The 57,135-nt window shown below is 49.6% G+C and carries 61 protein-coding genes and 1 riboswitch (2 of these 62 cut by a window edge); of the genes, 17 read left to right on the forward strand and 44 right to left on the reverse strand.

The window, feature by feature from the left end; genetic code table 11:
- The 9 genes from NYE29_RS31285 to NYE29_RS31325 form a co-directional block, all read right to left on the reverse strand.
- A protein-coding gene (locus NYE29_RS31285) for a response regulator transcription factor (protein ID WP_340898971.1) crosses the window boundary here: on the reverse strand, positions 1-326 show its 5' end (the start). The gene continues 400 nt to the left of window position 1, outside the view; 326 of the gene's 726 nt are visible here — the first part of the coding sequence; the start codon lies at positions 324-326; its stop codon lies off the left edge, out of view.
- A 234-nt stretch (positions 327-560) separates the two neighbouring features.
- Positions 561-959 carry a ribosomal maturation YjgA family protein gene (locus NYE29_RS31290; protein ID WP_340898972.1) on the reverse strand — a complete coding sequence of 133 codons (399 nt, stop codon included), beginning with the start codon at positions 957-959 and terminating at the stop codon, positions 561-563.
- Between the two features lie 24 nt (positions 960-983).
- Positions 984-1,457 carry an NUDIX domain-containing protein gene (locus NYE29_RS31295; protein ID WP_038590099.1) on the reverse strand — a complete coding sequence of 158 codons (474 nt, stop codon included), beginning with the start codon at positions 1,455-1,457 and terminating at the stop codon, positions 984-986.
- 38 nt (positions 1,458-1,495) lie between these two features.
- Complete coding sequence (locus NYE29_RS31300) at positions 1,496-1,957, reverse strand: hypothetical protein (protein WP_340898974.1); 462 nt, start codon at positions 1,955-1,957, stop codon at positions 1,496-1,498.
- Positions 1,958-2,115: 158 nt separating this feature from the next.
- Positions 2,116-2,679 carry a putative ABC transporter permease gene (locus NYE29_RS31305; RefSeq protein ID WP_340898975.1) on the reverse strand — a complete coding sequence of 188 codons (564 nt, stop codon included), beginning with the start codon at positions 2,677-2,679 and terminating at the stop codon, positions 2,116-2,118.
- Positions 2,680-2,824: 145 nt separating this feature from the next.
- On the reverse strand, positions 2,825-3,019 hold the full coding sequence (locus NYE29_RS31310; protein WP_038590093.1) for a hypothetical protein: 195 nt from the start codon (positions 3,017-3,019) through the stop codon (positions 2,825-2,827).
- A 55-nt stretch (positions 3,020-3,074) separates the two neighbouring features.
- Positions 3,075-3,848 (reverse strand): NAD-dependent epimerase/dehydratase family protein, encoded by a 774-nt coding sequence (locus NYE29_RS31315; protein WP_340898978.1) that lies wholly within the window; start codon positions 3,846-3,848, stop codon positions 3,075-3,077.
- 269 nt (positions 3,849-4,117) lie between these two features.
- On the reverse strand, positions 4,118-5,221 hold the full coding sequence (locus tag NYE29_RS31320; RefSeq protein WP_340898980.1) for a Gfo/Idh/MocA family protein: 1,104 nt from the start codon (positions 5,219-5,221) through the stop codon (positions 4,118-4,120).
- 24 nt (positions 5,222-5,245) lie between these two features.
- Positions 5,246-5,905 carry a ThuA domain-containing protein gene (locus NYE29_RS31325; RefSeq protein WP_038590084.1) on the reverse strand — a complete coding sequence of 220 codons (660 nt, stop codon included), beginning with the start codon at positions 5,903-5,905 and terminating at the stop codon, positions 5,246-5,248.
- 213 nt (positions 5,906-6,118) lie between these two features.
- Between NYE29_RS31325 and NYE29_RS31330 the strand changes: the two genes are divergently transcribed.
- The 4 genes from NYE29_RS31330 to NYE29_RS31345 all read left to right on the forward strand — a co-directional run bounded on the left by NYE29_RS31330 (position 6,119) and on the right by NYE29_RS31345 (position 9,725).
- Entirely contained in the window at positions 6,119-6,895 is a 777-nt protein-coding gene (locus tag NYE29_RS31330) for an AraC family transcriptional regulator (protein WP_340898983.1), read from the forward strand.
- A gap of 146 nt (positions 6,896-7,041) precedes the next feature.
- A complete protein-coding gene (locus tag NYE29_RS31335) occupies positions 7,042-8,073 on the forward strand; it encodes an ROK family protein (RefSeq protein ID WP_340898986.1) in 1,032 nt (343 codons plus the stop codon).
- Positions 8,074-8,160: 87 nt separating this feature from the next.
- Positions 8,161-9,360: an MFS transporter gene (locus tag NYE29_RS31340; protein ID WP_340899859.1), complete on the forward strand. Its 1,200-nt coding sequence runs from the start codon at positions 8,161-8,163 to the stop codon at positions 9,358-9,360.
- A gap of 8 nt (positions 9,361-9,368) precedes the next feature.
- Positions 9,369-9,725 carry a helix-turn-helix domain-containing protein gene (locus NYE29_RS31345; RefSeq protein ID WP_340898987.1) on the forward strand — a complete coding sequence of 119 codons (357 nt, stop codon included), beginning with the start codon at positions 9,369-9,371 and terminating at the stop codon, positions 9,723-9,725.
- A gap of 70 nt (positions 9,726-9,795) precedes the next feature.
- Here NYE29_RS31345 and NYE29_RS31350 read toward each other — a convergent pair whose 3' ends face one another.
- Positions 9,796-9,969: a hypothetical protein gene (locus tag NYE29_RS31350; RefSeq protein WP_173139976.1), complete on the reverse strand. Its 174-nt coding sequence runs from the start codon at positions 9,967-9,969 to the stop codon at positions 9,796-9,798.
- A 100-nt stretch (positions 9,970-10,069) separates the two neighbouring features.
- Positions 10,070-10,972, reverse strand: a complete 903-nt coding sequence (locus tag NYE29_RS31355; RefSeq protein WP_076113017.1) for an ArsR/SmtB family transcription factor — start codon at positions 10,970-10,972, stop codon at positions 10,070-10,072.
- Between the two features lie 154 nt (positions 10,973-11,126).
- Here NYE29_RS31355 and arfA point away from each other — a divergent pair, with 154 nt between their 5' ends.
- A complete protein-coding gene (arfA, locus tag NYE29_RS31360) occupies positions 11,127-12,635 on the forward strand; it encodes an arabinosylfuranosidase ArfA (RefSeq protein ID WP_340898991.1) in 1,509 nt (502 codons plus the stop codon).
- Between the two features lie 10 nt (positions 12,636-12,645).
- Here the strand turns inward: arfA and NYE29_RS31365 are convergent, their stop codons facing one another.
- The 3 genes from NYE29_RS31365 to NYE29_RS31375 form a co-directional block, all read right to left on the reverse strand.
- Positions 12,646-13,335, reverse strand: a complete 690-nt coding sequence (locus NYE29_RS31365) for an LrgB family protein (RefSeq protein ID WP_038590072.1) — start codon at positions 13,333-13,335, stop codon at positions 12,646-12,648.
- Positions 13,332-13,748 carry a CidA/LrgA family protein gene (locus NYE29_RS31370; protein WP_340898994.1) on the reverse strand — a complete coding sequence of 139 codons (417 nt, stop codon included), beginning with the start codon at positions 13,746-13,748 and terminating at the stop codon, positions 13,332-13,334. The genes NYE29_RS31365 and NYE29_RS31370 overlap by 4 nt, the downstream gene beginning before the upstream one ends.
- Before the next feature lie 236 nt (positions 13,749-13,984).
- Entirely contained in the window at positions 13,985-14,665 is a 681-nt protein-coding gene (locus NYE29_RS31375) for an NAD(P)H-dependent oxidoreductase (RefSeq protein WP_340898996.1), read from the reverse strand.
- 148 nt (positions 14,666-14,813) lie between these two features.
- Here NYE29_RS31375 and NYE29_RS31380 point away from each other — a divergent pair, with 148 nt between their 5' ends.
- On the forward strand, positions 14,814-15,188 hold the full coding sequence (locus NYE29_RS31380) for a winged helix-turn-helix transcriptional regulator (protein WP_340898997.1): 375 nt from the start codon (positions 14,814-14,816) through the stop codon (positions 15,186-15,188).
- 53 nt (positions 15,189-15,241) lie between these two features.
- On the opposite strand, the gene NYE29_RS31385 is transcribed toward NYE29_RS31380, so the two are convergent.
- Together NYE29_RS31385 and NYE29_RS31390 are read right to left on the reverse strand one after the other, a co-directional pair.
- Positions 15,242-15,619, reverse strand: coding sequence for a YkvA family protein (locus NYE29_RS31385; protein ID WP_052092009.1), 378 nt, complete (start codon positions 15,617-15,619; stop codon positions 15,242-15,244).
- 363 nt (positions 15,620-15,982) lie between these two features.
- Entirely contained in the window at positions 15,983-16,957 is a 975-nt protein-coding gene (locus NYE29_RS31390; RefSeq protein WP_340898998.1) for an acetylxylan esterase, read from the reverse strand.
- A gap of 100 nt (positions 16,958-17,057) precedes the next feature.
- On the opposite strand from NYE29_RS31390, the gene NYE29_RS31395 reads away from it, so the two are divergent.
- A complete protein-coding gene (locus tag NYE29_RS31395) occupies positions 17,058-17,894 on the forward strand; it encodes a sugar phosphate isomerase/epimerase family protein (protein ID WP_340898999.1) in 837 nt (278 codons plus the stop codon).
- A gap of 207 nt (positions 17,895-18,101) precedes the next feature.
- Positions 18,102-19,205: a glycosyltransferase family 4 protein gene (locus tag NYE29_RS31400; RefSeq protein WP_340899000.1), complete on the forward strand. Its 1,104-nt coding sequence runs from the start codon at positions 18,102-18,104 to the stop codon at positions 19,203-19,205.
- Positions 19,206-19,293: 88 nt separating this feature from the next.
- On the opposite strand, the gene NYE29_RS31405 is transcribed toward NYE29_RS31400, so the two are convergent.
- From NYE29_RS31405 to NYE29_RS31420, 4 genes are all read right to left on the reverse strand, one after another.
- Positions 19,294-20,523, reverse strand: a complete 1,230-nt coding sequence (locus tag NYE29_RS31405) for an exo-alpha-sialidase (protein WP_340899001.1) — start codon at positions 20,521-20,523, stop codon at positions 19,294-19,296.
- Between the two features lie 19 nt (positions 20,524-20,542).
- Complete coding sequence (locus NYE29_RS31410; protein WP_340899002.1) at positions 20,543-20,914, reverse strand: hypothetical protein; 372 nt, start codon at positions 20,912-20,914, stop codon at positions 20,543-20,545.
- 237 nt (positions 20,915-21,151) lie between these two features.
- Positions 21,152-21,553 (reverse strand): hypothetical protein, encoded by a 402-nt coding sequence (locus tag NYE29_RS31415; protein ID WP_340899003.1) that lies wholly within the window; start codon positions 21,551-21,553, stop codon positions 21,152-21,154.
- Positions 21,554-21,557: 4 nt separating this feature from the next.
- On the reverse strand, positions 21,558-21,962 hold the full coding sequence (locus tag NYE29_RS31420; RefSeq protein WP_340899004.1) for a hypothetical protein: 405 nt from the start codon (positions 21,960-21,962) through the stop codon (positions 21,558-21,560).
- 174 nt (positions 21,963-22,136) lie between these two features.
- Here NYE29_RS31420 and NYE29_RS31425 point away from each other — a divergent pair, with 174 nt between their 5' ends.
- Positions 22,137-22,898: an SGNH/GDSL hydrolase family protein gene (locus NYE29_RS31425; protein WP_038590046.1), complete on the forward strand. Its 762-nt coding sequence runs from the start codon at positions 22,137-22,139 to the stop codon at positions 22,896-22,898.
- 42 nt (positions 22,899-22,940) lie between these two features.
- Positions 22,941-23,171, forward strand: a complete 231-nt coding sequence (locus tag NYE29_RS31430; protein ID WP_340899008.1) for a hypothetical protein — start codon at positions 22,941-22,943, stop codon at positions 23,169-23,171.
- A gap of 157 nt (positions 23,172-23,328) precedes the next feature.
- On the opposite strand, the gene NYE29_RS31435 is transcribed toward NYE29_RS31430, so the two are convergent.
- Positions 23,329-24,450, reverse strand: a complete 1,122-nt coding sequence (locus NYE29_RS31435) for a tetratricopeptide repeat-containing glycosyltransferase family 2 protein (protein WP_340899010.1) — start codon at positions 24,448-24,450, stop codon at positions 23,329-23,331.
- Between the two features lie 259 nt (positions 24,451-24,709).
- Here NYE29_RS31435 and thiD point away from each other — a divergent pair, with 259 nt between their 5' ends.
- Positions 24,710-25,522: a bifunctional hydroxymethylpyrimidine kinase/phosphomethylpyrimidine kinase gene (thiD, locus tag NYE29_RS31440; protein ID WP_038590041.1), complete on the forward strand. Its 813-nt coding sequence runs from the start codon at positions 24,710-24,712 to the stop codon at positions 25,520-25,522.
- 222 nt (positions 25,523-25,744) lie between these two features.
- Here the strand turns inward: thiD and NYE29_RS31445 are convergent, their stop codons facing one another.
- Positions 25,745-26,656, reverse strand: a complete 912-nt coding sequence (locus tag NYE29_RS31445) for a hypothetical protein (protein WP_340899013.1) — start codon at positions 26,654-26,656, stop codon at positions 25,745-25,747.
- A 312-nt stretch (positions 26,657-26,968) separates the two neighbouring features.
- Between NYE29_RS31445 and NYE29_RS31450 the strand changes: the two genes are divergently transcribed.
- Complete coding sequence (locus NYE29_RS31450) at positions 26,969-27,763, forward strand: helix-turn-helix transcriptional regulator (protein WP_340899015.1); 795 nt, start codon at positions 26,969-26,971, stop codon at positions 27,761-27,763.
- 92 nt (positions 27,764-27,855) lie between these two features.
- Here NYE29_RS31450 and NYE29_RS31455 read toward each other — a convergent pair whose 3' ends face one another.
- The gene (locus NYE29_RS31455; protein WP_340899018.1) at positions 27,856-30,177 is read right to left on the reverse strand and encodes an alpha-L-arabinofuranosidase C-terminal domain-containing protein; all 2,322 of its coding nucleotides are present in this window, start codon (positions 30,175-30,177) and stop codon (positions 27,856-27,858) included.
- A gap of 228 nt (positions 30,178-30,405) precedes the next feature.
- Between NYE29_RS31455 and NYE29_RS31460 the strand changes: the two genes are divergently transcribed.
- The gene (locus NYE29_RS31460) at positions 30,406-31,224 is read left to right on the forward strand and encodes a serine/threonine protein kinase (protein WP_340899020.1); all 819 of its coding nucleotides are present in this window, start codon (positions 30,406-30,408) and stop codon (positions 31,222-31,224) included.
- A gap of 4 nt (positions 31,225-31,228) precedes the next feature.
- Here NYE29_RS31460 and NYE29_RS31465 read toward each other — a convergent pair whose 3' ends face one another.
- From NYE29_RS31465 to nifH, 8 genes are all read right to left on the reverse strand, one after another.
- On the reverse strand, positions 31,229-31,477 hold the full coding sequence (locus NYE29_RS31465; protein ID WP_076113002.1) for a hypothetical protein: 249 nt from the start codon (positions 31,475-31,477) through the stop codon (positions 31,229-31,231).
- Between the two features lie 290 nt (positions 31,478-31,767).
- A complete protein-coding gene (locus NYE29_RS31470) occupies positions 31,768-32,271 on the reverse strand; it encodes a pyridoxamine 5'-phosphate oxidase family protein (protein ID WP_076113001.1) in 504 nt (167 codons plus the stop codon).
- The gene (locus NYE29_RS31475; RefSeq protein WP_340899024.1) at positions 32,271-33,035 is read right to left on the reverse strand and encodes a type 1 glutamine amidotransferase; all 765 of its coding nucleotides are present in this window, start codon (positions 33,033-33,035) and stop codon (positions 32,271-32,273) included. Before NYE29_RS31475 ends, NYE29_RS31470 begins: the two co-directional genes overlap by 1 nt.
- Entirely contained in the window at positions 32,986-33,411 is a 426-nt protein-coding gene (locus tag NYE29_RS31480; RefSeq protein WP_340899026.1) for a hypothetical protein, read from the reverse strand. The genes NYE29_RS31475 and NYE29_RS31480 overlap by 50 nt, the downstream gene beginning before the upstream one ends.
- A 44-nt stretch (positions 33,412-33,455) precedes the next feature.
- Positions 33,456-34,844, reverse strand: coding sequence for a Fe-only nitrogenase subunit beta (gene anfK, locus NYE29_RS31485; RefSeq protein WP_340899029.1), 1,389 nt, complete (start codon positions 34,842-34,844; stop codon positions 33,456-33,458).
- A 70-nt stretch (positions 34,845-34,914) separates the two neighbouring features.
- On the reverse strand, positions 34,915-35,265 hold the full coding sequence (gene anfG, locus NYE29_RS31490) for a Fe-only nitrogenase subunit delta (protein WP_038590016.1): 351 nt from the start codon (positions 35,263-35,265) through the stop codon (positions 34,915-34,917).
- Between the two features lie 18 nt (positions 35,266-35,283).
- Positions 35,284-36,843: a nitrogenase iron-iron protein, alpha chain gene (anfD, locus tag NYE29_RS31495; RefSeq protein ID WP_340899031.1), complete on the reverse strand. Its 1,560-nt coding sequence runs from the start codon at positions 36,841-36,843 to the stop codon at positions 35,284-35,286.
- A 78-nt stretch (positions 36,844-36,921) separates the two neighbouring features.
- Positions 36,922-37,749 carry a nitrogenase iron protein gene (gene nifH, locus NYE29_RS31500; protein WP_038590008.1) on the reverse strand — a complete coding sequence of 276 codons (828 nt, stop codon included), beginning with the start codon at positions 37,747-37,749 and terminating at the stop codon, positions 36,922-36,924.
- A 441-nt stretch (positions 37,750-38,190) separates the two neighbouring features.
- Between nifH and NYE29_RS31505 the strand changes: the two genes are divergently transcribed.
- A complete protein-coding gene (locus NYE29_RS31505; protein ID WP_038599442.1) occupies positions 38,191-38,424 on the forward strand; it encodes a ferredoxin in 234 nt (77 codons plus the stop codon).
- 169 nt (positions 38,425-38,593) lie between these two features.
- Here NYE29_RS31505 and NYE29_RS31510 read toward each other — a convergent pair whose 3' ends face one another.
- The 11 genes from NYE29_RS31510 to NYE29_RS31560 all read right to left on the reverse strand — a co-directional run bounded on the left by NYE29_RS31510 (position 38,594) and on the right by NYE29_RS31560 (position 52,095).
- Positions 38,594-38,992: a NifB/NifX family molybdenum-iron cluster-binding protein gene (locus tag NYE29_RS31510; RefSeq protein WP_340899034.1), complete on the reverse strand. Its 399-nt coding sequence runs from the start codon at positions 38,990-38,992 to the stop codon at positions 38,594-38,596.
- Positions 38,992-40,308, reverse strand: a complete 1,317-nt coding sequence (gene nifN / locus NYE29_RS31515) for a nitrogenase iron-molybdenum cofactor biosynthesis protein NifN (protein ID WP_340899035.1) — start codon at positions 40,306-40,308, stop codon at positions 38,992-38,994. The genes NYE29_RS31510 and nifN overlap by 1 nt, the downstream gene beginning before the upstream one ends.
- Positions 40,295-41,662 carry a nitrogenase component 1 gene (locus tag NYE29_RS31520; RefSeq protein ID WP_340899037.1) on the reverse strand — a complete coding sequence of 456 codons (1,368 nt, stop codon included), beginning with the start codon at positions 41,660-41,662 and terminating at the stop codon, positions 40,295-40,297. Before NYE29_RS31520 ends, nifN begins: the two co-directional genes overlap by 14 nt.
- 459 nt (positions 41,663-42,121) lie before the next feature.
- Positions 42,122-42,607, reverse strand: a complete 486-nt coding sequence (locus tag NYE29_RS31525; protein WP_083675826.1) for a GNAT family N-acetyltransferase — start codon at positions 42,605-42,607, stop codon at positions 42,122-42,124.
- Positions 42,608-42,745: 138 nt separating this feature from the next.
- Positions 42,746-44,101 (reverse strand): glycoside hydrolase family 30 protein, encoded by a 1,356-nt coding sequence (locus NYE29_RS31530; protein WP_340899039.1) that lies wholly within the window; start codon positions 44,099-44,101, stop codon positions 42,746-42,748.
- Positions 44,102-44,148: 47 nt separating this feature from the next.
- Entirely contained in the window at positions 44,149-45,789 is a 1,641-nt protein-coding gene (locus tag NYE29_RS31535; protein ID WP_076113045.1) for a sugar ABC transporter substrate-binding protein, read from the reverse strand.
- A gap of 96 nt (positions 45,790-45,885) precedes the next feature.
- Entirely contained in the window at positions 45,886-46,773 is an 888-nt protein-coding gene (locus NYE29_RS31540; protein WP_076112991.1) for a carbohydrate ABC transporter permease, read from the reverse strand.
- A 14-nt stretch (positions 46,774-46,787) separates the two neighbouring features.
- The gene (locus tag NYE29_RS31545) at positions 46,788-47,711 is read right to left on the reverse strand and encodes an ABC transporter permease (RefSeq protein WP_076112990.1); all 924 of its coding nucleotides are present in this window, start codon (positions 47,709-47,711) and stop codon (positions 46,788-46,790) included.
- Positions 47,712-47,882: 171 nt separating this feature from the next.
- The gene (locus NYE29_RS31550; protein ID WP_076112989.1) at positions 47,883-48,893 is read right to left on the reverse strand and encodes a LacI family DNA-binding transcriptional regulator; all 1,011 of its coding nucleotides are present in this window, start codon (positions 48,891-48,893) and stop codon (positions 47,883-47,885) included.
- A gap of 169 nt (positions 48,894-49,062) precedes the next feature.
- Positions 49,063-49,662, reverse strand: a complete 600-nt coding sequence (locus NYE29_RS31555) for an acyl-CoA-like ligand-binding transcription factor (RefSeq protein WP_076112988.1) — start codon at positions 49,660-49,662, stop codon at positions 49,063-49,065.
- Positions 49,663-49,722: 60 nt separating this feature from the next.
- On the reverse strand, positions 49,723-52,095 hold the full coding sequence (locus NYE29_RS31560) for a PEP/pyruvate-binding domain-containing protein (protein WP_076112987.1): 2,373 nt from the start codon (positions 52,093-52,095) through the stop codon (positions 49,723-49,725).
- Positions 52,096-52,723: 628 nt separating this feature from the next.
- Between NYE29_RS31560 and NYE29_RS31565 the strand changes: the two genes are divergently transcribed.
- Positions 52,724-53,218 carry a MarR family winged helix-turn-helix transcriptional regulator gene (locus NYE29_RS31565; RefSeq protein ID WP_076112986.1) on the forward strand — a complete coding sequence of 165 codons (495 nt, stop codon included), beginning with the start codon at positions 52,724-52,726 and terminating at the stop codon, positions 53,216-53,218.
- Positions 53,219-53,410: 192 nt separating this feature from the next.
- Here NYE29_RS31565 and NYE29_RS31570 read toward each other — a convergent pair whose 3' ends face one another.
- Together NYE29_RS31570 and NYE29_RS31575 are read right to left on the reverse strand one after the other, a co-directional pair.
- Positions 53,411-54,619 (reverse strand): mannitol-1-phosphate 5-dehydrogenase, encoded by a 1,209-nt coding sequence (locus NYE29_RS31570; protein WP_076112985.1) that lies wholly within the window; start codon positions 54,617-54,619, stop codon positions 53,411-53,413.
- Between the two features lie 86 nt (positions 54,620-54,705).
- Positions 54,706-55,386, reverse strand: coding sequence for an HAD family hydrolase (locus NYE29_RS31575; protein ID WP_340899861.1), 681 nt, complete (start codon positions 55,384-55,386; stop codon positions 54,706-54,708).
- Between the two features lie 168 nt (positions 55,387-55,554).
- On the opposite strand from NYE29_RS31575, the gene NYE29_RS31580 reads away from it, so the two are divergent.
- Both NYE29_RS31580 and NYE29_RS31585 read left to right on the forward strand, forming a co-directional pair.
- Positions 55,555-55,824, forward strand: a complete 270-nt coding sequence (locus NYE29_RS31580) for a hypothetical protein (protein WP_340899043.1) — start codon at positions 55,555-55,557, stop codon at positions 55,822-55,824.
- A riboswitch (cyclic di-AMP (ydaO/yuaA leader) is annotated at positions 55,808-55,946 on the forward strand. Its footprint overlaps the gene before it by 17 nt.
- 131 nt (positions 55,947-56,077) lie before the next feature.
- Positions 56,078-57,135: the 5' portion of a KamA family radical SAM protein gene (locus NYE29_RS31585; RefSeq protein ID WP_445322191.1), read on the forward strand. Its footprint extends 79 nt past the window's final position; only the first 1,058 of its 1,137 coding nucleotides appear in the window; the start codon lies at positions 56,078-56,080; its stop codon lies beyond the right edge, outside the window.

Consider the following 57,135-nt stretch of genomic DNA (forward strand, 5'->3'; position numbering starts at 1 on the left):
ATTAAAAGGTCTAAATGAATTGGCTTCGTAATGTAATCATCACCGCCGTTCTCTATGGCCATTACCTGATCCATCTCACTCGCCCGCGCCGATATGAAGATGATCGGCAGGTTGGAGCGTGTACGTATTTGTCTGCACCAATAATAGCCATCAAAGTACGGCAGATTAATATCAAGCATGACCAAATGTGGATCATACGCCTCAAATTCAGTAATTATTTCGCGAAATTGCGTTACACAAGATGCTTCAAATCCGTATTTCTCCATATTCCTTTTTAGAAGGGCGCTAATTTTACTATCATCCTCCACAATGAAAATCCGGTACATACGATTCCTCCTTCAAGCTTTCCTTGTAAGCCAACTATTAGTATAGCAAAATGTTGAAACACACAAGAATACAGAGTATTTACCCCCTTCAGAAACACATGCATTAACAATCGCTCAGGGTTGAGTGGCTCTGTTTCTTGTGATATCATCCGTCCAGTTGGCAGGAACATCAAGATTTCAGCTTGGAGAAGCTTCTACTGTATAAGTATGGCTCTGATTGAACAGTTCTCGACCCTATCCTTTCCTTTTAGCACGAATTCTTGCGAAGCCAAAGCGGTCCGCCACGTAAGAGAACAAAATCCCTGCTGAATATCTGATCAAATCAATCCAGAGGAAACCTTTGCCGAGAATTAATCCTCCCAATAAAGTGGCACGCAGCTCATTGATCCATATTTCTTGGTAGAGCTGGCTAAACTCGATGCCAAAGCTGAAGCCGAAACTCAGCACAACCGAAATCCACCGTTGTTGCCGGGTAAGCAATACGCGAAAGGCAAAGTAAATCATGGCCGCCCACAGCGCATCTCCAAAATGCCTGGAGATAAACAGCGGCAACTGGTCTGCAAATGCTCTAGAACCGAATCCGAGCACCATCATCAATAGCATAGCGATGCTGTAAGCAAATTTTTCTCTCATGTTGTCCCTTTCCGGATCCCCGTTCTATTCAAATATCGCATGCCCGTTACCGGAATCCTGCATAAAAATCTCCCGGGGGTAAGGGATGGCAATTTCGGGCAGCTCCTGTTCCTTGAAAAATTTAAATTCTTCCGCCTCTCCGTCCATGCTTCTCGGCGTGCCTTTGACGATCGAGCATTCAAACACTATTACCGAATACTCAACCATGTCCCCATTACTGTACTGGTATGCATACTTTTCGCCGCCGAATACCCCAATGATCCGCCCGGGTGTCACCATCAGCCCCGTCTCTTCAAAGACCTCTCTGCGCAGCGCCCTGGATGGAGTTTCACCCGGTTCAACCGCTCCGGCAGGCAAGCCCCACAACTGCTCTTTTCCTTTACGAATAAAGAGAATCTCCTCGTCGTCATTTCTGATTACTGCCGCTACAGATGGCACCATCAGCAGCCCGGAGCCTGTCTTCTCACGCAAAGCACGGTAATATTCCGAGATTGGCATGTTCATTTCCCCCTTTATGTAACCTTGCCAGAGTAAGTCTACAGCTCATCCTTGCGAAAGGAAATAATGTTAATCTTCTCTTCCTTGGGATAGCCGCTGCACTCTGACAAATTTACTCTGTAATAATCAGTGGTATTCTCAAGCCCGATCGCCTTGCATACATATTCGGTCTTCCCTGTGGCGGAGCTCATGCTGTCCCGTGTATTGTCCAGTGTCCAGTGCAGCTCCCGCCCATCATTATAGACATCATGGATAAATGGCCCGCTGTCTATCCCCCAATTCAGCAGAGTAAGATTGTCACCCTTGCCATCCTCAAACCGCTGAATCATTTCTTTGATCCTGTCCAAATCCATCTGGTCAAAATGTGTAATCAAATTCGGCTGATCGTTTGACCTGGCTGGCCGCTCAATGAAATTAAGGATCAATAGAGTTGCCAACACAACGATTATGACTGCTTCCAAAAGCATAATAGTTCTACTGTATTTCATGATCCCTTTCATAATTCCTCCTGTCAGGATGTAATTTCATCATCCTCTGTCTCTATATTTGACACAACTGCCAGAGATTCCTTGTCTGAAAACACAAGAAAGAAACGGCTTGACCTTCCCGATAGGGAAGATAGCCGTTTCTGAGAGAAACATGATTCAGTTGTTCATTTCTAACCTTCCCCGAGTTCCAGCCCCTTCAACCCCCGCCGCCGGACCCGGCAAGTCCAAAGTAAATCAGCAAGAAACAACAGGGCAGCCATCGGCAGCACCATTCCCCATAACGGTTCAATGATCGTATACAATCCTTCCATCACCGGCTGGAGGAGGTATATGCATGCTGTAGCCAGCCCCCACCAGTATAAGGAGAACTTCAGGCAGATATGCCCGTGCAGCTGGTACGGCAGCTCCTTATAATCCCACCATTGCCTGTGAAAAGCCGCTTTCAACAGCCACCCGCTTGCATACTCCACTGCTGAAGGAATGATCAGCGCAAGCACAAGCAATAACGGAACCGGCAGCTGTAAATCTTTGGCGGCCAGCAGGAGCAGCGGAGCACAGCCATACATCGGCTTAAAAGGCCCCTTCAGAAACCCCTCTTTACGAAAGGTTCCCTGACTATAGAGATTATACGACCCTTCCAGCACCCAGCCCAGAAAGGAATAAACCACAAAGTAAAAGAAATATTCTCCCGCAACAGCTGTATAGCTGTCCAGCGGTACCACCGGTGTAATCACGATCTGTTCCGCCTCCTGCCTGTGAGGATTACCACACATATATTCGGGAGCTAGTATGCCATTCTAGAACTGTTGTTATGCAAAAAAACATAACCCTCGCGGGTTATGTCCAGAAACCAAAATATGAGCCCGGCGCTCCGCCGGTTTATTCTTTAAGATTCTTAACATGCTGTTCCTTGAGCATTGGTGTCAGCGACTCGCCATCCGTCTGTCTTCTTAGTGTCTCCAGCTTCATATCGCTGCGTACACCAAAGTCCGAACCGTACTTTTTCTCAAGGTTGCCTGCCTGCGCTTCCCCGCGTTTCTGCCGATACCGGCCGTTCTCGTTCCGACTACGCATTTCATTTCCTCCCCGCAATTGAAATTGCTTGAGACCCTAGAAATCTGCGATGATCTTACGTCACCCCTCCCTGATATACTGTTTCATCCTGACGTACATTCCTGCCTTCTGCCTTGGCCTGTTCAAGCAGCTCAGCCGCATCATCCTGAGGCTTATATCCGATCAGTTCCTCCAGATACCCGATGGTATAATAGTTGTCAGTATTCGCAGAGGTCCCATACAGATTCAAATATTTCAGTTCCTCATCCGCCTCAATGCAGCATTCTACTAATTGCAGCAAATCGCGTTCAGATATCCAGATATGTCCTGCCCGTTCCGAATGGGGGCGGTCGTCCCCGGGGAAGTTGCCGATCCTGATATTCAACGAAGAGATTTTGCCTTGGTCTGAGTATAGGCGGCCGAGCAGCTCGATATAACATTTGCTTAACCCGTAAAAGCTGTCCGGCCGGTAAGGGTCGCTTGGACCCGTTTTCTCATCGGTCTTGTAATATCCGGTCGCATGATTGGAGCTGGCGAATACAATGCGCCGCACACCGTTCTGTACAGCCGCCTCAAATAATTTGTAAGCACTCCCTACATTCCCTTGAAGCACCTTACCGAGGAAATCGTCATTATCTTTAATCCAGGCAAAATGGAGTACCGTATCGACACCCTTGGTAAGCTCTGCCAGCCGGGCTTCATCCGCGATATCCATCTGAATGATCCCTTGCTCTTCCTCCGCTTGAATATCCGCTCCTACAACATCATATCTGCCGCTTTCTTTCAGCCCCTTGAAGAGTGCATTGCCAATTCTTCCAGCCGCCCCTGTTAGCAAGAGTTTGCGTTTCATTAATTACAAGTCCCCTTTCCAGCCTACTATCCTATGCATTATTAACCGCTGGAGAGGAAATGATTACAAATAACTCAAATTTGCGGGCTGGTTAGACCCATTTTCAGTAGCGGCGAGCCGTTTGAATGCCAACAGCACTGTTACAACACAAAAAAGCAATGCCCGGTCCCGGAAGTACCGGAAACGGGCCGCTGCTTTTTGAGAAAACAAGAATTATTATGCTTCGCGCAATAAATTATCCTTATCTTTCTTCTCGTTTTGTATATTTGCTACTCCAGGTACCCTTTAACCAAACCCAGCGGCAGCAGCTTCGGCTGCTCGCAGCTGGTGGACAGCTCCGCATAGCGCTTGGTATCGGAGCTTGTATGGAACGCATGCATCATTTCAAGCACATGATTGGCCAGCTCGCCGTTTGCGCGCGGGGTATCTCCTGTCCCGATACAGCGGGCCATATCCGCCACGCCAATGCCTCTGCTGTTCCCGGCATAATTGTAGATCAGCGGAATCTCCTGGAATTCCGTGCTGTGAGCCGGACGCAGCAGGATCGGACCGCCGAAGGTGTTAGGGTCCGGCACGATCAATGTGCCTTGCGATCCGTAGATTTCGATCCGCGGCAATGTGCTGTGCCAGACATCGAAGCTGGTAATCATCGTTGCCACGGCGCCGCTGACGAACTCAATGGTTCCGGCAACATGTGTAGGTACTTCTACATCAACCACTTTGCCGAACTTCTTCTCACTGGTGATCGTCCGTGTGGGAAAAGAGGTTTTGGTGATGCCGCATACCGTTTTGGCCGGGCCAAGCAAAGATACCAGAGCCGTAAGATAATACGGTCCCATATCAAACATTGGGCCGCCTCCAGCCTGATAGTAGAATTCAGGGTCCGGATGCCAGCTCTCATGACCATGGCAGAGCATGAAGGCCGTTGCTGCTACCGGCTCTCCGATATAGCCGTCCGCAATCAGCTTGGCGCAGGTTTGCAGACCGCCTCCGAGGAAGGTATCCGGCGCGCAGCCGATGAACAAATTCTTTTCCTGTGCCAGACGGACAAGCTCTGTTCCATTCTCAAGCGTTAGCGACAGCGGCTTCTCGACATACACATGCTTACCGGCTAATAAAGCTTGCTTACACACATCGAAATGAAAATTAGGCGTGGTCAGATTAACGACAATCTCAATCTCATCCGAAGCAAGCAATTCCTCTGTCGTCCATACATGAGGAACTCCGTATTTCTCCGCTGCCTGCTGTGCCCGCCCCAGATCCAGATCAGAACAGGCATAGACCTCCGTGTTCACAAAAGTTCCGGTCAAATTCTCAAAATAAATGCCGCTGATATTCCCGCAGCCGACGATGCCCACCTTCACTTTACGCACAATGATTCTCCCCTTATCACGGTTTTAGTTGGCCGCCCACAAAAAGCCTTTACGCATCAGTTCCTTGGCTTCCGGAATATCAAAAACATCCGCATGATGTCCAAGTGAATTATAGAATACCTTGCCCTTGCCCCATTTCTTCGTGTATACCACTGGCATGGTGATGACACCGTTCGCCGAATGCTCCCCTTCACTCAGCACAAAAGTAGTTGTAGCCAGTACGTCTACCGCTGGATCTACATGCAGATAATACTGTTCTGACTTCACCATGAAATCCGGGATGCCTTCCACAATCGGACTGGAGCCGGATCTCACAATATTCACTTCATAATCCACTCCATCGTTGAAGGGATGTGCCACCCACTGCGATCCGGTCAAAAATTGCCATTCTGTATTATTACGGAAGGAATCGCACATCCCGCCATGACAACCGGCAATGCCTACCCCGGAAGCCACAGCTGCAAGAACAGACGACACCTGTTCACCCGCAATTTCACCCATTGTCCACACCGGCACAATCAGACTTAATTCCTTAAGCGCCTCGGCGTTATTGAAGCTGTCCAGCGTATCCGATACCTCAACCTCAAACCCTTCGGCCTCCAGAATGCCGGCAAAAATCGCTGCAACCTCATTCGGTTCATGACCATCCCATCCGCCTTTTACAATCAATGCTTTCTTCGCCATATCAAGTTCTCCTTTTTGTCCTGGAATCAATAACCGTGTCTACCTGAAGAAATTGTAATCCAAAAGGGTACCGGCTGCTCGCCATTTTGCTTGAATGACTGGTCATTTTTTGCTAAGTTTATGTGTAAATAGCGGAAGATCAGAACAGGAGAAATTATGAGAGCTTTTCACGAGAACCGAACGTATGGATCAGCTTTTCCCTTCACTGCATTTGTGAGTGCAAATATAGATTTTCTGGCCCACTGGCATAATGATTTGGAGATTATCTATGTACTGGAGGGTTCGATCCGTATGGGGATCAACTCGGAAACACGGGTACTTCTGGCAGGCGATCTGGCCGTTTGCAGCAGCGGAGATATTCACTACTATGACAGCAAGGACAACAAATCCAAGCTTATCTTTGTTATCTTTAACCCTTCGCTGATCGGGTTTCCTGCAGGCTGGCCCCTGAATATGCGGCTCACTTCCCCTTTTAGGGAGAACCGTCCAGCCACACCGGAAGATGAGGTCATTAACAGCCGCCTGTCCGCAATTATGCAGGAACTGCTGCAGGAACATGTTCAGAAGCTTCCGCATCATGAACAGCTTATGATCGGCTTGCTGCACGAGCTGTGCGCATTGATTCTACGGAATATGCCTCTGGACATAGTCAATCCTCATAAGGATAAGCGGCGCATTACGAATATGAAGATCATGCAGGAGGTCCTCGAATACCTCGACGTCAATTACATGCATCCCATCACACTTGCCGACGCAGCACGTCATGCCAACATGAGCCTGTTCTATTTCTCACGTTTCTTCAAAAGCATCTCGGGCATGAGTTACGTCGCGTACCTCAATAGTATCCGGGTCAATCAGGCAGAACGGCTGCTGCTGAGCACGGACAAAAGCATTCTGGATATCGCGCTGGAATGCGGTTTCTCCAATGTCCGTACCTTCAACCGTGTATTTAAACAGGTCAAGCTGCGGACACCGAGCGAACTGCGTTAGCGCTGCGTTACATCGCTATCTTCATGTTTTCAAGTTCAATCCAAATAATAATGTCTTGCTTCTTCGCAGAATAGTAACTACAATACACTTGTTAAAACTCTTATAAAAAATAGCATGATAATCAATACCCGAAGGAGGGTACCTATATGTCACAACCATCCCACAACACACAGCTGGTGAAGAAAATAAATGTTGAATTGGTTAAAAACATGCTGCGCACGTCCGGCACAGGCACGAAAGCATCCATTGCAGAGCAGACCAGATTGAGCGTAGCCACATGCGGCACGATCTTGAATGAACTGGTCCGGACCGGTGAAATCCTGGAACTTGGATGGGAGGAATCCAGCGGCGGCAGACCGGCGAGAAAGTATCAGTTCAACGCGGATTATTCCTTCATGATCTGTATGATCGTGCGTTCCGAGGGCGGCGTACAATCCATTTCCTATGCGCTCGCGAATCTTAACGGTGAAGTGATCGAGGAGACCGCTAAGGTGTTCGATCAGATTACTCTGGGCACCCTCGAAGACTGGCTGGATCAGATCATAGAGGCTCATCCGAATGTGCAGGCGATTGGCATCGGCATACCGGGGGTAGTTCAGCATGACCGTATTGGTATATGTGATGTGCCGGCGCTGGCAGATCAGCCCCTCGGTATCCTTCTGAAGGAACGCTATGAAGAGGTAGAGATCATCATTGAGAATGATATGAATCTGACGGTTTACGGCTTGTATCAGAAGCTGTTCCTGGATGAAGAGAGTCATTTTGCCGTGTTGACTTTCCCTAAGAACCATTTCCCCGGAGCCGGCTTCATGGTGAATGGACGTTTGCTTAACGGAAACAGCTATTTCAGCGGTGAGGTGTCGTACCTGCCTTACGGCATTTCCAGAGAGGAGCAGCTGCGGCTGGTCCAGGGTTCTGGAGACCCCGGCAGGCTGGCAATTCATGCACTGGTATCTATTATCAGCATTATCAATCCTGCTACGATCGTGATTACCGGTGACAATATATCGCCAGGGATGCTGGACGATCTGCGCAGCGGCTGCCAGGAGATCATTCCGCCCGAGCATATGCCTGAGCTGATCATCCAGAATGATACCCGGCAGGAATACATGAAAGGACTGATTACAACAACCATGGAAAGCCTGACCTACCGGTTCCAGCTGGTTGAACGGAAATAAAATACGCATCATCTCAAACTCAGGAGGCTATTTAATGTGAAGGCTCAAGCAAGCAATTCCAAAAGCAAACCTAACACTATCTATATCATGCAGCTCGTAACCATTTTTCTAGGCTTTGTTGTATTCGGCATCTCGGAAAATATTAAAGGACCGGCGATTCCGCGGATTCAATTTGATTTCAACCTGGATGAGCAACAGCTCGGTACGCTGCTCTCTCTGAATGCACTGGGCTATCTGATCGCCTGTTCTTTCACGGCTATTCTCGTCCGCAAATGGGGAATCAAGGCTGTCAGCATTATTGCATTCGCCTCGATGGTCATCTCGGGTGTGTTCATCTTTCTGTCACATACCTATCCGCTGTTTGCATCCTCTTACTTTCTGATGTACATCGGGAACGGCATGCTGGAGATTGGGCTGGCGATTCTGGGGGCACGCATTTTCGTAAAAAATACGGGGATGATGATGAATTTATCCCACTTCTTCTATGGACTGAGTTCGACCGTAGCGCCGCTGCTGGCTACAGGAGTGATGTCGTTAAGTGTGTTTGGACATCTGCTGGACTGGCGTGGGATGTACCTGGTCATGTTGTCGCTCTGTCTGCTGCCGATTCTGTCCGCACTGCGCAGTACCTTTCCCGGCGATGAACTGCCACACGAGGACCGCACTTCCTTCCGGACCCTGATGCATGATCCTGCGCTCTGGATGATGGTCATGATCCTGTCCTTTGGCGTCGTTTCCGAATTGGCAGTAGGCGGCTGGCTGGTTAACTTTCTGGAGAAAGCGTATGCCTGGGATACCGCCCAGGCCGCCGGCATGCTGTCGGCATTCTTCCTGTTGTTCTCACTCGGACGACTCTTACTCGGTCCGCTGACGGACCGTATCGGATTTGTGCTCTCCCTGATTATATTCTCATGCTTCTCGGCAGTATGTACCTTCATAGCTCTGGCTGGTGGGGAGAGTTTTGCATTTCTGTTCGCTTTATCGGGGGCAGGAATCGCCATCATCTATCCTACCGTTATGGCCTTTATTGCGCGCCGCTACCCCAATGGAAGTGATATAGCCATTACCTTTGTTGTGACCTTAATGGGCCTCGGAAGTGTTGTCGGAAACTACCTGATCGGCTGGGTAATTGAAACCGTCAAATCTATGTATGGCAGTACAACAGAGCTTGGCCTGCTTCGCGGTCTGCAGGCGGGATATGGTTTCATCGGATTATGCGCTGCGGTCTGCTCCGTGTCGGGAATTGTGCTGTATCTGTATTTGAAGCGGAGACAGGAACTGATCTGACGGCTGTGGTGTCCATTGCATGGGCTGCATCAGGTGAACTGAGAGGGCAGGACGGTAGTTGGCGGCTCTTTGCCCTTGTCGCAAAAACAGCAAGACAGCGGTTCTCCTGTTACCGGAGAACCGCTGTTTTGCGCTGTGTTAAGCAAGGCATCAATTTCAACGACTATCTGAACAACCTGCGGATCGAGCACGCCAAGGAGCTGCTGATTAGCCTCGATTTGCGCGTTCAAGAGATCGCACTCCAGGTCGGCTATCTAAATGTCAATTCCTTCATCCGCATGTTCAAGCGTGCCTCCGGCCTTACGCCCGGCGAATACCGCAAAAGCCATGCCAGCGGACCGCCCGCAGCAGGCGATGGGCCTTGATGGTTAGTTTTCCCAAGCTAAAAAACAGACTATCCCCGAAAGGATAGTCTGCTTTGGCAGTTCACTTGGATTAATTTTTGGGGAGCGGGTCTGGATGAGCCGATTCTGCAGGTTTAGCCACCCAGTCATCAGCCTCCGGTTCAATATCGACACCGTTCTCCATCTTTTTGCGCTCGGCGAGAGAATCACCGTCTTTGTTTTCTTTATTGCGGAGATCCGCTTCGTTTTGCGTGTGATCTGACATGTGTATCCTCCTAGACTTTTTTTGGGCCACATAGTTATAGTTACCCGTTGACCTGGTTTGCAAACATTTTGCAGGATAGTCCTGAAAAATTGCAGGTCGGCTATTCGTAATATACCCGGAAGACAATGTCCTGCTCATAATTCCCGAACCCGCGGCCAAACAGGGTTAAGCCGCCCCGCCTTCGGGTGGTGTCCTCCGCAGTAAGCCGGAAGATCCAGTGATCCTGCTCCCAACCCACATCATCAAGGGTGACCGCAGAGATCTGCTGTCCGTCCACATACGTACCGCCTTTATTAATCCTTAGGACCTTGAGCAGTCCATATTGATTGACATCCGAGTTCCACCAGGCCGGAGTAAGGCGTCCTCTCATCACCCCGAAGTCACCGGGACTGGTCCATTTCCCCAGCTCCATACCATTCAAGGTAAAGCTGATGTCCGAAGGCCATTTCTCGTTCACATGCGGTGCCTCTGAGCCGATTTCCATAGAGATCTCGATCTCCTGAACCGTCTGGTCCATAAAAAGATAATTAGGAACCTTGTACTCGGCGTAACCTTTGGCGAACCATAAAATCCCCGCATCCACCCGTTCCGGATCGAGAAAATAACGCGGATCATCATAATACCCGATCAGCTTTTCTGTTGTGGCAATGCCGCAGGTCGGCGAAGCTTGCAGATCTGTATAATGTCCCACAGGCACCGACACCTCGACCACTTTTCTGGCGATACCCTTTGATCCCGACAGCTTAATCTGCAGGAAATTGGCCGACAGCGAACAGAACTTGTAGGTCCCTCCGTCGATTCTCTTCATTTGCGAGCTTACAATTCCTGCCTTTTGGAGCTTGGCGACATGGGAGCTCACGATTGCACTGCTGAGATAAAGTCTGGCTGCCAGCTCTTTGATATGCATTTCCTGCGTGCCAAGCAGTTCAATAATCCGCAGTCTGACCTCACTGGCCAGCGCTTCATAGACCTTAAGGGATTCTGAATCCGTTGTTAAATACATATCCCATCCTCCATTACCCGTAATTGAATTAACATTTTTATTAATCCTTAATATTTATATTGCTTAGTATAGCTTGACATACGTATTATGTAATCAGTTATTACTTCAACGGATTAATATAATCATTAATCCTAAACAAAGGAGCAGGTAATTCATGACGATACAATCCTCGATGATTGTCGATAAGGATTTTAAGCTGGCTGAGGTGGACCCGCGGGTCTACGGTTCTTTCATTGAACATCTGGGACGGGCTGTCTATGGCGGTATTTACGAACCGGGACATCCAACGGCAGATGAGAACGGCTTCCGCGGAGATGCCCTGCAGGCCATCCGCACGCTCAATGTCCCGATTATCCGTTATCCCGGCGGAAATTTCGTCTCAGGCTACAACTGGGAAGATGGAGTTGGTCCCAAGGCTGAGCGTAAGCGCTCTCTTGAACTCGCCTGGTGGACGACCGAAACCAATCAAATGGGTACTAATGAATTCGCGGAGTGGGCTAAGCTGGCAGGTTCCGAAGTTATGATGGCCGTCAATCTCGGTACCCGCGGGATCGATGCGGCCAGAAATCTGGTCGAGTATTGCAACCATCCCTCCGGCTCTTACTGGAGTGATCTGCGGATCTCCCAGGGTTATGCAGCCCCACATGCCTTTAAAACCTGGTGTCTCGGCAATGAAATGGATGGTCCATGGCAGATCGGGGCCAAGACGGCAGTTGAATACGGGCGCCTAGCCAATGAAACAGCCAAAGCCATGCGCTGGGTGGATCCTTCGCTTGAGCTTGTCGCCTGCGGCAGCTCAGGCAGCGGGATGAACACCTTCGCCGAGTGGGAAGCTACTGTGCTGGATCTCACCTACGATAATGTGGATTTCTTGTCTTTGCATACGTACTACAATAACAATGAAGACGATACCCCCAATTTCCTGGCCCGCTCCCTGGATATGGACCAGTTTATCGACAGTGTAGCCGCTGTATGCGATTATATCAAGGCCAAGAAAAAGAGCAGGAAAAAGATTTATCTCTCCATGGATGAATGGAATGTGTGGAAGTCCCAGGGTTCAAGCCGCGCCGAGCAGCATTGGCAGGTCGCCCCGCCGGAATTCGAGGATGTGTACACGCTGGAGGATGCGCTTGTTGTGGGCTGCTGTCTAATCTCCCTGCTGAAGCACGCGGACCGGGTGAAGATGGCCTGCATTGCCCAGCTTATTAATGTCATTGCACCAATTATGACCGAAAACGGCGGCCCGCTCTGGCTGCAGACCACGTACTATCCTTATATGCATGCTTCTGTCTATGGCCGCGGGACTGTTTTGCACCCGCTCATTTCCAGTCCGAAATATGATTCCAAGGATTTCACCGATGTTCCCTATCTGGAAGCGATCAGTGTATACAACGAAGAGCTGAACGAGGTAACTGTGTTTGCCGTTAACCGCCATTTGGCAGAAGGCTTGGAGCTAACTGTGGACCTGCGCAGCTTCGGGGCTGTTACCGTGCTCCAGCACACCGTACTGGAACATGAGGATATTCATGCAACGAACACCCGAAGCAACCCGGGGACGGTCCTGCCGCATGACCGCGGCACTGCCACAGCAGACGGCGGACGCGTAAGCGCCCTGCTTCCCAAGGCTTCCTGGAATGTGATCCGGCTGCAGGTGAACGGCTAGGCCAGAGGTATTAATGATACATGATCCAGGCCACGAGCGGTCCGATAATGGAGCCGACGATAGCGCACACCGTCATCGCTACGGAACTCATGGAGACGGACTGCTCGCCGTATTCCAAGGCTTTTGCCGTACCAAGTGCATGTGAAGCTGTGCCCAGACCGATCCCGATGCCGGACTCGCCCCGGATGCGGAACAGTTTGATGATGTAAGGACCGCCGATGGCTCCGGTGAATCCGGCAATCATCACAAATACGGAAGTCAGGGAGGAATCTCCGCCCAGATTGCTGGAAATTTGAATCGCTACAGCGGTCGTAATCGATTTCGGCAGGACTGAAAGAACATATAATTTGGAAAATCCCATTCCTGCCGCCATCAGCAGGCCGCTGAACATCCCGACCAGAAGTCCGGTTACCGTACCCCCAAGCACTGCGGGGAGGTTCTGCCACAACACATGACGCTGTTTGTACAACGGGTAAGCGAGAGAAACAACTGCAGGTCCAAGCAGCTTGTTGATCCACTCGCCGCCGATCATATAAGTGTCGTAGGAAATATGAAAGCCCATCAGCAGCACAACCACTGTAAAGGTTGCCGTCAGGGCCGGCAGAAGTACGGGGAAACGATAACGTTTGTAAAGCATGGACATCAGGAGATAAATTCCCACATTAAGCAGGATAAAGCCAACTGCGAGCAAAAATCTCATGCTTCCTTCCCCTTCTCTCTAAGGCTTCCGGCGCGGTAGCTGTTTCTGCTTCTGCGTCTGGCGCTGCGGCCGGTGAACCACTGGCTGGAATGGGCCGTTACGACCATGGTCAGCACACTGCTCACCACGAGAATGGCAATCAGCAGTAGTCCTCTGCCGCTGAAAATATCGAGGTGGTTCATAATCCCGGCAGTCGCCGGAATGAAGAACATCGGAAGATAGGCCAGAATAAAGGAGGAGCCATTCTCAATCAGCTTGAGCGGCACGATTTTGCAGAGCAGCAATATAAACAGAAGCAGAAGCCCGACAATACTGCCCGGAACCGGGAGATGCAGCAGCTTTTGCAGATAGTCTCCGGCCAGATAGAACGCGTACAATATTCCGACCTCGGCAATAATGCGGATGATTTTCATGATGCAGGAATCCCTTCAGTCTTAAAATGAATATCCTATGTAAAAATACTGACTATATTAGAGTAGCAGAACTTTCAGTAAATTTTCAATTATTTTTCGAAGCTTCTATGTATTTTCATGAGTGTAGAACAAATAAATCCTTACATCCTAAAAAGAAACCTCTCCATAGCGGGATCGTGTTTTCACACTGCCCGCTCACATGGAGAGGTTTCTTCCATATACATTACTCCTCTACATTACACCCACTGAATCACTTGCCCGGCAGTTTGCCGAGTTTTCCCGCGCGGCTCATTGATCCGGTAACCAAAGGCCGCCATGCATGATATCCCAAAATGCTCAGGGTCTATAATACCTTCAGCAGCCAGTACCTCCTCAATCTTCGCCTTGTCGAAGCCTTCTATCGGGCAGGAATCGATGCCGATCATCGCTGCGGCGGTCATCATATTGCCGAGAGCCAAATACGTCTGGCGGGCCCCCCACTCGAACATGGCCCGTTCATTGTCTTTCAGCCCAAAGTCGACTTTCAAGAAAGTATCGTAAGTCTGCTGCTTACCTTCAGCAGCTTCGGGCGGCAGGTTCTGCACCTGTTCCATCATATGCCGGATATGATCCGATCCGGCGGCCATATCGCCGGGTTGTCTGGACAAGATCAGCACAAAATGGCTGGCCGTTGGCAATTGTCCTTGGGCTCCCCAGGCAAAGGGGCGCAGCTTTTCGCGGATTTCCGGGTTCTGTACCACAACAAACCGCCAGGGCTCAAACCCGAAGGAGCTTGGAGACAACCGTCCCGTCTCCAGAATAAACTGAAAATCATCCTTGCTGATTCTCCGGCTGCTGTCAAACACTTTCGTCGCATGTCTGAATTCAAAGGCGGATAGGATTTCATGCTTGGCTGCTGCTGTCGCACTGGCTTCCATTTTACATACTCCCTTTCTATAACTGGACAAGTTAAGTTTGACTGATTATGGCTTACAAGCATAATATTAAAGTATGTATAATGGATTTTATAGTACGCACATTTTTGTTATGTAGTATACAAATTGATACTATAGGAGTGATCCCCGGATGCGAGATCGAAAAGGCGGATTTGGCCAATGCCCGGACGGCAACGAAACAGCGTGCCCCGTAGAATTTACGCTCGACGTTATTGGCGGCAAATGGAAGGGCGTGCTTCTATACCATTTAATGGACGACAAGAAACGGTTCAATGAATTCCGCCGCATTTGTCCCGGCATTACCCAGCGGATGCTGACCTTGCAGCTCCGTGAGCTGGAGGAAGACGGGGTGGTGCACCGCGAGGTCTACCATCAAGTGCCGCCAAAGGTCGAGTATTCCCTGACCGAATTCGGCCGGACACTGATCCCGATCATTATGCTGATGAGGGATTGGGGCGAGGAATACAAAATAAAACAGCTTTCCAAAGAAAGCTGCCCTGGTTGATTCAGAATTAGGGGTGCAGGCTTGATGCTGCACCTTTTTTTGTATGAACTGCTTTATTTATCCCCGTTGAAGAAAACCTCTGACTTCTCCCGGTGTTCATCCGTTACCTGTCCGGCGATTGCCCGAATGCCTGCCGCAATAATAGCTGCGTCATCTGTCAGTCCCAGACCGAGCAAGGCATCAGGAATAGCATCAATCGGAGAGATGAAATAGGCTAGTGCTCCGAAGGCAATACCTTTTGCCCACAATGGAGTTTTGGCGTCAATGGCGCAATAGTACATCGCAATCGCATCTTTGGTAAAAGGAATTTTACCGGCGAATTTCCTGGTTTTGCTCCAGAAGCTCTTCTGCACCAGCCTCTCATTCTCTTTGCTGTATTTGAAATGGTCCACTACGAGTTCTGCGGGAAGCTTGTTTCCGTCCTTCTCCATTAGCGATCCCTCCTGTAATTGTAGACTAATCCTTAGTAAGTTCTAAAGCTCCCTCATTATAACATATACACCATACCCCTTCGGGCAACGCTCTATATAGATTGAACTTATAATTCTTCTATTTTGGGAATGGCCGTGACTACAGTGAATGTTTGGACTTCCGGCCGCTGTTAGGTTTGGATTTCCTGAAATAACCGCGAATCGCGGTAGAAATCCAAACCTAAAGGCGGACGCTGTCGCTCCTACAGTTCCAAAATCCCCCTCCGCCACTCTTCCCTAAATGTAATTCTCAAGTTCAATCTATATAGCTAAAATTAAAACCCTTGACCTGGTATTACTCCAGATCAAGGGTATAAAAATTACCTAACGCTGCTGCGCAGCCCCTAAATGCCGCTGAAAAAACATCGCCTTCTGACGGTTATGGAACTCGCCGACCTCATGTCCAGAGAATGGGTAATCCCAGATTTCTTTGGGCGCCGCAATGCGGTTATACGCCGCATAGATCGTTTCCGGCATACATACCGTGTCCTTCCAGCCGACAGACATCATTACAGGTGCAGTAAAGCGGTGCGCCAGATTCACAATATCGAAATAGGAAAGATTATGCAAAATGCGTTCCAGATGCTCCGGGTACCGCCTGATATAATCGGCGATCTCTGTCAAAGAGCTGGTTGAATTCAGCACCCCGAAATCCAGCCGGCAAAGATTCGGAATGTCGGCAGCGACCGCAGCGACACGCGGGTTCAGCGCGCCTGCCAGCAGGGAAAGCCCGCCTCCCTGGCTGCCGCCGGTAACAGAGATGCGTGAAGGATCTATGCCGGGCAGCTGCGCGGCGGTATCCACGGCCCGGACGGCATCCATCGCCGCAGCCATGTAGTAGGAGTGCTCCTTCTCCAGGATCCCCTGGGTGATCCAGCCTTTGGCAACGCCGCTGCTCTGGGGCAGCAGGTTTCCCGTCTCACCCAGCTGGCCCCGCACATCTACAGCCAGAACAGCATAGCCGAGAAGCACCCATGAGGCATACCGTTCCGGGTATCCCCGGTCCCCGGTATAACCCGGAAATGTAACGATACAGGGCAGCGCCTGCCCGGCTTCTGCATTCCAGGACGGCTGAATATGCCAGGCATGCACCGTGGTTTCATCAAATCCCTTGAAGCTGACTTTGTTAACCTCCATGCCCGGATAGGGTGTTTCTTCGGGAACAGTGGTAATGTGCAGCGGCTTCTGTTCATATTCCGCGAGGATTCCATCCCAGTAATTGTCGGCTGACTGTGCATCAAGTGTCGGTTCAGGACGACAGTTTTCCAGTTCCTGCTTACGCAGTTCAATAGTATTCATAGCATAATCTCCTAAACGTAGTCTTTGTTATTGCAAGTTCTTGTAAGCGTTATTAATATTAATAGTAATAATAATATAAATCCAGAGAATTCAAAAGGAGATGTTCAGCATTCGATATGGAACTTTGGCGCATTCAGCAGGTTGCCTGCCGCTCCAGACCTTAACCTCCACACTGCAGGCCCACGATATCAGCTTTGTACAGCTCGCCCTGTCCAAGGCAATACAGGATATCGACACTTCCCCCGGCAAACTGAGTCCCGGCTTGGCCAATTATATCGGCGAGCAATTCGACAAGGCAGGGATCCGTATCGGTGTTCTCGGTTGCTACATCAACCCCGTTCATCCGGACCCGGTGGTCCGCAGGGCAGAAATCGACCGTTTCAAGGAACACTTGCGGTTTGCCAGACAGTTCGGCGCACCGATAGTAGCTACAGAAACCGGGGACCTGCATACGTTCAAAGAGATGGAACCTTACCGTTACGAGGAGATCGGTTGGGAAACGCTGCGGACTACGGTGGAAGAATTGGCCGAGGAAGCGGAGAAATGGGGCGTATTTCTGGGGATCGAAGGCGTCAGTACCCACACCTTATCCACCCCGCAAAAAATGCGCCGCCTATTGGAGGAGGTGCATTCCAGCTCCATTGGCGTCGTGTTCGACCCCTGCAATTGGATCGGTGACGATGTGTCCCGTCAGGATGAAATTGTGGACAGCGCCTTCTGCCTGCTGGGTGACCGGATGATCCTGGCCCACTTGAAGGATATCTACCGCGAAGGGAACCATGTCCGTCACGGAAAAGCGGGCCAGGGGCTGTTCCACACTGCTGAATTCCTGCAAAAGCTTCAGACCTTCAAGCCTATGATTGATGTCTCCCTGGAGGAAATCACTCTTCCTGAAATTCAGGAAACAGTTGCCTTGCTGACCGCTCTCGGGAAATGATTAATTGTAATGCTTCCAGTTCAAAAGATGTGCGTCTTCCTCCTGCAGCCGCGAGCTTCCGGACAACGGACCAGCTCTCGGCTCTTCACTCATCCTCATTTTGATTAATGACCGGATACCCGGTACTTTTCCTATCCTTCTGAATAAAATAGTATACAAAAAGCATCGCTGCTGATGCTATATTCTCCAGAAGGGAGGCGATCATCGATGAGGTTCACATTCCCCATTCTCACCCTATGCCATGGCGGGGCGCAACGGATGCTGGTGGAGCTCACCAATGGTCTGACAGCTTTGGGCCACCAGGTTGTGATTCTCATGCCGCTGGAGGGCGACATCTCCTATGAGATCCACTCCACCCTGCTCCGCACCGACCACACGGTGCTGCGTGAAACCGACTTTCCGGCCAGCGATGTCATTGTTTCCAATTTCTATACCACTGTGCCTGTGGCCGAAGCCGCCAGCAAGAATGGAAAGGGAGTTCATGTACGCCTGTCCTTATGTTACGAGCCGCTTTTTTTGCCGGAAAATCATGTATCCTTTCCCAGTTATCATACCACCGGCAAGCTGATCGTTCTATCACAGTGGCAGAAGGAATTGATTGAATTAAATCATGGGATTTCAGGAAGTATTGTGCCTGTCGGCATCAGCTCCTCCTTTAATAATATGCGTATCCGCCACAAGCTGCAGGAGCCGCTGAACATTACCGCTATTCTGCGCAAGGTTGAGAACGGCTTCTCCTGGCATCGCGAACAGGATTATCTGGTACAGCAGCTGGATATCGTCAAACAGAATCTTCCCGGTGTAAACATCAACTTCATCAGTCCGCCGGATGAATTCTATACCTCGGATTCCCTGCAGCAGATGAAGGCCAGCGGCAAATACCGCTTCTTCACACCGCAGAATGATGAGGAGCTCTGCTATCACTACAATGGTGCGGATATCTTTGTCAGCTCCAGCATTTTTGATACCGGGTCCCTTCCGGGACTGGAAGCCATGCGCTGCGGAGCGGCGCTCGTCTCCGTGTACTCCGGCGGCAATCTGGAATATGCCCGTCATGAAGAGAATTGTCTGCTCTCCTACCGGTACGAGAACCGGCTCGCCGAGGATGTCCTCCGCCTGAGCCAGGATCATCTGCTCAGAGCCCGGTTAGCCTTGCAGGGAGAAAACGATTCTGCCGGATGGACCTGGGAGAACAGCGTCAGAATCATGGAACGGAGTATCAAAAATTTCCTCCAAGGCACACCTGTAGACAATCAGCCCAAGTCCGCACTGGTGCGCAGGATGAACAGCTTTAGGGCAGGCAGGAAATAACGATTTCCTCAAAAGCAAAACAGCAGCGCAACTGCCGAAATTTGGCGTTGAGCTGCTGTTTATTCTGTTGCGGCTTACATACATATGTTCAATTCCCGAAAATAACATCCTGTTTTCCAAGCCGCGTGTCGTTCCATACAGCTCCCAGTGTATCCGGGAAGATCGTTGCTGCGGTAATATAATCTCCAATGAGCGGAACTGGTGTAGGTGAATTCCCGTTCGGATTCGTGGACACATCCGATACTCTCCGGTTCACAAAGGACAAGCCGCTGTTGATGGATTCCGCCACGAAGACATCCAGCAGGAAACCATCCAGACGGTTCGTATAATAAATTACCCGCACCGTTCCGTTGGAAGGTGACACCGTAATCGAAGGTGAAAAATTCTGCGAGCCTGGCGGCGCCCCCGTAATGTTGACCGGCTGAGACCAGAGTAAGCCATCTTGCGACCGCGAGAAAAAGATGTCTGCATATCCCAGCCGGAAATCATTCCAGACCGCATACACAAACCCGCCGAAGGATCCGGCTGAGATATCCGCCCCCAGGCTGAGATTTGTCTGCACACGGAATGCATAATTCGGTACGGGCAGCGGACTTGGCACAGGCACTGTATTGGCAATAAATGTAGCTCCACGGGTAACCGGAGGATTAAAGGTGACTCCGCCATCCAGTGAAACCCGGATATAGGCATATTTAGGTCCCGCCCCAAGCTGAATATAACCGACGTATACCTCACCGGCGAGCCCGACCGCCAGAGCAGCACGCTCAAGCCTCCCTCTCGGATCTGATATACGCTGCGGAGGTTCCCAGCTTAATCCCTGATCTAAGGAACGTTGAAAGAAGATCGCCGAGTTCTGTGCTAGATCATATAGCGGCGTGTAGCCTACATAGGCATTTCCCAGGTACGGACTGGAGGGTGAGCGGTCCACGGCAAGAAAAGGCTCATCATTGTGGATATAGAGACCAAAACCCCGCCGGACAATAACAGGGGGATTAAAGGTCACTCCGTTGTCGAAAGAGGTATAGGTTGCAATGGTTCCATCATTAAACGCATTAAAAAAATGAACGGCAACAATAAAGGTATTAGGAAACGTATAGTCTATGGTAGGTGCTTCAGCACTCATATAACCCGGTGCCTGCGGCAGAATTGTAGCCGACCATGTCTGCCCCCCGTCAATAGATCTGTAGAATCCGGTCAAAGCTGTACCTGTGCTGTCATCCACCGCCACCGCGCACAGAATATTCGGACTCAACGTATTTACTGCGATTGAAGGTTCAATATGATTGCCCGGAAGCCCGGCGGTAACATTGACATTCACCAATTCGTATCACCCCATTTTAAGTAGAGAGAATTGTTAAGCGGTCGATGTATGTAAGCTCCGGCTGAAGAATGTTTTCCAGGACATTCCCTGCGGTGTCCAAAGCAAACACATTCACGACAGTATTAACGGCACTGTAGAAATTGATTTGAGCTTCATAATAATCAGCGAGGCTCACAGAAAAGGTCTGAACGACAAGCTGCTGGGGATTGACCTGAAATAGGGCCTCGCCCACCGGGACGCGGGTGAAATTGTTGCCCCGAAAATGAAAGATCTGCAAATTGATATTAATTGAGGCAACAATCGAATCATTCAGGCACGAAATCTGAATTCGGTCGATATGGTTGAGTCCGGCCGGCGGATTGTAAACCGCCCCCGTTGTAAAGGGCATATTTTCTAAACTCCTTTCCGTCTGCTGCAAGCAGAGAGTTTCCCGCAGGACAATGCGCAGCCCACCTCCTTCGCAATCAGGAATAATACAATTCCATTCATGTGTATGTGGTTATTATTTGTCCAATGAGAGAAAACTTTGCCCAACCGGTGAGTAAACGAAAAATAATAGTAAAGGTTCAGGCCTGGAGTATAAAAAAAACTGCCAGGAGCATGATCGCTCCGGCAGCCTCAAAAGTTAAAGGATGGAAAGCCCCGAGAATAAAAGCGGACCGATAATAACCGGCGGGTTCACCGTACCGATTGAAGAAGCGGTTAAAGCATATCCATAATATCCGGCAGGGATTCCGCTATCTGCAAAGGAGAAATGAACGGCTTCAAAGTCGTTTACTGCCAGCCCGCTGGATCGAATGGTGAAGACCTGCACTGCATTGCGCGAGATCGTAAAAATAATGTCGGAGCTGTTTGGTCCAGTGCTTTGCAGGCCAATGGTGCCTTGAAGTAAAACTGATCCATTAGCGCCTACAGCTAAACCAAATTGTCCCAGAACAGTGCTGTTTGGCAAGCTGTTTACGGGCAATGATGCGGACTGGCTGAAGCTCGACGGGATGCTTTTTCCGAAATCAATAAGTTGTGTCATGGCGTCACACCAACGATAGTCCTGAGAAATCCACAGGACCTACCAGATTTGCAGAATTAAGGGCAGCATTGTTAACAATCGAGACCGTCAGCGTATAGGCAAAATATCCGGCAGGCACATTGGAATCCACATAGGAGAAACTAATCGGGTCAAATTGTCCGGCGTTCAGCGCACTTGCACGAATTGAAAAAATAGCGGCTGCCCCGCGCAAAATCGTGAACAGCAGGTCCGGACTTCCGAGTGTGGTTTGCACGCCAACCGAAGCATTGAGCAGGACACTGCCTCCTTGCGCTGTCGCGAGTCCAAACTGGGTCAGTGTATTGCTTGAAGGAGCGCCAAGGATCGGCACGGAAATCGACTGGCTGAAGCTGGATATTGAGCTTTTACTGAAATCAACAACCTGGGTCATTACAAAACGCCTCCTTGTCACAAATTTAACTCTATATAGGATATGGCATTATTTAAGAAGTGACTGGACCTCTTCAGCCCCTAAATCCATGACATATATACATAGGCAATCCTTGGACGAATGGATTACACTAAGATTAAGTACAATATAGCTATCGGAGGTGAGGCTAGTCATATGAACGTATCGGACAAACAAACTGCCGTGCCCCAGTTTAAATATATGGTAAGCGGCGATTCCATCTCCAAAGGGGTGGTCTATGATGAAGCGAGAAGCAAATATGTCATTCTGGAAGAAAATTACGTGTCGCTGCTTCAGGGCAATCTGAAGGGAGCGCTGCGCAATACGGCCAGATTCGGCAACACACTGCTCAAGGGCTTCGGCAATCTGAAACGGGATGTGCTGAAGGAGAAACCGGATGTGGTACTGATCGAATATGGGGGAAATGACTGCGACTTTCATTGGGAGGAAATTATGAATAACCCTGAGGCAGAGCATAATCCCAAGACCGATTTCACGGCTTTCGAAAAAATGCTGCTGGATATGATTGATTTCCTGAAAAGCCAGGGAATTATGCCTATTCTGATGAGTCTCCCTCCGCTGGATGCGGACAGCTATTTCAAATGGGTCAGCGGAAACAACCCGGCGTCGGAAGTGAATATTCTGAAATGGCTCGGCAGCATCACTAAAATCTACTGGTGGCAGGAAAGATACAATTCCACGATTATCAAGGTCGCCGAGAGCACCCGAACCAAAATCATTGATGTCCGGGGCGCTTTTCTCCAGCAGCCGGATTTCACCAAGTTCATCTGCCGGGACGGGATTCACCCCAATAAAGAAGGACACCGCATCATCTTTGACAAGGTGCTGGATTTCATCCGAAGCAGTGAACCCCAGCTGCTGGTGGACAGCACCGGACAGGCTGCACACAGTCATTAAAGTCTAAAAGGCCTGCTGCATATGATAGATGCAGCGGGCCTTTTGCCGCCTGTTCAGGGATTATGGGATGGAAACTACCGCAGGCAGCTGGCGGAACAGATGGTTCTGTCTCCTGCATTCAGAAAATGCTGTTCCAGTAAACTGGCTTATTATGTTTGCTGTGTCTACCGGACTCAGGAGCCGCTATCTTACCAGGAACGTGCTGTATTCCTTGCCGGCGGACTGCATAGCCGTTATTCTCGCCAAAAGGCGGCCATTTATCGCCAAATGTAGAGCATAACGTCCATGAGGTCCGATTCCTCGCTGAATGATGCTTTTTATCCGAAATAGCTGCATTGGAGTCCGGATGCAGCCGCAAAGTGCAAGTAGGTCTGCTCAAAAGCCCCTTATTCAAAGAGCAAAGCGGCCAAGGAGCTGGGCGGGCAACGCGTTATTCCGCTTCCTTCTCGGCAGCTTTCCGTGAATGCAGCTCTACATAATTGTCTCCGAGCACATTTTTGAAATAATTGCGGTTGTAGAGCATACTGGGATGGACGGGATGATAGAGCAAAGCGGCTTCATTGAATAGATTAGCTTTCTCGCGCTGGCCCAGCCGGTCATAACATAAAGCCAGCTGAAGATTCGGCACCCAGGTGGCAAACGCCTCGTTCTTCACACCCATAGAATCATTATTCCGCGGGAGTTTAATCGCAAGCTCATACCAGTAGACAGCCGGGAGCAGCTGGCCTTTCTCTACATGCCAGGCACCTAGCCGGCAGCAAAACTCCGCCCGGGGGGTATCATACTGCAGCGTGCGGCATAATGACTGGAAGGCTCCCTCCTTGTCTCCCAGCCGCTCCCGGCATTCAGCCAGCCTAAGACAGGCCTGGTAACTATCTTCAATCCAGCCCAATCCTCCGTCGAGGAACAACTCATAATAGCGGCAGGCTTCCTCATAAATTCCATGATCGCGCAGCTCGTTGGCATAATAATACTGGTCACGCGGCGAGAATACCTCACCCTCCGCCACCCGCTTCTGATAGATCCGCAAATTGCGGTCTGTGTATACTTTGTCTTTTTCATGAGTGATGCAGACATCACTGCTGTAAGCGGGCCCGTAGACCTCCAGATACTCGTGCACCGGACCTATCCACTTGAAATTGCAGCTTCTGCGGACCAGCCGGTTGCGGCGCAAAGAGGTGACGACTCTCCCCTCTTTGTCAAAAGCCAGATTGTACTGCATGTTCACACTGTCCACACCGTCTGGCAAGCTGTGCTTCAGCTCCCTGAACCGTGCATGATCCACGTCCTTCAGGTAGTCATCGGCATCCAGCCAGAAGATATATTCCTTGGTAGCTTTACTGAAAGCAAAATTGCGGGCGGCTGAGAAATCATCAATCCAGGTAAAATCATAAATAACCGCCCCATAGGACAAGGCGATTTCTTTGGTGTTGTCCGTTGACCCGGTATCCACAATGATGATTTCATCAGCAATCGCCCCTACCGAAGACAGGCAGCGGGGCAGGCTATTCTCCTCGTTGCGGACAATCATGCATACGCTGATTTCTATCATGGTACCCTCCTCAAAGTTTTGTGAGCACACGCTTTTCTCCTATATTGATATGCACCGCAGCAGGAATGGAACCCTTGCTCCTACCTATGACATTTCCGCATTCACCACTGACCCTAAGGCGAAAGCCCGGAGTGAAACAAGCGCAGTGTGCTTTTTTGAGGACGCTGGCGGTGTTTTTTGTTATAATATCGAAAGAGTTTAAAATGATTCCCTCTGAATCAGGCTTTAGAATTTCATATACAAGAAGGAGACGTTACCTTTGTCAAAGATCATAAAAACCCTAACCATTGCCGGCAGTGACTCCAGTGGAGGCGCAGGCATTCAAGCTGATTTAAAAACCTTTGAGGAGTATGGCACCTACGGCTTCAGCGCTTTAACGACCATTGTCACCATGGACCCGGATAACGGCTGGCACCATAATGTCTACCCGATTGACTCTTCCATCGTGGCGGAGCAACTGAAAACTATCTTTGCCGGTGGACCTGTGGACGCGATGAAGACAGGGATGTTGGGCAGTGTGGATATTGTGCTTGTTGCGGAAAAAGCGATCAAGGAAAACCTCCAGACCAATGTGGTCATTGACCCGGTTATGGTCTGCAAAGGTGAAGACGAGGTGCTGAACCCGGAGAGCGCAAATGCCATCCGCGATCTGCTGCTTCCGCTGGCTACCGTAGCCACTCCTAACCTGTTTGAAGCAGGGGTGCTCTCCGGACTGGGCAAGCTCACAACGATTGAAGAAATGAAAGAGGCTGCACGCCTGATCCATTTGCTGGGAACCCAAAATGTCGTTGTCAAAGGCGGGAAAGCGCTAGGTGGAGACCTTGCGATTGACGTCTTCTTCGACGGCTCCGAATATACTGTACTTGAGACCGCCAAAATTGAACCTGCGTACAATCACGGAGCAGGCTGCACGTTTGCAGCTGCCATTACCGGCGGCCTGGCGAACGGCCTGTCCGTGCATGACGCAGTAGTCAAAGCGAAGGATTTCGTCTCCGCAGCCATCCGCAGCGGTTACGCCTTCAATCAATATGTCGGCCCTGTATTTCATGGCGGTTACCGCCTGGAACAGTAGGACAAGCCGGGGCTGTAGGACTGCACAGACAGGGCTGTAATTCCCTGACTGGATATGCGTCCCTCAACCTGCTACCTGCTTGCTATACGCATAACAAAACCGTGCCCCGTATAAGGTGGCACGGTTTTTGTTTGCCTATTGTAAAAAACCGTTATCGTGCTGCGCAAAGCAGCATGATAACGGTTTGTTCTATCCAATCGAAGTTTCAGAGAACCTCAAGGCTTATTTTTGAGCGGCTGACTTCCCGGCGATCTTCTCAATGAACGAAATGAGCTTGTCCTTGTTTTCATCTTCACCAAGGACCCCAATAATGATGTTTTTGGAATTGTGGTTGAGTGGAAGCGCGGAAACAAACGGTGAATCTGTAATGTCTACGCCGTACAGCTCCTCCTGTCCGCTTTCTTCATTCTTCCCCCATTTCAGGCGGGAATCGTCTTTGGCAATTGCCCCGTCTGCTACGACGGCCTCCAGATTTCCGAAGCCATCCTGCCCTCCGATCCATTCCAGGGTTGCTTCATCCAGAATGAGAACATCCGGCTGATTCGCCGCCAGTTCTACAACGGCCTTCTGCATATAGTTCATATCAAACGTATCCGAACCGGGTCCTGTTTGCGGGAGATAAACGATACTGGCCTCCACCCGCTTCCAATCAGGGTATTGGGCGATAACTGCCTTTTCCAGAGCATCCGTCTTGCCATCCGGGTCCTGAACCCCGAAATTGCCCAGGAACATGATTTCCGCATCAACCGGCGGCAGAGAGGCGAGGTATTTCTTATGCTGCCAATTGTTATAAAGCGCGTTCCCGCCTACAGCCAGTACAATAACGATAATAATAGATACTATTACATGTGTCTTGTACAGCCGCATAAACCGTTCCCATTTACTCGCAAAACCGGAAAGCTTGCCGTATTTCGCCAGTCTCTGCTGTTCAGCTTCCTGAATCTCCTGCTCGTCCAGACTATCCAGAATAAACTTGAAGGCCTGAAAATCCTCCTCCGGCGCCGACCTTTCATCATCGGAAGCTTTGGAACGCCGCCGTTTAAGCAGCAGATCAAACCGTTTATTTATCTCTTCTCTGGATACGTTTTCAGACAATCCCACTCGTTCATATGCCTTCTTCAGCTTCTCATTCACATTAAATTTCTCCTTTGGTATGTATGATGCCCGCCTTGCTTCGCCGCTGCCGTCTCTGTTCTTAGCTGCGTTTACTCTTTCATTATATATTTTACTGACACTCGACACAATTTCTCTCTGAATGTTCTGACATCTGATTACGAATAACTGAATGCGTCCATTCAGAATCCCGGATGAATCCCCTCTTACTTTTATCTCTGTCACTAACTTATTATCTGTTAATCTCACATATAGCTCTTACTTGACCCTTAAAATAAAATGTTTTATTCTATCCTCTAACTGATCTATTATATGTTTTGGGAGAGTGTGGAATTGATACAGCTGAAGAGATGCGGTTATAACGTCATCCATCCCGAAGGGTTTACGATAGACCGTCCCCATGGTTCGGGGGATTATCTGTTTTTAATGTTCCGCAGCACCATGGAGATACAGCTACAGGGCCAAACGATCATCGCCGACAAAAACACCTACATTATCTACAAGAAAAGCAGCCTTCAGTTCTACCGGGGGGCCGGATGTCCGATGATCCATGATTGGTTCCACTTTGAGATGGAGGACGCCGAGGATTTCTTCAGTCAGCTGAATCTTCCGTTTGACACGCTGATCCGGGCGCATGACCCGTTCTATATCTCCAGAAAAGTGAATGATATTCAACTGGAGCATCTGCAAACCGGCTCGTTCCACAGCGAAATTATTGATTACACGATCCGTTGTCTTTTTATGAAGCTGAGCGATATCCGCAATCATGTGGAGAATCACGAGCAAATCAGCAAATACTACGATCAGTTTCTGGCTCTGCGCAATGAAGTCTATAACTCGCCCTGGATTTGGTTTACCGTGGATCAGCTTGCAGAGAAGCTGCGGCTCAGCCGGTCGCATTTCCAGCATATGTACAAGCAGATCTTCGGAATTCCGGTCATGGTTGACGTCATTCACAACAGGCTCGGGTACGCTTCGTATTTGCTGGAGAACACTTCCTACCCGGTAAGCCATATTGCTTCCGCTTGCGGCTATGAGAACAGCGTGCATTTTATGCGGCAGTTTAAGAAGTTCGTCGGGCTTACCCCAAGCCAGTTTCGATTGAAATCCGCAGGGCCAGTCCCCTAACACCAGCGCAAAAGAGCGGATAAAACAGCAGAAAGCGCCTGCTTCCCGGGAAGCTAAGCGCTTATGGTCTATTCTCAGCTATACAAGGTTGCTTATCGGAGTCTCATCACTGTCACCGACTGCTTCGGAAACTCATAAGCAAAGCTGCTGCCCTCTGTCTGCAAGGCCTTCTGTTTCGGGGAGACAAGCATGGGCTGCTCGAAGCTGTTTTCGTCCTCCGGCTGATGTCCCGACATTTCATACACTTCTATACTCAGTCGCTTGTCCGCCAATCCTTCCAGTACAATCTCAGCAGCAACGCTCACTTCCTGCACATTAACTGTTTTGAGAATCATATCCCCGGTCGAATGCTCTACACTTGCTGTGTAATAGAGCGGTTCTATTACAGGCAGTTTATCTTCCGCCTCGTTAATCAGCTCTCCGTCAATATAAGTGCGGATCTGCCTTCCCGAGACCTCCAGTGTAAGATTGTATTCCACATCACTTTCGACGGTGAACAGGGTCTGGGTCAAGACGGAATTTCTGCCTTGTGCAATGGAAGCAACTATGGAATCCTGATTCTGCCAGCCGCCGATTTCCCAGAATAAATGATTTTGTTCATCTGCTTTGCCAAAATAGAGCACAAACCCCTTTGTCCCTCCGGTGCGTACCGCTTTCAGACTCAGCGTGTAATCCGTCCAATGCGTAGGACCCAGCTCCAGCGTCCGCTTGGCTGCTCCATTTAAAGCCGGATCCGGCAGATCCGCAACCTCACCGGACAGGTCTGCATAAGCCTTCACATCTCCGGTCAGATTGTTAACCAGTGTGATCTCGGAGAAACGGGCAGCGGAAGCATCCACCGCCAGTGTGATGGCTCCGGTTATCGGTTGATCCTCCTGTGCTTGAGCAGGTGCAAATCCGCAGCTTCTCATCTCCAGCAGCTGATCTCCCTGGTGGTTCATGAATAATTTCTGCACGTAATAATTGGCCGTCCCGTAGGCTTGATGATTGTTGAACCATATCATATCCGGCTTCCAATTGACATAATCCACATTGCAGAGCATGGGGGCATAACAGGCCAGTCCGACCGCGTGGGCGTTGTTCTGGAGCCCGGTCATGAACGCAGCTTCGACCAGCGCATTATAATAAGTGTTGCCCCATGAGGCATATTCACCGAGGAATACCTTCGGCTCACCGGCTTTAAATTCATCATACCGGTGATGATTGGCCAGGAACCACTCCGGTGCCGCATAATAATGCTCGTCTACCAGATCGGAGCCGTTTGCTCTGGCTGATGCCCAGCCCCGTTCATATTCCTTGCCCGCTGAGAAAGGGCCGCTCGAATTAATCACCTTAATTTCCGGATACTTGGCCTTGATGGCCTCATGGAAACAGGGATACCGTTCGAAAAACGGCTCGCCTACCTCTTCGTTCCCAATGCCGATATACTCCAGGCCAAAGGGCTCCGGATGGCCAAGGCCGGCACGGATGCCGCCCCATTCCGTTGAGGAATCGCCGTTCGCGAACTCTATTAAATCAAGCGCATCATCAATCCACGGCTGCAATTCATCCAGTGGCACAATCCGTTTATGATGCGGGTCGTATCCGCCGGGCAGAACCGGAATCGGCTTCGCGCCAATATCCTCGCAGAATTGAAAATACTCCAAATACCCTAATCCAAGCGTCTGATTATAACTCCAGTTGTTCCGTCTGGGCGGTCTTTGGGCTATATCCCCGATGGTATTCTTCCATCTGTACATCGAGTTTCTGTCATCCGGGTTAAGCGACCCGTCATGGATCAGACAGCCTCCCGGAAAACGCATAAACTTTGGCTTCATGTCCGCGAGCAGCACTGAGAGATCCTCGCGCAGGCCGCCGGGCCGATTCAGGAAGGTCTTCTCCGGGAACAGGGACACCATGTCCAGACATACCTTTCCGCTTCCCCCTGCAAGGATTACAAGCCGGCTGCTGTTGTCTGTACTATCAGCTTGTATTACGGCCTCGTACCGGGCCCACTCACTGCTGTTCACGGTGATTTCCGCAGCACCATAAACGGTGCCGTCTACTCCTTCTATCGTTACAGTCAGAGACGTATCCCAACTGTTATCGCGGCGTGCGTACATGGAGAATTTATAATTATCGCCTTCTTTTACCGGGATGCCGCTGTTAAAGCCCAGATTCATGATGCCGACTCCGCCACCCTCCGACACAATGTCGATGACTGCATAATGGAGATTCCGGGCATTTAAAGGTTCTTTGTCTTCCACAGTGATTACAGCTTGCCCGTCTCCGCGTATCACCGGTTCCCAGGCAGTCAGCGCATGGTAGTCAGCCTTGTCTATGGGATCAAATTCAAAGGACCGGTTCTGGACCAGTTCGGCATACAATCCTCCGTCCGCTGCATGGTTGAGATCCTCGAAGAAGATGCCGAACAAATCGCTGAGTTCCGCCCCGTATGGACTGTTAATGTTCCTTCTGTCTTCATTTGTTCACCGCTTTCCTTTTGATTAATAATTATATTAATTAATTAGCTATTGTATAAATTATTATAGCCAGTACTCTTCCTATCCGTCAACCGTTCAGCAGCGGCAATGGCAGATGCCCCAAGGCCAATGATATAATTTATAAATCATGAGAAATAAAGAAGACGAGGTAACGTCAACGTGTATAAATATCTGAAAAGCTTCCTGCAGGCATGGGCGGACTATCCACTAGAGAAAGGCAGTTTTATCGGTAAGCGGTACAGAATTATAGCGCAGATTGGCGTTGGCAGCTACGGAATTACCTACCGGTGCATGGACGAACAGGAGCAGCAGATCGTAGCTGTGAAGCAGGCCAAGCCGAGTAAGAAAGGAATCGGGCAAAAGATGCTGGCCTGGGAACGGGAGGTCATTTCACAGCTGGAGCATCCCTTCATCCCGGCCTGCCGCGATTATTTCAGCGAGAACCGCTCCTATTGGCTGGTGACAGATTATGTGGAGGGCAAAACGTTAGAGGATCTGATCTTTGCGGACAGCCGGACTTTCGGAGAGCAGGACACGGTGAAGTGGACACTGGAGCTTATGGAACGTGTGCAATATGTTCATTCAAAGGGCTTTGTTCATCTGGATATCCGCATTCCGAATGTGATTATGCGGGGCGAAGATCTCTATTTGATCGACTTCGGATTAGCTGCACCGATCGGCGGCAATGACACAGCAGTCCGGCAGCAAACACAAACAGGCTTCAACAGCGTAACGCCGTCGAAGCCTTCAACCATTCAAGCTGATCTATTTGATATCGGACACCTGATGCTATTCATGCTCTACTCCCGTTTCAGCCCCACATCCGGTGCAGCTGAAGGCAGCTGGATGGAGGAGCTTGAGCTCTCACCACAGCTGGAGCTTATTCTCATCAGGCTGCTCGGTGAAGGCGTACCTTATCAGAGCACCTCCGAGTTTGTCTCCGAACTAGCGGCAAGTCTCCCCGGGCTGAGGTCTTAACCGCTCAGCTCGAATGGCTGCCGTATCTATTCTTATAATATTTATGCCCTTTATGACCGCTGCCATGACGGTAGTCCGAAGAAGAACCTCCCCGGGATCTCGGTCTGTCACTGCTGGAATGACGGGAATACTGTATTTTCTTATCGGAGCTGGAATGACGGGCATACCCTTGCCTTCCCCGTTTGCTGCTGGAGTGTTTATGCTGGGAATGCTCAACGGAATGAATCACCTTTTTCAGCAGTTTCTTAAACATACCATCGCCTCCTCTGTAAATTGGCCGGACCACTTATGTTCGTATCAGGATACTACAAGTATATGCAACAAAAAAGCTGGGGTTTAGAATATACTTAAAATTAGAACATATTTTTTGCCCTAGTGCAAATTTACGGAGTATCGGTGAACCCGAAAGATAAAGAGCCCCCTTTAATAGGAGACTCTGGCATGTACGCGTGAGGAATTCCGCCATCCATATGTGATTGAGTGCAGGATACTCCTGCTAAAGTGAAGATCCGGACTTACGCTGTATACTGCCGGACCGTTTACTCAGACAGCCGCATTTTCCTTGGCCGTCAGATGAACCGGAGTCAGCCGGTAGACGGCTACTCCGTTCCCATCCATGGAGGACCTGTATTTCGCTACCATACGTTCCGACATTTCCTGCTTATAGAAGCCCGGTGTATACTTCTCCAGAATCTTCTGAAGGACTCCAGCTGCCTCTCCCACATCGGTAACCTTGGCTGCATCACCGAACAGCATCACACTGAAATATGCGGTATCTGCCTTGCAGGGGACCGGATCAGTCAACGTGCTGTCTTCCCGGTACACGGTGAAACTTACTGCCGGATGCTCCGCGAGCAGACGCACTTTTTTGCCCGAACCCATGCCGTGGAAATATACAGAGCCTTGATGCCATACATAATTGACCGGCACGGCATAGGGATAAGCATCCCCGCCGATTCCTACAATGCCAATTCTTGCGACAGTCAGGAAATCTACGATTTTATCCTGGTCGCGGCAGTCCCTTTGCTTATAGCTGATATGCTCCATTACGGCCTGCTCCTCCTTTCCTGTTCGCTGAGCCGGTTCAAAAACTCCGCCATCCAGGTATTGCTCAGCACGATATATTCCGGATGAGCGAGCATTTCCCCGGCAGACTGCACATAGGCAGCAGGCTGCAGCTCACTCCCGTATTCCGCAATCAACTGCTCCAGCATTGCTGGTGTAGTCTCCAGATGGAACTGGAATCCGAAAACCCGTTCGTTGTAAATAAAGAGTTGATGAGCGCACGCATCGCTTTCGGCAAGAACCTCCGCCTCGGGCGGCAAAGAGCTGAAGGTATCATAATGCCATTCAAACACGATAGAGGTTTCAGAAAAAAAAGAGAAGAGCGGGTGTTCCCGGACTTTGGCACTCCAGCGTACCGGCAGCCAGCCGATTTCAGGCTCACGGTTTGCTGTCACCTGTCCGCCGATCACATCCGCAATAAGCTGGGCACCGAGACAAAGACCAATCACTATCTTTCCGGCAGCAATGGCAGAACGGATGAACAACTTTTCTTCAGCCAGCCACAGAAAGCGCTCCTCTTCATAAATATTCATGGGGCCGCCCAGGATCAGCAGCCAATCAAAGCTGTCCACAGCCGGGAGCGCCCCTGACTCGTGGAACAACGTATACGTAAGACTGCATCCCTGCTCACTGGCCCAGGCCAGAATACTGCCCGGGTCCTCCATAGCTACATGCTGCAGATAATGGATTCGCATCTCAGCCAACGTCACCAGCCGCTTTTGCCAAGGAGATTCTGCCCGGATCAAAGAGCTGCTGCACCTTTTCACACATGGTCAGCACACGGGTTGAATCCTCCGGCTTCGGTGTGCCATGAAAATAATCATCCAGCGAACAGATACCGAAAATAAAATCCAGTGACCGGATCTCCTTGTTCAGCTCTTTGGGAACATCAATGACAGATTCCACTGCATTCATGAGACAGATATAATTGTGATTCAAGGGCATGATCCCGTATAGATGGCATAAGGCGACAAGGTACCGTTCCAGCGCAACAGAGCCAACATTGAATACCAAGCTTAGCCGCTGCTTTTGATGCAAAAACTGCTCCGCACGGCGATGGTATCCCATGGCATCCCGATAATTTTCTTCAAATTCCTCTACATCCGTTTCCGTTACCAGCATAACGATTCACCCTTCCCGTATATAGTCCTTGGGGAACGCAGGTCCTACCACACACTCAAAATCCATTCCTTGTTCTTCTTGTACTCCATATCAGTGAATAAAGTGTTGGCGATTTCTTCAGCCAGCCGGATCGCACCTGCATATCCAACAGTCGGATGACGATACAATCCCGCGCGGTCATAGGTCGGGAACCCGACACGCACCATGGGAATATTGTTGTCGATGGCGGTAAAACGGCCCTTGGAGTGGCCCAGGATCAGGTCCAGCTCCACATCCTTGTTCTTAATGCGGGTTTCAAGTTCCATCAGATCCGCATTCAAGACGATTTCCATATCGAATTCCACGTTTTCCTGCAGCGCCTTTATCCGGGGATCATTCTTATAGGTCGTGTTGTCGTCACCCAGCAGCAGAAGGACGGGTTTCATCTCCAGATCAATACAAAACTCAGCCAGACCGATAACCAGATCGGGATGTCCATAGATCGCTACCTTCTTGTCGGCGAGGAACATGTGCACAAGATCAGCCAGGGCGTCGATGGCTATCCCGCGTTCACGGACCAAGGATTCCGGAATCGCTTTGCCCGTTAATTGTTTGACATTCTGCAAAAAGGTATCTGTATTGCGGATACCGATCGGAGTAGGTCCGATGACCGTCGGTATATCAAATTCATTCTGGAGATACTTGGCGGCTTTACCGCCTTCGTATTTATTGAGCGCAATGGTACCCAGTGCGTTGGCCGTTCCGGCCAGATCGGCAATCGTCGTATTGCCGTGCGATTCTCCGCTTTTATCCGGCATTATCGGAGAATCAAAGCTTTCTATTTCAAACAGCACCGTCGCATCCACCTGCATTTCAGCCAGCAGGTGCTTGAGTGCCGTCACATCTCCGGGATTAACCCAGCCAGTGATCAGATTAAGCTTGCCGTTCGGCTGGTCCTTTTGGGCAAAATGCTTCACAAAAGCTTCCACAGCCACATCATACCCGCTCACCTGGCTGCCCACAAAGCTCGGCGTATGAACCGGTATCAAATGCACCTCGCGTCCGGCATACTTCTCCGCCAAAAGCCCGCTATTAAGCTTCAAAATCACGCCGTCCACATCGTCACCGATGACTTCCGTGGAACAGGTGGTGATGATCGGCACTACCTTGATATCCGGGTATCGCATGAGCAGGACATCAACTGCTTCTTCGACACGGTTTAATGCGCCGAATACCGCTCCATCCTCATGCACGGAAGACGAGGCGAGTAGAAAGTTATCCTTGAAATGCTGCGAGAACAGCAGGCGGACGAACATCACGCAGCCCTGCCCTCCATGAACGATTCCGATACAATCCTTGATTCCGATACTGGCATACTGCGCGCCTGCAGGCTGGCAAGTGAATATCGGATTAATAACACCGCTGCGTTCCTTTTGAACGATTTCACAAGTCATAGTATTACCCCCTCCGATTATTCATGTGCGCGTCCACCTTGACTGGATCTGTTGTAGAGCTGATAACTAATTAATATTGCTTGACGGTCAACTCTTTGTTCAGCGATCCGGTAATGGTTACATAATCGATCCGTTCCTTCAGCCCTTGCATCAACAGCTTAATTTCCGTTTTGTCCAAAGCCGCAAGCCACGAGAACCGCTTCTTGTACTCTTCCGCCAGAACTACGGCATCTACCCAATAGCAGCGGTCTGCGGGGGTTCCTTTGTCCACGGGTTCATCACACAGAATCTGCATGGTCTTTGAAAGAACGCCCTCGTTCTGCTTCTCCCTGTCCCAGGTGCGGGAATGAAACTGCCATAGACAATGCTTCAAAATATAATTTTCCAGCTGTGCAACTCTCTCTTTCATCAACTCTTCCATGAGATCTCCTCCATATGCCTAAACGCCGGCAAGCTGATTTTGTAGATACGGATAGGTTTTGTTCCGCAGTTTGGATACCGAATCATACCCTCCTGTATATTGTCTTAACGTTACAGAAGACCGGATTTCTTCGCTCAAATTCGCATCAGAGGTCATCCGCTGGGTAGCAAAGCCTTTATCCGTCGAAATCGCATCCTTGCTGATATCCAGCGCGGACAGCTGATGAATCGGCGAATAGATCGCATTATAAATATCGCGTGCAAATCTGACCCAGCCTTCATAGCCTTTGTAAGGACCATTATGATAGGCATGCGCATTGAGATAAGGAACACGTACTTTCTTGGCCACTTCGCCCGGACGTTTACCGGTTAAAATGATGTCGGGCTTAAGCATCTCCAGAGCTTCCAGTCCTTCAAGCTCGTTCGGATCATCTATCGCTAGCGCACCCGTATTACAGCGGGCAATACCCTTTTCCATGTCGCCCTGATGGCCGAATTTCGTATACATGGAGACAACCTCGAGTCCCATTTCCTCATGAATGACATTGGCCCAGTGCCAGAGCTTGGACCCGCCCGGCCAGAGACATACTTTTTTGCCTTGCAGGCGTTCCTTGTACCAGTCAAGCTCCGGCTTCCATCTGGCAGTTTCCTCATCGATAATCGCCTGTGCCCGGTCCTCTATGCCGAAGAACAATCCGACTTTGCGGAGTGATGCCGACAGCGGCTCAAAGCCAAATCCGTCGATGTCGAGACGCGGTATTCCATATTTCACCCGCAGCTCATTGCAGATGTATTCGGCGGAACGCGCACATTCCAGAACATTGAGGTGCGCTCTATGCATCGCTCTCAGATCATCGTAGGAGCCGTTTCCGGTAAAGGTGGACAGCACCTGAATGCCCATGGTTTTGAAATAATCAACCATAACCTCCTGGTCTCCCTGGATGTTGTACTCGCCGACATAATTGATTACATAATCGCTAGTGATTTCAGGTTCCACCGTTCCTACCTTCTGCTTGATCCAGGCGATATTAATGATATGATGGCCTCCGGATTGGCTTGGACCCGCGAACCCGGGAGAATTACAGACGAAGATATCGACTTCAGGCATTTCATCCATGACTTCCTGAGCAACCGCGCCAATATCATCACCGATCAACGCCGTGGCACAGGTAGAGTAAATCGTCATCCGTTTGATTTCAGGAAAAGCCTCGAAAGCTTCAATGATATTTTTCTTGAGCAGCCCTTCCGCTCCGAATACGATATGCTTTTCTTTTACATCCGTCGCAAATGTGTTCTTGATCTGGAAGTTGTCATTATCGCTGATGTAACGTTTGGTCTGCCAGGTATCATAGGTACAGCCCACCGGACCATGACTTAGGTGGATAACATCCTTCATCGGCGTGCCAATAACATGCTTGGCTCCGCAGTAGGCACAACCCCGTTCAGAGATCGTTCCGGGAATAGTGTTGAGATACCCTTCGGGAAGAGCTGACGTCAAATCCTCACCGGGACCTTTGATCACTGCATGCTGTCTCCGTTCAGGGATGCACTCGCTGCACTTAAATGTATGATGCGGCATAATCATTCCTCCTAAAAAGTTTTGTGAGCATTACTTCCTGTATTTCTTCGCAATAAATCTCGCTTCGGAAGCATCCGCTTAGTCGCCAATTCCGTATTTAACAACCATCGCTTCCAGCTCATCCATACTCAGCGGCTTGGGAATTACGAAGCTCTCATTTTCGAGGATTTTACGTCCCAGCTCTCCATATTCATGCGCCTGATTGCACTCCGCATCATACTCAACAACCGTTTTTTTGTTAAATTCAGCTTTTTGCACAATATTGTCGCGGGGTACAAAGTGAATCATCTGCGTGCCGATGGAAGCAGTGAATTCTTCCAGAAACTCTCTTTCCCGGTCCACATTCCGGCTGTTGCAGATGACACCGCCAAGGCGGACACCGCTTTGCTTGGCATATTTCACCAGACCTTTACAGATATTGTTCGCTGCGTATATAGCCATCATCTCGCCAGATGCCACGATGTACACCTCTTGTGCCTTACCGTCACGGATCGGCATTGCGAATCCACCGCATACTACGTCACCAAGTACATCAAAAAATACAAAGTCCAAATCTTCAGTGTAGGCTCCATTGTTCTCCATCAGATCAATCGCTGTAATAACGCCGCGGCCGGCACAGCCGACTCCCGGTTCAGGACCGCCCGATTCCACGCACTGGATACCCAGATAGCCCTCCTTGACTACCTTCTCCGTGGTGATATTTTCTGCACCATCATCACGGAGCATATCCATCAAAGTTTTTTGATTCATCCCGCCAAGGATCATCCGGGTGGAGTCAGCCTTTGGGTCACAGCCGTGGATGAATATTTTTTTGTCGTGGAAATAAGCCAATGCCGCCGCTGTATTCTGTTGTGTAGTCGACTTCCCGATTCCGCCCTTACCGTAGATTGCAATCTTTCTCGTCATTTCTCCACACTCCCTTTGAATTAGTCTGAATCTGTTGTTGCTCTGGAATTGACTAGATCATAACAAAATTGAAAAAGCTGTCAATGGCATAGACGAACCATAATACAGACATATCTATTATTCATTCGTAAACAGACATTTGTAACCGTTATTTTACCGATATTACATGACATATATAAAATAAATCCCGAACAAATCCATAACACACATCTATAAAAGCGCAATCATTTTCATGAAAAATACACTTTTGTAATATTAAAGTTAGCTTATATGACACATTCAATGAACCTACTGTTAATTCGTCTGTTTTACCGTTGTGATTGGTCATTGAGGGGATGTAAAATGACATGTATAGGAATGTTGTAGTCCTTAGGAGATATGTTATTTGACAGATCTTCAGCTTTATTACGAAATTTATCAAAAAACAGAGGAGAGAAAACCATGAGTCAATTTGCCAGCGTCAACCAGGAGGCCTGTATCGCTTGCGGCGCCTGCAACTCCGCAGCTCCTGACATTTTCGATCTGGACTACAGCGGAATTGCCGGAGTGATCTATGAAGGAGATAAGAATCGGGGCATAACAGCCATTGAACAGGATTTGCACGAAGAATTGCAGGAAGCCTTTGACAGCTGTCCAACCCACTGCATCCAGATTGCCGCCATTCCTTTTGCCTAAGGATTCATTTCATGATCGTGCCCTCATAAGCAGAAACGGGTGCCGCCCTTGACAAAGGACAGCACCCGTATTGTGTTCTGCTATTCGTCCAAACGCCGGTGAAACTCCATCTGTTCGATTTCACAGATGCCATCACCGCACTAAAAAGGGGTCCAGCATACTTTCGCCATCATAATAGATGATCCGCTCGCCCCAGTCCCTGCCCCCGTTTCAAAGCTTTGACCAGCCACAGGGGCGGACGCTCCTTCAGCATCCGCCCTAGTTGTTCAAGCTGCGGGATAATCTCCCTCCCCTGTTCGGACTGCAGGAGGATAATACCTGCTTTCATGACTGTTTTAGTGGCATCGCCGCCAATCTTCACTACAAATAAAACCGTACAATCCTGAATAAGATCCACCCTCTGCTGGAATTTATCGCATTCCTCCGTCTCCGGCTGCGGGGCCGGAAGCGGCCTTGTCTCCAGCAAGCGGTATCCCTTCTCCCCGAAATCAAAAATGGCAAATGATGTGCACTGCCCGAAATGACAATCCAGCGCTCTGCCCTCGTTGGACGCAAAGGCTATCTTCATCAGCTGATCCTCTCCTTGCTATTCATAATATTAGCGATTTGGTTCAGCAGATCGGCCGTTCCCCGGTAACCAACCGAAACGTTGGCCGGTGACCCAAAGCGGTTAAAGACAGGGAAGCCCAACGGAAAGTACGGAATGCCGTTCTTAAGCGCGGTCTGCTCCCCGTATGAATTGCTTAGCCACAGGTCGGCACCCCCAGCGGCCATCCGCTCCAGATCCTCCAGATCGCCAACCTGCACCGCTTCCGCGATCACAGCCACAGCCGGTGAAGCGGCGGAGATGACCGAGCCGAAGGACTTGATTCCGAGTTCCGAGAGACATTGGTACACCGCAACCAGATGATCGGGCTCAAGCGCGGCAAGAATCCGTTTCCCTCTAAAGACCGAACGGGTATCCAGCAAGCAATCGAGCAGAAACTGCCGCTGCCAGCGGTATTTATTCTGTCCTTCACTCTGGCTGAACTGCCGGAGGAACAGGAAGAATTCATCACTTTCCCGCAGGCCGGTTACACCGTGAAACATCTGATAAGGGATTTGCAGTTCCTCCTGCAGCAGTCTCGCACAAGGCTCCATCGAGCTGCCGATCGCAACCGTATACGTGCTCGTAAGCATCTCCCGTAAATAATCCAGCGGAATCCCTCCCCGGGAGAGTGCAGTATGCCCTGTCATTAAATGCCCGGTGAGCGAGGAGGACAAATCCGGCAGGACGATAACCTCGATGTCAAAAGAAGCTATCATTTCCTTCAGCTCCATCACATCCCCCGGTGTCAGATGGGATCCCGGCAGCAGATTGATCCGGCCCCGCTTCTTCTTCCGTGATAGCCTTCCGCGACTTCGGATGACTTTTTGGATCACGGAATAAACCGTTTTAGCATAACCTGATTCCAGAGAGCCCTCATAGTCGGGGAGGTACAACCCGCACATCAGCTTATCTTTGAACATCTCCTTGTGCTGCCTGTAATAAGTTTCAGCGGTTCCCAGTAGATCCTCGCCCACTACTTCTGTCAGGGAGGTGCCTATCAGCGCGACAACATCCGGATGATGCCTCTCCATGACCAGCCGGATCATCTCGCGGATGCCATCCCCACCCCCAAAAATCAAATTCTGCTCATGGATGGCAATGTTCTGCAGCGAAATCGGTTCGCGGAAATGGCGGGATAGCACCGTTTTCACTGATTCCGCGCAGCCCTGCGCACCATGCAGAACCGGTACGGCACGGTAAATCCCTTGTAGCGCAAGTACACCGCCAACCGATTGACTGGTCTGAAAGGGATTGACAGACAACGGCTTCGAGACTGCTCTGTCAGCCTTGTCCATAGCTTTCCACCTCCCACGGTGAACGCCGGCGGATCATTTTCCAGATGGGCTGCTCAAGGGTATCCATTAGATCCTGAGCAAATCTTCTAACTCCATCATAACCGGCATATCCCCCATGCTGCTCTTCATCGATGTTCATAAAAGGAATCCTTTCCTTCAGAGGCACAAACGCATTGCGTCCGCTCACGATCATCAGATCGGCCTTCCGTTCCCGGTACAGCTTAAGAATCCGGGTTTCATCGCTTTGGACGACCAGTAGTGTGTCCTCATGAATCCTCTCTTTTATCCGTGACAGATCCTCCTGTGCATTCTGATTCGTGCCAATGGCGGCGATTTTGATCCCCAGCTCATAGAGCAGCGAGATATAGATCCAGCTTTCAATGCCGTCGGTGAACAGCACAACCTTTTTGCCTTTGAGTGATTTGTAGCGGCGGAGGATTTCCTTATCAAGGCGTTCCTCTTCCCGGCGCATATAGCGGTGCAACTGTTTGTCCAGACCCTCATCCTGAAAGTGGAAGGAGAGCTGCCGCAGGGAGAAGCGAATCTCCCGGGAGCCGCAGAACGAGCCTTCAAAATAAGGAATACCGAAGGAGTCACGCATTTTCCGGGCCAAGGTAACCATCGAGCGGCTGCACACCAGCATATTCAGTTTGGCCTGATGGGCCGAGCGCAGCTCGCTGAACGTACATTCGCCGGCAATGCGCGAGATGACACGGATCCCTATTTTGGATAGCATAGCTTCAATTTCATGTCCTTCTTTGGAAAAATGATGATCGCCAATGAGATTAATATCAAAAGGGGTTAATTTCCTGGGGTCTGAATCACAGGTTCCAATGACTTTTTCGAACAGCGCTTCGCCCGCCTGGCGGTTTCCCATATTACCGCTCCCCATGAGTCCCGAATTATGCAGCGGAATGATCGGTATGCTCCATAGACCCTCGGCTTTACGGCACACCGTATCCAAATCTTCGGCGGTGAGGATCGTAATGCAGGTGGCATAGACGAATATACAGGGAGGACGATAGTGCTCCACGATATAGTTTATAGCTTCAAACAGTTTCTTTTGCCCGCCGAGAATAATATCCATTTCCGTAAGCCCCATGGAAAATCCGAATTTCGACAACGGCCCTCCCGGCATACCGGCTTCCAGCATGCTCCAACTGTTCTGAAGACAGCCGGACGTTCCGTGCACAAGGTGCGCGGCATCAGAGATAGGAAGCAGAACAGCCTGGGAGCCTTGAAATACACAACCCTTTGTGATCTCGCCAGGGCTCGGTGCGGCACAGCCTTTAGCAAACTGGCGGTTGTGCTCACAATCAGGCTCAATGTACAGATTCGGGATACCTTTGGGCATTGAACACCCCTCCTTCTTCTATTCTGCCTGCATAAAATAGTTGAGGTAACACATGCTTTCCAGCAGTTGCTCGTCAATGTTCCAAATTTATTTATTTATATTACTTTTATTCTAAATATAGTTCAATCTCAAAACGCGCACTCAGGCACATTGTCATAGTGCATGTTATAATTTGTGACCAACATATTACATTAAGCGTTTCCAAACAGGTTTTGTTCAGGTTTTCCGCGTGATCCCGGGAGCAGATCGCATATGTTTCTTGACATATTTCACGAGAAATCCATACATTCACTGCGTTAAGCACGCCTCAGTTATTGTCCCTTCTGTGAACAAACGCCGATAACCCGCTCTACGATCCTTAATCAAATGCAAAAAACCTTCTGTGTGATCGGCTCTTAAAGAGCACAAATCACAAGAAGGTTAACCTGCAGCAACAACTAGCACTCAATCAAATTGAATCTACATCTCCAGCAACAAGAACATCATTTCGTGTTCTTCATTGTTATTTACGAACTCCCCTGCCGGCTTAAAGCCAACACTGATATATAAAGCAATAGCCCGCTGATTAAACGCGGCCACGCTTAATCTGAATCGCTCAGGGCCGTACATCCGCCGGGCAAATTCCATACCGGACTCCAGAAAATCGCGCCCTTTGCCTCGTCCGGTGAGTTCCGGCTTTAAGCCAAGACCGATATCGAGCACCTTGTCACCTTTGTATAAACCTTCATGGATTCCGCCAGGAACCTGCGCGTTGCGCCCGTAACAGAAAAATCCGGCCAGTTCATTCTCAGGACTGATCACAGCATAATAGGAGCCGTCCAGCAGTTCTTGAATGTCTTTGGGATCGTCAGACAGATTGTACATCGCATACGGCGCTTCATATCTCCATTTCACGATTTCCCGCGCATCCTGCTCTTCCATGAGCCGGATTGTATAATGCAGCATCTCATCTCTCCTTTACAATAAACAGTCACTTATCCTCTACCTGAGTTTACACGGTTTACGGTACAGAAATAAACCGGCGAGAATACTCTCTCGCCGGTTCACTCCCTAAGGATCCGATAGGTTCCAGCTTCTGCCCGCTTATTCCACGCTGTCGCTGATCAGGATGGACAAGGCACTCTTCGCCTCCAGACGGAAGGTTAGCACCTCTGTTCCCTGCAGCTTCACAGCAATATTCTCCGCCTTCCCGCTGTCATTGAACAGCACGGCAGCAATCGACTGGTCCGTATTCTTGAAGGCAACGGAACGGATCACCTCATTGCCCGCAGCGGATGCAATGCGTACAGCCTGCGGGCGGATAATTTTGCTGAAATGAGCCAGCGCGTAATAATCCAGCGTATACACCAGCTTCCGGGTCTGCTGGTTAACCTGCACGATTCCGCGGCAGGTGCTTGTGCCAAAGCCTGGTACCGTAGGGCCGTTATGTTCATCCAGCGCCATATTCCACAGAATAAACGATTTGCTGTGATTGTTGAGAATTTCAATCCCGGTCCGCATGACATTCGAGAAGGCTTGCTCAAACGGCGGAATCCATTCTCCCCCGGAGCCTTCGGTAAAATGCACTTCTTTGCCGGCAAAGGCTTCAAAAAACTCCGATTGGGCCGACGGTTTCCCGCCGTACCAGTGCCAGGCTACACCGTCCACCTCTTCATTTGCCTGCTCTAATACTGTCAGCGGATAGTCGGGGCGGTCCCAGTTGTGATCATAGCTAAGAATTTTGGTTTCCAGCTGATGCGCTATAAATGCGGGTTTTAAATGTTTTTTAATAAAATCGATTTGCACCTCGGGTTGCATCAGCATGCTTGGATAATGAGCCGGTTCATATAAGGGTTCATTTTGCGGAGTGACCGCATAAATCGGCAGCCCTTTGTCAGCATAGGCCTGAATGTAACGCACGAAATAGTTCGCATAGGTGCCGTAGTGTTCTTTTTTCAATTGTCCGGCTTTCATCGATCCATTCGTTTTCATCCAGCCGGGAGCACTCCAAGGTGAAGCAAACAGCTTGATTGCCGGATTCAGCTTCAAGGCCTGCTGCAATAAAGGGATGATATCCCCTTCATCATGAGCCACTGAAAACCGGATCAGTTCCGGATCGGTTTCCTGTTCGGGCAGATCGTTGTAGCTGTATAAGGTTCGGGCATAATCGGATGCCCCCATCGGATTTCTTAATACAGACAGGCCAATTCCGTCCTGCGGATCGAACAGCTTGGTCATGACCTCTGCTTGCTGCTCCGCATCCAGCACCTGATGGATCAGATAAGCAGCCGAATCCGTAAAGGAAGCACCGAAGCCATCCATCTGCTGGTAGGTTAGGTTGTCATCAAGATCAACTACACTAATCTCCGCTCCCGAATCAACAGGCATCAGCTGCTCCGGAGACTGTTTCTGGAACAGCTCGCCTTCTCCCTTGGACTGGTAAATCAATAGCTCACGCATGTGTTTCCCTCCAGTTTCTATATTTTGGACCCATGCTTGCTCACGAATTATTTGATGCCCAATTTTTCTTTGTTCAGCTTCATCTTTTCACTGCGGATTTCCACGATCTTATCCCAGCTGTTGGCATCCAGGAAAGATTTGTAGCTGGTGAGGGTGCTGTCAAACTCTGCTTCGCTTTTGGACCGGATCATGCTTACCAGTGATGTGTTCCAGTTCGTATTAATTGCTGTTAATGCCCGTGCTTCCGGGGTACCTTGGTCAGGGTTAATGTTCTCAAGAATGAAATGCGGTTTCAGCTTGCCTTTGCCCCATTCCTGCATTTGTTTAATAGATTCAGGGAATGCGTCATCGCTGATAGATTTATGACGGTCATGCCCGAAGAACATAAATTCACCCATCCGGTAGTCTTTCTTGAATTTATCCGCATTGTTGAGCTGCAGGTCTTTAATGGCAGGCAGCAATTCCACCTTGCCCTGATCGTTTTTCTTATAGGTTTCACCTTCAATACCATAGTTCATCAGCATCTGGCCTTCTTCGCTGAGCAGGTAGGTGAACAGCTGAATGGCTTTGGCCGGGTCCTTGCTGTCTTTAGTAATGTAGCTGATCATCCAGCCGGTAATCCCGGACTGATTCAGGGTTGGCTGATTTCCAACAGTGCTTTGCGGACCGTCAATGGCAATATACTCCTTGCCCGGGTTGCCGCTCATGAAGATTTGCAGATTGCCCCCTTGCTGAGGTGTGCCGTCAAGGAAAATGGTAGCGTATTTGCCGGATTTCACTTTTTCCTCAAAAGCTGTTCCGTCATCGGCAAAGCTGTCATCGCTGATATTCCCGTCCCTATAGACGGCATTAAGCGTTCTCAGCCAAGCCAGATAATCTTCATCCAAATTGCGGTTGTAGAATCCGCCATTGCTGTCTTCGAGCGGCACTCCGATAAAGTCCTGCAGCACATCGCCCAGGGACCCGCTGCCTTCACCGATAGAGTTGAAGCCGAAAGGAATCATGTCCGGGAACTGTGTTTTGATTTTGCCCAATACACTCTTGAATTCTTCCGGGGTTCCCATGCTTGGCTTTCCAAGTGCTTCGTATACATCCTTGCGCACAATAAACGCTGTTTTGGCAGGAATGTTACCGCTGTCATAATCGGCTTGTGTATTGGAATAGTTCGGATAGCCATAAGTTTTTCCATCCTTCAACTGGAACCAGTTCAACGTGTCCTGGGCAGCAACCTTATTGAAATACGGATCATATTTTTCGGCCAGATCATTTAACGGAACCGCCCAATTTGCGGCTTTTTGCACGATTTGGGAGTTCGAGTCAAAGATGGTCAACAGATCCGGCATTTTGCCCCCGGCAAAAAATGTGTTTAATTTGGTATCGTCACCGGTAATGAATTTAATATTAATATTCAGATCCTCTTTGATCTTCTTGGTCACTACATCCTTGCCGAAATCGGTGTTCCACCAGTCTGCATTCACATACCAGGTAAGCTCAGTGGTTTCTTCCTTTTTGTCCAGCGTCCATGCCGGTTTTTCCGGGTCCGGTGTGTAACGGTCTTCTATGGATACCATGTTATTTTTAGATCCGCTTTTGGAATTGCCGCCTGATCCGCAGCCGCTGACTACCAGCATGACAGCCATCAGTGAAATACACAGCTTGAGCCCTTTTGTAGCGAATGTTCTGTTCATCTTTTTGTCCATTGTGTAACCTCCCATTTTTTTGTAAACGCTTACTCGAGACTTCACACCTGTCTGCTTTTTTCTCTACAGCTCTGCAAGTGACCTCTACTCTTTTACCGCCCCCATCATCATGCCAGAGATAAAGTACCTTTGTAGCAATGGATACATTACAACAATCGGCAAGGTGGTAATGACAATTGTCGCAAGTTGAACCCCTTTGGTGGTCGTTTCGATCACAGCTGATCCTCCGATATTCTGCATGGATTGCGTTTGAGACTGCACAATAATTTCATACAGCTTCATTTGCAGCGGATATAAGTTTTGATCGGTAATATATAGTTTGGTTGTCATGAAGTCGTTCCATTGTCCGACACCGTTGAACAAGGCAATCGTAGCCATAGCTGGCATGGACAGCGGGATGAATATTTTGAGAAAAACACGCCAATCGCCAGCTCCGTCGATCTTGGCTGATTCTTCTAGCGAATCCGGCACATTTCTGAAGAAATTCATCAGTATGACAACATCGTAATAGCTGAAGAGTGCGGGAATAATGTAGACCCAGAAGCTGTCGAGCATTCCCAGGGATTTGATCAGCAGGTAGGTTGGAATCATCCCGCCCGAGAAAAACATGGTGATGACGCCCATGGCCACGTACAGCTTGCGGCCGCGTAAATATTTTTTGCTGAGCGCATAACCGACCATCGCACAGAAGAATACATGGGTAATGACGCCGATCAGCGTTTTGGACACCGAGATAAAAAACGATTGCCAGATGCTGCTGTCCCGGAAGACGGCGCGGTAATTTTCCAGTGAGAACTCTTTGGACCAGAATATAAACCCGCCTTCCGCCAGCGCCCGGCCTGAACTGAGTGAAGAAATAATGACATTCCACAAAGGGACTAGAATAACAACGGTAACAAGCACTAGCAGCGTTATATTAATGGCATCGAAGATTCGGCTGTCGAGATCTTCCTTAACCGCCTTTCGATTCATGGGAAGGCCTCCTTCTATAGGACTGATTGATTGTCATTCAATTTGCTGGTAATCTGGTTGGCGGTCAGCAGCAGAATCACCGATACAATGGATACGCCCAGACCAACAGCAGTAGCATAGGAGAAATCACCCTGTGTCATCCCCATACGGTACACGTAGGAGTTAATGACTTCCGCTTTAACCCGGTTTTGCGAATTCATGAGTACGAGCGTTTGATCCAGGTTCGATCCCAATAAACCGCTTACAGTTAAGATCAGATTTAGACTGATAATCGGCTTCATGTTAGGCAAGGTAATATTCCAGATTTGTCTCATCCGGCCTGCGCCATCAATTTTGGCTGCTTCATAATAGGTAGGATCGATCTTGGACATGATGGCCAAATACAGAATCGTTCCCCAGCCTGCCTCTTTCCAGATATCCGACAAGGTGGCAATCCACCAGTACTTCCCGGCATCCAGCAGAATGTTCTGCGGTTTCGAAATAATCCCCAGATTAAGCAGCAGCTCGTTGAACAGTCCGGTAGTCGAGAACCAGGTAATCAGCATGCCGCCGAGCACGATCCAGGACAAAAAGTGCGGCAGATAGGAGATGGTCTGTACCCATTTCTTGAAACGTCCCATGTTCAATTCATAAATCATAATGGATAGAATGATGGGAATAACAAAGCCGATGGCCAGCTTCAGAAAGCTGATTCCCAAGGTATTGATGACTGCGTCCCAGAAGTATTTGTCGGACAGAATTATTTTGAAATTATCCAGTCCGACCCAAGGAGCAGTATCCAGCGTATCAATGACCGTGTAATTCTTAAAAGCAATGGACAAGCCGTAAATCGGAATGTAGCAAAAAATAATCATAAAAATAATGCCCGGAAGAACCATGGACTGAATCTCCCATTGCCTCTTATAATCAACCACGAATTCTTTGATCTTTTGCCCCATGGATCTCTTCCCGGCTGACGGTATGGTGGCTAATTTATTCACATTCCGCACTCCCCTCGTATGAAAGTCCAAGCTATAAAAACGTTTTTATTTTTGACCGTGAAAACCCCCTAGCACATAATTATAAAAATAGACCGGAATTGTTGCTCCCTTGTTGCCCTCTATCTCTGCTTAATTCCGGCCGATCTTCACTTGACTAGAACCCCGCACGACCAGTTCCCCGGCCAATTTCTGTGCCTGTCCCTGCTCTTTCTGCTGAATCATGCGGACCAGGTGGTCTATAGCCATAATTCCTTGTCTGGCGATCTGATTGCGCACCGTGGTAAGCGGTGGTGAATAATACGGAGCGATATCAATATCATCGAACCCTATTACGCTGATGTCCGAGGGGACTTCGTAGCCATAGGTCTTCAATGCCTGAATACATCCCATCGCACTCACGTCATTTCCGGCTAAAAAGGCATCGGGTATATCGTCAGGATTGAGGTGGAGATAGGATTTCACGGCAATATAAGTACTTTCTTCCTCAAAATAACCTTGCAGAATATACTCATTCTTAATAGGCAGCTGTGCCTCACGCAGGGCGGCCAGATATCCTTCCTTACGCTGAACACTGTCCAGCATCGTATCTACCCCGGATATGTAGGCAATTTTTTTGTGCCCGAGATTGATCAAGTACTTGGCAGCCTCATAGCCAGCGATATAGGAATCGAATATTACGCTGCCCATCGTTTCGTTCTCGATCACCCGGTCCAGGAATACTGTCTTGATCTTGTCTTTCAGCATCACGTTGATGTCATCGTCATCAATTTTGAGTTCTTCGTAAATAATGACCCCATCCACGCGCCGGCCCAGGATATTGCTCATAATCACTTGTTTATCCTTGGTAACAAACACATTCAGTCCGTATCCTAAACGGTCGCACTCACGGGCCATGGTTTCAACCAGCTTATAAAAATATGGACCCGTAACACTTGTAGTGAAGAACCCGAGCATTTTGGTCGTACCGGACTTTAACAGCTTGCCGTTCAGGTTCGGAATATAATTCAACCGCTGAGCAACCTTGAGCACATGGGATTTGGTCTCCGGACTCAGCACATCCACATCATTTAATGCGTTAGACACGGTAGAAATAGAGACGCCAGCCTCTCTGGCAACGTCCTTGATTGTTATCTTTGCCATGAAATTCGTCCTTTGCTATAAAAACGTTTTTATAAATTTAAATTATCATAAAACCGTTTTCATTTCAATAGCTAATTTGAAAACATTAACAGCCCTCCGGCAAACCGAAAGGCTTGGTGAAACCCTACTTCTCCACAAAAAGAAAGCACCTCAAAATAGAAGTAGTTGCTTACAACGGCAGTCCATCCTCCAGCTTGCTCAGCGCTTCATCCAGCACTGCCGCGAAATCCTCTTCCGGGTGTTCTGCATAATGAAGCATGACCGAGATGTTCACACCGATGACCGCTCCCGCAAAAGTGCGAACTGCGAGATCATTCGGCTGACGGCCAACACGCCCTGCTACCATCTCCGCGATCAGCTGCATCATCTGCGTCATGCTGTTCATCATCGCTGACCACAGCTCGGGAATCGCAATCACAAGCTGATTCCGTTCGCGCATCGTAGCCAGCTCATCTTCAGACATATCAAGCACCTCGGACATCATGGCGTTTTTGAGTGCCTGGAGCGGACTAAGTTCGGACGGCTGTGCCTCAAAGGCAGACACGAGCAGAGGATCATAATTATCACGGGTCAGCACATCCTCCTTACTTGAGAAGTAACGAAAAAAAGTGCTGTAGGAAATTTCAGCAGCTTCGGCAATCTGTTCCACAGTGGTTGATTTATAGCCTTGCTCACGGAACAGCCGCAGCGCATGCCGTTGAACCTCTGCCATGGACTTCGCCTTTTTACGTTCACGCAATCCCATATTTCGTTTCCCGCCTGTAGGCATAGTACACACATCCTGTCCTGTTAGAATTAACTTGTAATGAATTCTTCCCTTATCTCCGTATCAGTTCACAATAAGTTCTACTACTCCCTGTCCCCCGTCCACAATAACACGGTCGCCGGTCTTCAGCCTTGCTGTCGCACTGCCGCAGCCGACAACAGCCGGGATCCCCAATTCCCTGGCTACGATAGCCGCATGTGACAACGGCGCACCGATGTCGGTTATAATGGCCGCAGCTCTTGGAAACAGTGGTGTCCAGCCCACATTGATCGTCGAAGCCACCAGAATTTCACCGGATTGAAACTGCTCTCCCTCTTCCGGTTTGGCCATTACACGCACCTGCCCTTCAACCCTTCCTGCAGCACCGGCAGAACCCTTCAGCCTTTCGGCATAAGGGTGTTCAGATAAGAGAATCGGTTGGGAAGCATCGTAGTAATCCAGCCGCCGGTGCGGGTCCTTAGCCCACTTGAACGGTTCGAAACGTCCCCGGAGCATCGAAGGCAGCGGCGGCAATGACTGATACCTTGCATACGTCTGCTTGCGTGCAGAAAAATATTGTACAGCAGTCAGATTGCCTGAAGCAAGCCAATTCAGAATCTCATCCAGATATAGAAAAAAGACATCCTCTCCAATTCCCGCAAGCTCACCCGCTTTAAGCGCAAAAGCGCGGTTCACCCGCATCGTTCGGGTCCATTCGGAACGGACGGTTTCCCGCAGCCGCGGGCCCTCCGAGGCTGCCTCTATCCGCCGGGCAATCCGCTTGGCCTTTGCCGGATACTGCCGTTCGAACGCCTTCAAGGCTTCTCCGCTCCGGACCCGCTGTCTCTGCAGGATGTCCTCCACGTCCATAGGGGCCTTGCGGAACTCAGCGATCTGCTTGTCCAGCCACGTATCGTCTTCTCCCGGGTCAGGATACGATAATTCCATTTCATTCGGTCCCCGGTGGCCATACTTCACAAGGTATTCCTTCCGGCTCATTTCTCCCTTTATTACTCTGGATATTCCGATCAGCGGTCCCAGGCTTTCCAGCTGGGCGGCTTCCCCGGCGTTGGACAGCAGCATATTGGCCTTTTCTTCTCCGACCGCCTCGCTGAGCTGCTTATGCAGCTTCTCAAATTTCTGCATTTGGGCAGAGGGTGCTTCCAGTGCCGACCACAGTGCCTTGACATTCTGCGGCCACAGCTCCTGCCTCCAGAGCGACAGCAGTTCCTCGCGGGTTGTTGCAGCTTGGAGGCGGGTTGTCAGCCGTGTGCACCACTCTGGTGAATCATTCAGGAACTGCGGAAGGGTTCTAACGGTCTCGCGAGTTTGTTTCATACTGTGCATCATCTTGGGAAGCACTGTCTTGAGCAGCTCCCGTTTGGTAAATGGATATACCGGCAGTACCATGCCTTCAGGAAGCTCTCCAAACACCCGGCTCATTTTCTTCCATATCGACTTGGTGTTCAGTCCAAATGCCGAGAACATTGATACGGAAAGACTAACATTAGTGTACACCCTTCCGCAAATATTGCCGGACATCACATAATGTCCCGGAATAATATTGTACTCTTCATCCAAGGAGCGCAGGATAGACCAGGTCAGAGGTGTTAAGACACCGGAGATGGATTCGCCCACATTGGTATTGGTCCAGAGAAAATCACCGGCCAGCGAGTCGTTGATCTCGAATGTATTGCGGTTTCCCGGGTTCAAGGTCGTAACCGGTCTCGTCTGCAGGAGGTAGACCCGCCCCTTTGCGACCGCCCACTCGATATCTTGGGGAGCTCCCAGCTCCTTCTCCAGCCGGCATGCGTACCGGTATAACTTGACTGCATACCGCTTGAAATCTCCCGGGCCTTCATATCTGCCCCGGTTCCTTGCGAGTGTGAAGGAATATGCGTTGCTCTCCCCTGAAACTAACTGCTCTCCCAGCCCATAGACATAATTCCCCGGCAGAACCGTGCGGCTGCCTGTAATGGGGTCGGCGGTGAACAGGACTCCGGAGATTTCCGAGTGAATCATCAGCTGCACTACAATGGCAACCTTATGGGAGGAGTCCATGTCCTGCATGGAGCTGTAGACTTGAACCCGTTCGCTATCCTTTGATTGATAGACCGTGTACATAGCTTCGCGAATCTGTTCGTCTGTCTCCACGTCCAGCACCGTTTCGAATTCCCCGGCAAAAGATGCCTCCGCCGAATCTTCACTTAAGGCCGAAGATCTGACTGCAAATCGTGCATTTCTATATGACATGCGGATTTTCCGCAGCCTGGCTGCACTTTCAGTCCAAGCCTCTTCCTTTAATTTATCGCCTTCAAAGGCCGAAGGAAAGACAACAAATCCCTCCGGCACAGGATAACCGGCCTGAAGCATTCTGGAGAGCATCGCTCCCTTACCTCCTGCTTCGACGTATTGCTCCGGGCTTAGCTGGGCGAATCCTCGGATCATCTGTCCCATATTCAATTGCTCCTTTTGATATATTTGAAACTTTATTTAACTTGAAACTTAGTTTCTTTTAATACTTTATTCCATTATTGTGTTAACCGTCAAGCTTTACTTCATCAATATATTGAACTTATAATTCTTCTATTTTGGGATTGGCCGTGACTACAGAGAATGTTTGGACTTCCGGCCGCTGTTGTCTCCCGATTTCTTGATTTATACCGCTACTTGCGGTTGAAATCCGGAGAAAAAGGCGGTCGCTATCGCTCCTACAGTTCCAAAATCCCCCTCCGCCACTTATCCCTAAATGTAATTCTCAAGTTCAATCTATTTAGGTAGTTCTTCAGTTCAACTGATATAGTTGATTAATTTCACCAAACAAAAAGAGACGTCCCTTTAGCCATGAAATGGCTGCTTGGGACACCCCTCGTTTGGTGAACAGGATAGACATGAGTACTTGGTGCGAATGCTCCGCGACCGGACTGTTGTTCCAATCACTGTGGTCCACACTATTTTGAACTTATTTTGCAAAATATCAACGGTTTCGATAGAATAAAATTAATTTATTACGTGCCATCAAATATTTTAAGATTGTAATATCTAGCCCATCGAGATATTAACATTCCAGAAGGAGGGTTGTCTTATGTCAAGTCATGAACAAGATCAACCTACGGAGCTGCAGGAACAACTCACCCTACTCATGCGTGGACTGGGAACCCGAACGGTAATCTATCAGCAAAACGTAGCCGCTTCCCTCGGGTTATACAATAATGATTTTTTATCCGTAGACATTCTGCGTGAGAAAGGTCCGATTACGGCCGGGGAACTGTCCAAACTGACCGGGCTGACCACAGGCAGCGTTACTGCATTAATTGACCGGCTTGAAAAAAGCGGATATGTCCGCAGGCAAAATGATCCCAATGACCGCCGCAAAGTGATTATTGTCCCGTTGTATGAGAATAAGGAAGAGGTAAGCAGCACCTACCTCAAGCTTCACTCAGAAATGCTGAACCTTGCTTCCTCGTATACGGCAGAAGAGCTTGAACTCATCACACAATTTTTGGGCAAGGCAAGTACGGTTCTGGAAGACCAGATTTATCAGCTTAGCTCTGCTACACTCAGCAAGCCCTCTTCCTGAATCCTCTGCTGCCACAAGCGGAAACGGCTTTGCCGTCTTCAAAAGGACGATATCCAGCGGTCGAATGGCCCGGGATATCGTCCTCTTTTCACATGCGGGATTGCTGCAAAAGCCATCTTTGCTTATTAAAACGGCAGGCCGGCATAAGCATTATGACTCGGTCTGCCGTTGATATGCGAATTTTTGGACAGCTTAGCCGCGTAGAATTTGAACCATGGATTCAAAGCCGCTGCTGGCCAGATGAGGATGTCTCAAGCAGGCTCTCCGGTATGCCTTGAGGATTTCGCCGTGAAGCGGATGTTCGGCCGGAACCCCTAACCGGGAGGCAAGCACTGCGCTTAAACCGGCAGTCCGAATTTCTTCCTGGAGAAGCACAGCTTCCTGATCATTAGGGTCGCCATAGAGAAGTGCGGAAGTAATGGCCGACACCAGATACGAGGTCTCTAGACCAAGCTCATGGGCAAGCATAGCAGGCCGCAGCAGCCGGTCGTTTGGTGAAAGCTTGCGAAGCGGGGAACGGGCTACGCGCGATATTTTATCGTTGAAGTTCGGGTTGATGAACCGGTCCATGATCTTATGGATATATCTGTCGTGCGCCGCAGGATCAAAACCGTATAAATGGACCAGCAACGCGCCGGTCTCCTGCAGCACTCCGCGGACACGGTCCTTAATTCCGGGGTCGGACATCGCCTCCTGAATGCTGGAGCAGCCCTCCAGGTAACCAAAATACGCTGCGCTGCAATGCCCGGTATTCACCGTAAACAGCTTCCGTTCAAGATAGGAATCGAGGGAGTCTACATAATGGACGCCTTTGATTTCCGTATAATCAGCGATTAATTCGCTGCGGGGAATGACCCATTCACTGAACGGCTCCACTACGATTTCCAGCGGATCTTTATGCGTCTGTACTGGAACGATGCGATCCACCATAACATCGGGGAAGGCGACACAGCGGTCTGCACGCCCCTTTAAAGGCTGCTTTAAATGGCGGTAGACCAGATTTTTAAGCTTTTGGCTGCTCCCTACGCCATTCTCGCAGGCAATAATATGAAGCGGCTTCGGATAGGCGTTGCTGTTTAGCCTGTTCTCAATACCCTGCGCGATGGCTCCGGCAATGTCCTTCAGCGCTGTTAGCCCGACCGCTGTCGTCACGATCTCAGCCTCTGCTACAGCTTGGGCCACCTGTTCCTGGTCCTTCAGATGAAGGGCGGTTACATTCTCCACAATAAAGCGGTCCCGCTCATCATTGGCAAGGGTAACAGGATAGCGCCCCCGTTCCTGCAGCTGAGCGATTTTCAGCCTATTTCTTCCGACAAAACAAACCTCATAACCGGAGTCTGACAGCACTGGACCGATAAATCCCCGGCCAATATTGCCCGCTCCAAAATGTACGGCTCTCAAATCGGTGTCCCCCTTAAGTAATTTCAACTCTTTATAATTTCACAAATTATAGTTGTTATACGCAGAAATTAGTACACTGTAGTGTTTTATACCTGCACACCAGAGATTTCGAAGCAACTCCGGGAAACTACGTGATCGAAGTCCAAAAGACTCAGGCTTTCGGTCTGGTGATGCGGCATATCAAATTCAAGAAAGCGGGTAATGGCATTCGGGATCACCACACAGAACATTCCAGCAGCAGCTGCAGCTCTTGCGCCGTTTGGCGAATCCTCAATAGCGACTGCCTCATGTGGTTTAATGTCAAGAGAGGACATGACCTGGTTATACAACTCCGGATCAGGCTTCACCTTCTCCACATGATCGGAGGTGCGGATGCTCTCGAAATAATCGCGTATGCCCAGCAGCTCCAAATGCCGTTCCACCCAGTCCATAGAGGAGCTGGAAGCAAGGCCAATCCGCAGTCCGGCGTCCTTGGCAGCATCCAGATATTGCTGAATTCCCGGCCGCATCTGTTCCAGCTCCATCAGCTTGCTGTGCCTCTGCTGGACCGCTATTCTGAATGCCATCCGGTCGATAGGCAGCTTAAGGTCAGTCATCAAATATTCGTAGGGATTAAAACTGTTAAGGCTGGTGCCTATGCAAGTAGAATACTGTTCCAGCGACAGGTCTACCCCATGCTCTCCATAGGCTTCGCTAAAAGCGGTGTACCAAGCTGTTTCCGTGTCGATAATCGTTCCGTCAAAATCAAATATAATCCCTTTGATCAAATCAACCATCTCCCTCGCAGTAGTCCGGTAAGCTAAGCTCACACAAAAGCGTGCAATTCGCCTCCAAAAATGCTTCCGGCTGGCGTCTGTCTGTAAAAACCATAACAAAGGTTTTCTGCCCGCGTCAACCGGGGCAGCTTATCTTCCATCACATGAGTACGGTTACAATTGCACAAAAACGAAACCGGGGACAAACCTAAAAAAACGCTTTCCCGGTCGCTCCTGTTTGCACCAAAAAAACCTTTCTGTGCAAAGGATTTCGTGTTTCTATGTCTTGCGGCCGGGACTCTGCGTATGATGCATTTCAAGAAGACCGGCAACCCCTCAACAAAAAAAATTTCTACTCTGCTGATTGGGCTTGGTCCCGTATGCCTTGCCGCTGGCAAGTTTTGCTTTGACTTTTCAAAACTTTCCGGGTTATACTTTATCTACGCTTAATTTCCAGCCTTTGGGCAGGAAAGCGGGGGAACCAGTCTTTTGGGGCGAATCATTCACAGAATGTAGGGTACCATCTTACCCGAGTCCGTCAGCTAACCTCGTCAGTAGTGGATGGGTCTGCTTTTTTAGGTATATTCATAACCAGAGACCCTTGCTAAGGGTCTCTTTTTTGTATTCACATGACCCTGCTGGCAGCAGTTTGGCTATCGACCTCAAGGCTCCCTTACTTCTCACACTATGAGACCAAGGAGAGATGCAAGTGCAAAAGATAAGGTACATAACGGATATCAGCAAGGTTGCCATGCTGTCTGAAACGGAGAAAGAAAAGCTGAAGGAGATCACCGGCAAATTCGCCTTTCGGGTCAATGACTATTATCTGTCGCTGATCGACTGGGACGACCCGGGTGATCCGATCCGCAGGCTCGTCATTCCAAGTGAAGGTGAACTTGCGGAGTACGGCTGCTGGGATGCATCCGATGAGGGAATGAATTATGTAGTGCCGGGATGTCAGCACAAATACAGAACAACAGCCCTTCTGATTGTCTCCGAGGTGTGTGGAGCTTACTGCCGCTACTGCTTCCGCAAGCGCCTGTTCCGCAATGATGTGAAGGAAGCACAAACCGATGTGGCTCCGGGCTTGGAATACATCAGGAATCATCCTGAGATCAATAATGTGCTGCTTACCGGCGGAGACAGCCTGATTCTCTCTACCTCCAAGCTGCGCTTCATCATCGAAAGTCTGAGATCCATTGACCATGTGAAGATTATCCGGCTGGGCTCCAAAATCCCCGTATTTAATCCCATGCGCATTTATCAGGACGAAGAACTGCTGGAACTAATCCGTACCTATTCATCGGAGGACAAACGCATTTACGTCATGGCGCATATTAATCATCCCCGGGAAATTACGCCCGAAGCCAAACAAGCATTCAGAGCACTTCATAATGCCGGGGCAATCGTGGTTAATCAAACGCCGGTGCTGAAAGGCATCAACGATGATCCGGCGGTACTCGGAGAACTGCTCGACCGGCTGTCCTGGGCCGGAGTCACTCCCTATTATTTCTTCGTGAACCGGCCCATTGCCGGCAACCGCGAGTTCGTTCTGCCGCTGGAGCGTGTCTACAACATTGTTGAGGAAGCCAAGGCCAGAACCTCAGGTCTGGGTAAAAGAGTCCGTCTATCCATGAGCCACTCCTCCGGCAAAATCGAGATACTGGCGATTGAAGACGGCATGGCCTATCTGAAATACCATCAGTCCAGAGCGCAGGAGTACGGCAAATTTATGATCCTGGAATGTCCACCGGATGCAGA

The organism is Paenibacillus sp. FSL M7-1046 (assembly GCF_038007405.1).
Classification (GTDB): domain Bacteria; phylum Bacillota; class Bacilli; order Paenibacillales; family Paenibacillaceae; genus Paenibacillus_AQ.

Bases quoted from the DNA above. Each gene is read 5' to 3' on its own strand.
- NYE29_RS31410 (WP_340899002.1), bottom strand. From the start codon at position 20,914: ATGCCCTTTACAACGGGGGCGGTTTACAATCCGCCGGCCGGACTCAAC.
- nifH (WP_038590008.1), bottom strand. From the start codon at position 37,749: ATGACGAGAAAGATTGCAATCTACGGTAAGGGCGGAATCGGGAAGTCG.
- NYE29_RS31480 (WP_340899026.1), bottom strand. From the start codon at position 33,411: ATGCTGGTAACGGAAACGGATGTAGAGGAATTTGAAGAAAATTATCGG.
- NYE29_RS31325 (WP_038590084.1), bottom strand. From the start codon at position 5,905: ATGGCGAAGAAAGCATTGATTGTAAAAGGCGGATGGGATGGTCATGAA.
- NYE29_RS31525 (WP_083675826.1), bottom strand. From the start codon at position 42,607: ATGCTGCATTATACAATCCGGCTCATGGAAGAGCAGGATGCGCGGGAA.
- NYE29_RS31465 (WP_076113002.1), bottom strand. From the start codon at position 31,477: ATGTTTAAGAAACTGCTGAAAAAGGTGATTCATTCCGTTGAGCATTCC.
- anfK (WP_340899029.1), bottom strand. From the start codon at position 34,844: ATGACTTGTGAAATCGTTCAAAAGGAACGCAGCGGTGTTATTAATCCG.
- NYE29_RS31505 (WP_038599442.1), top strand. From the start codon at position 38,191: ATGAGTCAATTTGCCAGCGTCAACCAGGAGGCCTGTATCGCTTGCGGC.
- NYE29_RS31510 (WP_340899034.1), bottom strand. From the start codon at position 38,992: ATGAAGATAGCCTTTGCGTCCAACGAGGGCAGAGCGCTGGATTGTCAT.
- NYE29_RS31435 (WP_340899010.1), bottom strand. From the start codon at position 24,450: ATGATAGAAATCAGCGTATGCATGATTGTCCGCAACGAGGAGAATAGC.
- NYE29_RS31560 (WP_076112987.1), bottom strand. From the start codon at position 52,095: ATGGGACAGATGATCCGAGGATTCGCCCAGCTAAGCCCGGAGCAATAC.
- anfG (WP_038590016.1), bottom strand. From the start codon at position 35,265: ATGGAAGAGTTGATGAAAGAGAGAGTTGCACAGCTGGAAAATTATATT.
- NYE29_RS31555 (WP_076112988.1), bottom strand. From the start codon at position 49,662: ATGCCTACAGGCGGGAAACGAAATATGGGATTGCGTGAACGTAAAAAG.
- NYE29_RS31540 (WP_076112991.1), bottom strand. From the start codon at position 46,773: ATGAATCGAAAGGCGGTTAAGGAAGATCTCGACAGCCGAATCTTCGAT.
- NYE29_RS31355 (WP_076113017.1), bottom strand. From the start codon at position 10,972: ATGTATTTAACAACGGATTCAGAATCCCTTAAGGTCTATGAAGCGCTG.
- NYE29_RS31470 (WP_076113001.1), bottom strand. From the start codon at position 32,271: ATGGAGCATATCAGCTATAAGCAAAGGGACTGCCGCGACCAGGATAAA.
- NYE29_RS31370 (WP_340898994.1), bottom strand. From the start codon at position 13,748: ATGAAAATCATCCGCATTATTGCCGAGGTCGGAATATTGTACGCGTTC.
- NYE29_RS31545 (WP_076112990.1), bottom strand. From the start codon at position 47,711: ATGGGGCAAAAGATCAAAGAATTCGTGGTTGATTATAAGAGGCAATGG.
- NYE29_RS31295 (WP_038590099.1), bottom strand. From the start codon at position 1,457: ATGCCAATCTCGGAATATTACCGTGCTTTGCGTGAGAAGACAGGCTCC.
- NYE29_RS31395 (WP_340898999.1), top strand. From the start codon at position 17,058: ATGTTCAGCATTCGATATGGAACTTTGGCGCATTCAGCAGGTTGCCTG.
- NYE29_RS31290 (WP_340898972.1), bottom strand. From the start codon at position 959: ATGAGAGAAAAATTTGCTTACAGCATCGCTATGCTATTGATGATGGTG.
- NYE29_RS31535 (WP_076113045.1), bottom strand. From the start codon at position 45,789: ATGAACAGAACATTCGCTACAAAAGGGCTCAAGCTGTGTATTTCACTG.
- arfA (WP_340898991.1), top strand. From the start codon at position 11,127: ATGACGATACAATCCTCGATGATTGTCGATAAGGATTTTAAGCTGGCT.
- NYE29_RS31300 (WP_340898974.1), bottom strand. From the start codon at position 1,957: ATGAAAGGGATCATGAAATACAGTAGAACTATTATGCTTTTGGAAGCA.
- NYE29_RS31415 (WP_340899003.1), bottom strand. From the start codon at position 21,553: ATGACACAACTTATTGATTTCGGAAAAAGCATCCCGTCGAGCTTCAGC.
- NYE29_RS31350 (WP_173139976.1), bottom strand. From the start codon at position 9,969: ATGTCAGATCACACGCAAAACGAAGCGGATCTCCGCAATAAAGAAAAC.
- NYE29_RS31565 (WP_076112986.1), top strand. From the start codon at position 52,724: ATGTCAAGTCATGAACAAGATCAACCTACGGAGCTGCAGGAACAACTC.
- NYE29_RS31340 (WP_340899859.1), top strand. From the start codon at position 8,161: ATGCAGCTCGTAACCATTTTTCTAGGCTTTGTTGTATTCGGCATCTCG.
- NYE29_RS31315 (WP_340898978.1), bottom strand. From the start codon at position 3,848: ATGAAACGCAAACTCTTGCTAACAGGGGCGGCTGGAAGAATTGGCAAT.
- NYE29_RS31365 (WP_038590072.1), bottom strand. From the start codon at position 13,335: ATGAGATTTTTGCTCGCAGTTGGCTTTATCCTGCTTAATGTGGGAATT.
- NYE29_RS31385 (WP_052092009.1), bottom strand. From the start codon at position 15,619: ATGGAGAAGGACGGAAACAAGCTTCCCGCAGAACTCGTAGTGGACCAT.
- NYE29_RS31425 (WP_038590046.1), top strand. From the start codon at position 22,137: ATGAACGTATCGGACAAACAAACTGCCGTGCCCCAGTTTAAATATATG.
- NYE29_RS31390 (WP_340898998.1), bottom strand. From the start codon at position 16,957: ATGAATACTATTGAACTGCGTAAGCAGGAACTGGAAAACTGTCGTCCT.
- NYE29_RS31375 (WP_340898996.1), bottom strand. From the start codon at position 14,665: ATGGAAGCCAGTGCGACAGCAGCAGCCAAGCATGAAATCCTATCCGCC.
- NYE29_RS31520 (WP_340899037.1), bottom strand. From the start codon at position 41,662: ATGCCCAAAGGTATCCCGAATCTGTACATTGAGCCTGATTGTGAGCAC.
- NYE29_RS31550 (WP_076112989.1), bottom strand. From the start codon at position 48,893: ATGGCAAAGATAACAATCAAGGACGTTGCCAGAGAGGCTGGCGTCTCT.
- NYE29_RS31420 (WP_340899004.1), bottom strand. From the start codon at position 21,962: ATGACCCAGGTTGTTGATTTCAGTAAAAGCTCAATATCCAGCTTCAGC.
- NYE29_RS31335 (WP_340898986.1), top strand. From the start codon at position 7,042: ATGTCACAACCATCCCACAACACACAGCTGGTGAAGAAAATAAATGTT.
- NYE29_RS31400 (WP_340899000.1), top strand. From the start codon at position 18,102: ATGAGGTTCACATTCCCCATTCTCACCCTATGCCATGGCGGGGCGCAA.
- NYE29_RS31380 (WP_340898997.1), top strand. From the start codon at position 14,814: ATGCGAGATCGAAAAGGCGGATTTGGCCAATGCCCGGACGGCAACGAA.
- anfD (WP_340899031.1), bottom strand. From the start codon at position 36,843: ATGCCGCATCATACATTTAAGTGCAGCGAGTGCATCCCTGAACGGAGA.
- NYE29_RS31310 (WP_038590093.1), bottom strand. From the start codon at position 3,019: ATGCGTAGTCGGAACGAGAACGGCCGGTATCGGCAGAAACGCGGGGAA.
- nifN (WP_340899035.1), bottom strand. From the start codon at position 40,308: ATGGACAAGGCTGACAGAGCAGTCTCGAAGCCGTTGTCTGTCAATCCC.
- NYE29_RS31530 (WP_340899039.1), bottom strand. From the start codon at position 44,101: ATGCGTGAGCTATTGATTTACCAGTCCAAGGGAGAAGGCGAGCTGTTC.